Annotated in this window: 55 protein-coding genes and 1 riboswitch (2 of these 56 running past the window's edge); of the genes, 25 read left to right on the forward strand and 30 right to left on the reverse strand. The window is 73.6% G+C overall.

The genetic code is table 11. The annotated features are described in order from the left end of the window. Positions 1-1,414, forward strand: partial view of an MMPL family transporter gene (locus tag AB0K43_RS00985; RefSeq protein ID WP_363634431.1) — the 3' portion only. Its footprint begins 725 nt before the window's first position; 1,414 of the gene's 2,139 nt are visible here — the last part of the coding sequence; the start codon falls outside the window, past its left edge; it ends in the stop codon at positions 1,412-1,414. A gap of 96 nt (positions 1,415-1,510) precedes the next feature. Here AB0K43_RS00985 and AB0K43_RS00990 read toward each other — a convergent pair whose 3' ends face one another. Together AB0K43_RS00990 and AB0K43_RS00995 are read right to left on the reverse strand one after the other, a co-directional pair. Beyond that, entirely contained in the window at positions 1,511-2,080 is a 570-nt protein-coding gene (locus AB0K43_RS00990) for a Clp protease N-terminal domain-containing protein (RefSeq protein WP_363634432.1), read from the reverse strand. A 3-nt stretch (positions 2,081-2,083) separates the two neighbouring features. Next, the gene (locus tag AB0K43_RS00995; protein ID WP_363634433.1) at positions 2,084-2,320 is read right to left on the reverse strand and encodes an RNA polymerase subunit sigma-70; all 237 of its coding nucleotides are present in this window, start codon (positions 2,318-2,320) and stop codon (positions 2,084-2,086) included. A gap of 86 nt (positions 2,321-2,406) precedes the next feature. Between AB0K43_RS00995 and AB0K43_RS01000 the strand changes: the two genes are divergently transcribed. From AB0K43_RS01000 to AB0K43_RS01010, 3 genes are all read left to right on the forward strand, one after another. Next, on the forward strand, positions 2,407-2,964 hold the full coding sequence (locus tag AB0K43_RS01000) for a TetR/AcrR family transcriptional regulator (RefSeq protein ID WP_363634434.1): 558 nt from the start codon (positions 2,407-2,409) through the stop codon (positions 2,962-2,964). A gap of 22 nt (positions 2,965-2,986) precedes the next feature. Further along, positions 2,987-3,586, forward strand: a complete 600-nt coding sequence (locus tag AB0K43_RS01005; RefSeq protein ID WP_363634688.1) for a DUF4865 family protein — start codon at positions 2,987-2,989, stop codon at positions 3,584-3,586. Between the two features lie 121 nt (positions 3,587-3,707). Then, a complete protein-coding gene (locus AB0K43_RS01010; RefSeq protein WP_363634435.1) occupies positions 3,708-4,571 on the forward strand; it encodes a universal stress protein in 864 nt (287 codons plus the stop codon). Positions 4,572-4,634: 63 nt separating this feature from the next. Here the strand turns inward: AB0K43_RS01010 and AB0K43_RS01015 are convergent, their stop codons facing one another. Together AB0K43_RS01015 and AB0K43_RS01020 are read right to left on the reverse strand one after the other, a co-directional pair. Next, on the reverse strand, positions 4,635-5,390 hold the full coding sequence (locus AB0K43_RS01015) for a CbtA family protein (RefSeq protein ID WP_363634436.1): 756 nt from the start codon (positions 5,388-5,390) through the stop codon (positions 4,635-4,637). 21 nt (positions 5,391-5,411) lie between these two features. Further along, the gene (locus tag AB0K43_RS01020) at positions 5,412-5,621 is read right to left on the reverse strand and encodes a CbtB-domain containing protein (RefSeq protein WP_363634437.1); all 210 of its coding nucleotides are present in this window, start codon (positions 5,619-5,621) and stop codon (positions 5,412-5,414) included. 299 nt (positions 5,622-5,920) lie between these two features. Between AB0K43_RS01020 and AB0K43_RS01025 the strand changes: the two genes are divergently transcribed. After that, entirely contained in the window at positions 5,921-6,496 is a 576-nt protein-coding gene (locus tag AB0K43_RS01025) for a histidine phosphatase family protein (protein ID WP_363634438.1), read from the forward strand. A gap of 273 nt (positions 6,497-6,769) precedes the next feature. On the opposite strand, the gene AB0K43_RS01030 is transcribed toward AB0K43_RS01025, so the two are convergent. Next, complete coding sequence (locus AB0K43_RS01030) at positions 6,770-7,423, reverse strand: TetR family transcriptional regulator (protein ID WP_363634439.1); 654 nt, start codon at positions 7,421-7,423, stop codon at positions 6,770-6,772. Between the two features lie 157 nt (positions 7,424-7,580). Here AB0K43_RS01030 and AB0K43_RS01035 point away from each other — a divergent pair, with 157 nt between their 5' ends. The 3 genes from AB0K43_RS01035 (at position 7,581) to AB0K43_RS01045 (ending at position 10,385) form a co-directional block, all read left to right on the forward strand. Further along, positions 7,581-8,345 (forward strand): SDR family NAD(P)-dependent oxidoreductase, encoded by a 765-nt coding sequence (locus tag AB0K43_RS01035; protein ID WP_363634440.1) that lies wholly within the window; start codon positions 7,581-7,583, stop codon positions 8,343-8,345. A 139-nt stretch (positions 8,346-8,484) separates the two neighbouring features. Then, positions 8,485-9,147 (forward strand): Pr6Pr family membrane protein, encoded by a 663-nt coding sequence (locus AB0K43_RS01040; protein WP_363634441.1) that lies wholly within the window; start codon positions 8,485-8,487, stop codon positions 9,145-9,147. 116 nt (positions 9,148-9,263) lie between these two features. Then, on the forward strand, positions 9,264-10,385 hold the full coding sequence (locus tag AB0K43_RS01045; protein WP_363634442.1) for an alpha/beta hydrolase-fold protein: 1,122 nt from the start codon (positions 9,264-9,266) through the stop codon (positions 10,383-10,385). Here AB0K43_RS01045 and AB0K43_RS01050 read toward each other — a convergent pair. Further along, entirely contained in the window at positions 10,378-10,707 is a 330-nt protein-coding gene (locus AB0K43_RS01050) for a MoaF N-terminal domain-containing protein (RefSeq protein ID WP_363634443.1), read from the reverse strand. The two genes, AB0K43_RS01045 and AB0K43_RS01050, sit on opposite strands and share 8 nt — an antisense overlap. A gap of 140 nt (positions 10,708-10,847) precedes the next feature. Between AB0K43_RS01050 and AB0K43_RS01055 the strand changes: the two genes are divergently transcribed. From AB0K43_RS01055 to AB0K43_RS01065, 3 genes are all read left to right on the forward strand, one after another. Next, positions 10,848-11,690, forward strand: coding sequence for a helix-turn-helix domain-containing protein (locus AB0K43_RS01055; RefSeq protein WP_363634444.1), 843 nt, complete (start codon positions 10,848-10,850; stop codon positions 11,688-11,690). A gap of 141 nt (positions 11,691-11,831) precedes the next feature. Continuing rightward, positions 11,832-11,999: riboswitch (cyclic di-AMP (ydaO/yuaA leader) on the forward strand. A 2-nt stretch (positions 12,000-12,001) separates the two neighbouring features. Continuing rightward, positions 12,002-13,186, forward strand: a complete 1,185-nt coding sequence (locus AB0K43_RS01060; protein WP_363634445.1) for a glycoside hydrolase family 16 protein — start codon at positions 12,002-12,004, stop codon at positions 13,184-13,186. A gap of 225 nt (positions 13,187-13,411) precedes the next feature. Continuing rightward, positions 13,412-13,714, forward strand: a complete 303-nt coding sequence (locus tag AB0K43_RS01065) for a hypothetical protein (protein WP_363634446.1) — start codon at positions 13,412-13,414, stop codon at positions 13,712-13,714. A 3-nt stretch (positions 13,715-13,717) separates the two neighbouring features. On the opposite strand, the gene AB0K43_RS01070 is transcribed toward AB0K43_RS01065, so the two are convergent. Further along, positions 13,718-14,512: an IclR family transcriptional regulator gene (locus AB0K43_RS01070; protein ID WP_363634447.1), complete on the reverse strand. Its 795-nt coding sequence runs from the start codon at positions 14,510-14,512 to the stop codon at positions 13,718-13,720. A 190-nt stretch (positions 14,513-14,702) separates the two neighbouring features. Here AB0K43_RS01070 and aceB point away from each other — a divergent pair, with 190 nt between their 5' ends. Next, on the forward strand, positions 14,703-16,355 hold the full coding sequence (gene aceB, locus AB0K43_RS01075) for a malate synthase A (protein ID WP_363634448.1): 1,653 nt from the start codon (positions 14,703-14,705) through the stop codon (positions 16,353-16,355). Positions 16,356-16,571: 216 nt separating this feature from the next. After that, on the forward strand, positions 16,572-16,958 hold the full coding sequence (locus AB0K43_RS01080) for a gamma-glutamylcyclotransferase (protein WP_363634449.1): 387 nt from the start codon (positions 16,572-16,574) through the stop codon (positions 16,956-16,958). A 10-nt stretch (positions 16,959-16,968) separates the two neighbouring features. Here the strand turns inward: AB0K43_RS01080 and AB0K43_RS01085 are convergent, their stop codons facing one another. From AB0K43_RS01085 to AB0K43_RS01135, 11 genes are all read right to left on the reverse strand, one after another. Continuing rightward, on the reverse strand, positions 16,969-17,688 hold the full coding sequence (locus AB0K43_RS01085) for an NADAR family protein (protein WP_363634450.1): 720 nt from the start codon (positions 17,686-17,688) through the stop codon (positions 16,969-16,971). Between the two features lie 41 nt (positions 17,689-17,729). Then, positions 17,730-18,116, reverse strand: coding sequence for a hypothetical protein (locus AB0K43_RS01090; RefSeq protein WP_363634451.1), 387 nt, complete (start codon positions 18,114-18,116; stop codon positions 17,730-17,732). 1 nt (position 18,117) lies between these two features. Then, the gene (locus tag AB0K43_RS01095) at positions 18,118-19,374 is read right to left on the reverse strand and encodes an amidase domain-containing protein (RefSeq protein ID WP_363634452.1); all 1,257 of its coding nucleotides are present in this window, start codon (positions 19,372-19,374) and stop codon (positions 18,118-18,120) included. Between the two features lie 2 nt (positions 19,375-19,376). Continuing rightward, complete coding sequence (locus AB0K43_RS01100) at positions 19,377-19,697, reverse strand: type VII secretion target (protein ID WP_363634453.1); 321 nt, start codon at positions 19,695-19,697, stop codon at positions 19,377-19,379. 206 nt (positions 19,698-19,903) lie between these two features. Continuing rightward, entirely contained in the window at positions 19,904-21,289 is a 1,386-nt protein-coding gene (locus AB0K43_RS01105; RefSeq protein ID WP_363634454.1) for an 8-oxoguanine deaminase, read from the reverse strand. A 64-nt stretch (positions 21,290-21,353) separates the two neighbouring features. Next, complete coding sequence (locus AB0K43_RS01110; RefSeq protein WP_363634455.1) at positions 21,354-22,832, reverse strand: nucleobase:cation symporter-2 family protein; 1,479 nt, start codon at positions 22,830-22,832, stop codon at positions 21,354-21,356. Between the two features lie 279 nt (positions 22,833-23,111). Further along, a complete protein-coding gene (pucL, locus tag AB0K43_RS01115; protein WP_363634456.1) occupies positions 23,112-24,026 on the reverse strand; it encodes a factor-independent urate hydroxylase in 915 nt (304 codons plus the stop codon). Positions 24,027-24,052: 26 nt separating this feature from the next. Continuing rightward, on the reverse strand, positions 24,053-24,388 hold the full coding sequence (gene uraH / locus AB0K43_RS01120; protein ID WP_363634457.1) for a hydroxyisourate hydrolase: 336 nt from the start codon (positions 24,386-24,388) through the stop codon (positions 24,053-24,055). A gap of 38 nt (positions 24,389-24,426) precedes the next feature. Continuing rightward, a complete protein-coding gene (gene uraD / locus AB0K43_RS01125) occupies positions 24,427-24,948 on the reverse strand; it encodes a 2-oxo-4-hydroxy-4-carboxy-5-ureidoimidazoline decarboxylase (protein WP_363634458.1) in 522 nt (173 codons plus the stop codon). A 197-nt stretch (positions 24,949-25,145) separates the two neighbouring features. Beyond that, a complete protein-coding gene (locus AB0K43_RS01130) occupies positions 25,146-25,517 on the reverse strand; it encodes a helix-turn-helix domain-containing protein (RefSeq protein WP_363634459.1) in 372 nt (123 codons plus the stop codon). After that, on the reverse strand, positions 25,514-25,786 hold the full coding sequence (locus tag AB0K43_RS01135; RefSeq protein WP_363634460.1) for a thiamine-binding protein: 273 nt from the start codon (positions 25,784-25,786) through the stop codon (positions 25,514-25,516). The genes AB0K43_RS01130 and AB0K43_RS01135 overlap by 4 nt, the downstream gene beginning before the upstream one ends. A 203-nt stretch (positions 25,787-25,989) precedes the next feature. Here AB0K43_RS01135 and AB0K43_RS01140 point away from each other — a divergent pair, with 203 nt between their 5' ends. From AB0K43_RS01140 to AB0K43_RS01170, 7 genes are all read left to right on the forward strand, one after another. Then, positions 25,990-26,835: a TIM barrel protein gene (locus AB0K43_RS01140; protein WP_363634461.1), complete on the forward strand. Its 846-nt coding sequence runs from the start codon at positions 25,990-25,992 to the stop codon at positions 26,833-26,835. 57 nt (positions 26,836-26,892) lie between these two features. Further along, on the forward strand, positions 26,893-27,786 hold the full coding sequence (locus tag AB0K43_RS01145; protein ID WP_363634462.1) for a 2-hydroxy-3-oxopropionate reductase: 894 nt from the start codon (positions 26,893-26,895) through the stop codon (positions 27,784-27,786). 341 nt (positions 27,787-28,127) lie between these two features. Then, a complete protein-coding gene (locus AB0K43_RS01150) occupies positions 28,128-29,270 on the forward strand; it encodes a glycerate kinase (protein WP_363634463.1) in 1,143 nt (380 codons plus the stop codon). A gap of 182 nt (positions 29,271-29,452) precedes the next feature. Continuing rightward, entirely contained in the window at positions 29,453-30,814 is a 1,362-nt protein-coding gene (gene allB / locus AB0K43_RS01155; RefSeq protein ID WP_363634464.1) for an allantoinase AllB, read from the forward strand. A 12-nt stretch (positions 30,815-30,826) separates the two neighbouring features. After that, on the forward strand, positions 30,827-32,092 hold the full coding sequence (alc, locus tag AB0K43_RS01160; protein WP_363634465.1) for an allantoicase: 1,266 nt from the start codon (positions 30,827-30,829) through the stop codon (positions 32,090-32,092). A 44-nt stretch (positions 32,093-32,136) separates the two neighbouring features. Continuing rightward, positions 32,137-33,597 (forward strand): catalase, encoded by a 1,461-nt coding sequence (locus AB0K43_RS01165; RefSeq protein WP_363634466.1) that lies wholly within the window; start codon positions 32,137-32,139, stop codon positions 33,595-33,597. 252 nt (positions 33,598-33,849) lie between these two features. Next, a complete protein-coding gene (locus AB0K43_RS01170) occupies positions 33,850-34,629 on the forward strand; it encodes an IclR family transcriptional regulator C-terminal domain-containing protein (protein ID WP_363634467.1) in 780 nt (259 codons plus the stop codon). A gap of 37 nt (positions 34,630-34,666) precedes the next feature. On the opposite strand, the gene AB0K43_RS01175 is transcribed toward AB0K43_RS01170, so the two are convergent. Then, positions 34,667-35,359: a pyridoxal 5'-phosphate synthase gene (locus AB0K43_RS01175; protein WP_363634468.1), complete on the reverse strand. Its 693-nt coding sequence runs from the start codon at positions 35,357-35,359 to the stop codon at positions 34,667-34,669. A gap of 184 nt (positions 35,360-35,543) precedes the next feature. Here AB0K43_RS01175 and AB0K43_RS01180 point away from each other — a divergent pair, with 184 nt between their 5' ends. The 4 genes from AB0K43_RS01180 (at position 35,544) to AB0K43_RS01195 (ending at position 40,315) form a co-directional block, all read left to right on the forward strand. Then, a complete protein-coding gene (locus tag AB0K43_RS01180) occupies positions 35,544-36,428 on the forward strand; it encodes a metal-dependent hydrolase (protein WP_363634469.1) in 885 nt (294 codons plus the stop codon). Positions 36,429-36,609: 181 nt separating this feature from the next. Next, positions 36,610-37,698, forward strand: a complete 1,089-nt coding sequence (locus AB0K43_RS01185; protein WP_363634470.1) for a PDR/VanB family oxidoreductase — start codon at positions 36,610-36,612, stop codon at positions 37,696-37,698. A gap of 59 nt (positions 37,699-37,757) precedes the next feature. Next, entirely contained in the window at positions 37,758-38,597 is an 840-nt protein-coding gene (locus AB0K43_RS01190; protein ID WP_363634471.1) for a M24 family metallopeptidase, read from the forward strand. Then, positions 38,594-40,315 (forward strand): SDR family oxidoreductase, encoded by a 1,722-nt coding sequence (locus tag AB0K43_RS01195; RefSeq protein ID WP_363634472.1) that lies wholly within the window; start codon positions 38,594-38,596, stop codon positions 40,313-40,315. Before AB0K43_RS01190 ends, AB0K43_RS01195 begins: the two co-directional genes overlap by 4 nt. 37 nt (positions 40,316-40,352) lie before the next feature. Here AB0K43_RS01195 and AB0K43_RS01200 read toward each other — a convergent pair whose 3' ends face one another. The 11 genes from AB0K43_RS01200 to AB0K43_RS01250 form a co-directional block, all read right to left on the reverse strand. Beyond that, positions 40,353-40,655, reverse strand: coding sequence for a hypothetical protein (locus AB0K43_RS01200; RefSeq protein ID WP_363634473.1), 303 nt, complete (start codon positions 40,653-40,655; stop codon positions 40,353-40,355). A gap of 78 nt (positions 40,656-40,733) precedes the next feature. After that, a complete protein-coding gene (locus tag AB0K43_RS01205) occupies positions 40,734-41,945 on the reverse strand; it encodes an MAB_1171c family putative transporter (protein WP_363634474.1) in 1,212 nt (403 codons plus the stop codon). Beyond that, the gene (locus AB0K43_RS01210; RefSeq protein WP_363634475.1) at positions 41,942-42,505 is read right to left on the reverse strand and encodes a ParH-like protein; all 564 of its coding nucleotides are present in this window, start codon (positions 42,503-42,505) and stop codon (positions 41,942-41,944) included. Before AB0K43_RS01210 ends, AB0K43_RS01205 begins: the two co-directional genes overlap by 4 nt. 68 nt (positions 42,506-42,573) lie before the next feature. Continuing rightward, positions 42,574-43,002: a helix-turn-helix domain-containing protein gene (locus AB0K43_RS01215; protein ID WP_363634476.1), complete on the reverse strand. Its 429-nt coding sequence runs from the start codon at positions 43,000-43,002 to the stop codon at positions 42,574-42,576. A gap of 224 nt (positions 43,003-43,226) precedes the next feature. After that, complete coding sequence (locus AB0K43_RS01220) at positions 43,227-45,308, reverse strand: tetratricopeptide repeat protein (protein WP_363634477.1); 2,082 nt, start codon at positions 45,306-45,308, stop codon at positions 43,227-43,229. A 42-nt stretch (positions 45,309-45,350) separates the two neighbouring features. Beyond that, a complete protein-coding gene (locus AB0K43_RS01225) occupies positions 45,351-46,589 on the reverse strand; it encodes a hypothetical protein (RefSeq protein ID WP_363634478.1) in 1,239 nt (412 codons plus the stop codon). Positions 46,590-47,298: 709 nt separating this feature from the next. Further along, positions 47,299-48,528, reverse strand: coding sequence for an XdhC/CoxI family protein (locus tag AB0K43_RS01230; RefSeq protein ID WP_363634479.1), 1,230 nt, complete (start codon positions 48,526-48,528; stop codon positions 47,299-47,301). 145 nt (positions 48,529-48,673) lie between these two features. Further along, a complete protein-coding gene (locus tag AB0K43_RS01235) occupies positions 48,674-50,158 on the reverse strand; it encodes an NCS2 family permease (protein ID WP_363634480.1) in 1,485 nt (494 codons plus the stop codon). 322 nt (positions 50,159-50,480) lie between these two features. Further along, positions 50,481-52,841, reverse strand: coding sequence for a xanthine dehydrogenase subunit D (gene pucD / locus AB0K43_RS01240; RefSeq protein ID WP_363634481.1), 2,361 nt, complete (start codon positions 52,839-52,841; stop codon positions 50,481-50,483). Then, positions 52,838-53,323: a (2Fe-2S)-binding protein gene (locus tag AB0K43_RS01245; protein ID WP_363634482.1), complete on the reverse strand. Its 486-nt coding sequence runs from the start codon at positions 53,321-53,323 to the stop codon at positions 52,838-52,840. The genes pucD and AB0K43_RS01245 overlap by 4 nt, the downstream gene beginning before the upstream one ends. Next, positions 53,320-54,207 (reverse strand): FAD binding domain-containing protein, encoded by an 888-nt coding sequence (locus AB0K43_RS01250; RefSeq protein WP_363634483.1) that lies wholly within the window; start codon positions 54,205-54,207, stop codon positions 53,320-53,322. Before AB0K43_RS01250 ends, AB0K43_RS01245 begins: the two co-directional genes overlap by 4 nt. A gap of 459 nt (positions 54,208-54,666) precedes the next feature. On the opposite strand from AB0K43_RS01250, the gene AB0K43_RS01255 reads away from it, so the two are divergent. Next, positions 54,667-55,512 carry the 5' portion of a PucR family transcriptional regulator gene (locus AB0K43_RS01255; RefSeq protein ID WP_363634484.1) on the forward strand. 747 nt of this gene lie beyond the right edge of the window, so only the first 846 of its 1,593 coding nucleotides appear in the window; it begins with the start codon at positions 54,667-54,669; its stop codon lies beyond the right edge, outside the window.

Below are 55,512 nucleotides of genomic sequence, written 5' to 3' on the forward strand. Positions count from 1 at the left end.
GAGCCGGCACGTCGAGGGCCTGCGCAAGGGGCTGACCCGGCAGCAGGCCGCGGCCGAGGCCACCGCCACGGCGGGCTCCTCGGTGGTGGTGGCCGGCTCCACCGTGCTGGTCTCGCTCTTCGGCCTCAAGCTGGCGGGCCTGCCCACCTACTCCTCCTTCGGCTACGCGACCTTCCTGGTGGTCGGGGCGGTGATGCTGGCCTCGCTGACCCTGGTGCCCGCACTGTGCTCGCTCGCCGGTCCGCGGCTGCTGCGCCGCGCCGAGCGCCGCGGGCCCGGCCCGTCGGCCCGGCCCGCCGGCCCGACCAGGACCGAGCGCTGGGCGCAGCTGATCGGCCGCCGCCCGGCCGCCGCCGCGCTCGTCTCGCTGGTGGTGCTGCTGGCCCTGGCCGCCCCGATGCTCGGGATGCGCACCTGGCCGCAGGACGCCGGCAGCCAGGCCACCGGGAACACCACCCGCAAGGCGTACGACCTGGTCGCCGAGGCCTACGGGCCGGGCGCCAACGGTCCGTTGCTGGTCGCGGTCGACCTGCGGAAGCTGCCGGCGACCGAACTGCCGGGCATCGTGGACCGGTTGGGCGCCGACCCGGGTGTCGCCGCGGTCGCCCCTCCGCTGCTGAACCAGGCGGCCGACGCCGCCGTGGTCTCGGTGCAGCCGAGGACCGGGCCGCAGGACGAGCGCACCGCGCAGTTGCTGGACCGGATGCGCGAGCGGCTGCTGCCCGCGGGCGCCGAGGTGACGGGCGTGGTCGCGTCCTTCGCCGACATCTCGAAGCGTCTCTCCGACCGGCTCTGGGTGGTCGTCCCGTTCGTGGTCGCGCTCTCGCTGATCCTGCTCACGGTGCTCTTCCGGGCCCCGGTGATCGCGGTGAAGGCCGCGGCGATGAACCTGCTCTCGGTGGCCGCCGCGTACGGCGTGATGACGGCGGTCTTCCAGTCCGACACCGGTGCCGGGCTGCTCGGCCTGCCGCACTCGGTGCCGGTCTCCAGCTGGGTCCCGATCCTGATGTTCACCGTGCTCTTCGGCCTCTCGATGGACTACGAGGTCTTCCTGCTGGCCCGGGTCCGCGAGGAGTGGCTGGCCACCGGCGACGCCAGGGGCAGCGTGCTGCGCGGCCTGTCGGCGACCGGGCGGGTGATCAGCAGTGCGGCCGCGATCATGGTGGCGGTGTTCACCGGGTTCGCGATCGACCCCGACATCACGGTCAAGATGATGGGCGTGGGGATGGCGGTGGCCGTGCTGATCGACGCCACCGTGGTCCGCCTGGTGCTGGTGCCCGCCACCATGACGCTGCTCGGCCGCCTCAACTGGTGGCTGCCGGCCTGGCTGGACCGCCTGCTGCCGGAGCTGCGGATCGAGCACGGGGGCGACCCGGTCGCCCTGGTCGTCGAACCGGAGCGCGTGCCGGCCTGACCGGGCCGGATCCCTGCTCGGGCCGGATCCCGGCCCGCTCCCGCTCAGCTCCCGCTCAGGTCCCGCCCCGTAGCCGCGGGGCGGGACCCGGCGGTTTCAGCGCAGGGTCGCCTCGACGGCCCCGCGCACCGCCGTGAAGTCCAGCCCGTGGTCCGCGATCACCTTGGCGCCCAGCCCCTCGCCCTCCCGCAGCAGCCCCAGCAGCAGGTGCCCGGTGGCGATCCGGCCGGACTCCAGGCGCACCGCCTCGCGCAGCGCCAGCTCCAGGGTCTTCCTCGCCCCGGCGGTGAACGGGCTGCGCCCGCCCCTGGCCTCTCCGGAGCGGAACCAGCCGCGCCGGCGGGCCGCCGGCTCCTCCGGCTGCGCGTCCAGCGCCCCCTCCCCGAAAACCGCCTCGACGGCCTCGCGGACGGCGTCCAGATCGACCCCGATGGTGGCCAGCGCCGGGCCGTCCATCCCGCCGCCGACCAGCCGCAGCACGGCCGCGCGGGCGGTTTCGTGGTCGAGTCCGGCCTCGACCAGCACCGCGGCGGCCGGGTCGGCCGGGTCCGCGAGGACGGCGAGCAGCAGGTGCTCGCCGCCGATGTGACCGTGCCCCAGCTCGGCGGCCTCCGCCCTGGCCCGGACCACCACCTGGCGCGCCGATGCGGTGAATCGCTCCAACATCCCTCAGTCTCCATCCTGTTGCGTGCCGAAGCCACGCCGGGCGTACTTCTTGTGGACGGCCTGCCGGCTGATGCCCAGGCACACCGCGATGTCCTGCCAGGACCAGCCCTGGCCGCGGGCGTTGGCGACCTGAAGGTCCTCCAACCGGTCCGCCAGTTCACGCAGCGCGCGGACGGCGCGCAGTCCGACGGCCGGATCACGGCTGCTCGCGGCGGCCGCGAGCTCCTTGGTCTCGCTCATGTTGTCAACCTAGGTTGACGGCTCCGCAGCTGTCAACCTTGGTTGACAGTCTTGGGCCTGTACCTACTGGTATGTACAGTGTCCCCATGGACACCCAGGACCGCCTGATCGAGAGCGCCCAGGAGCTGCTCTGGGAGCGCGGGTACGTCGGCACCAGCCCCAAGGCCATCCAGCAGCGGTCCGGCGTGGGCCAGGGCAGCATGTACCACCACTTCGACGGCAAGCCCGATCTCGCCGCCGCCGCCCTGCGCCGCAGCGGCGAGCAGCTGCGCGCGCTCGCCGAGCAGCAGCTCGGCGGGCCCGGGACGTCGTACGAGCGGATCGCCGGCTACCTCGGGCGCGAGCGCGAGGTGCTCCGCGGCTGCCGGATCGGCCGGATGGCCCAGGACCCGGAGGTGGTCGCCGACCCGCGGCTGCGCGAGCCGGTCGAGCAGACCCTGGCCTGGCTGCGCGGCCGGCTCGCCGAGGTGGTCGCCGAGGGCCGGGCGGCCGGCGAGCTGGCCGCCGGCCCCGACCCCGCCGACACCGCGGCCGCGATCGTCGCGGTGCTCCAGGGCGGCTACGTGCTGGCCCGCGCGGCCGGCTCGCCCGAGCCCTTCCAGCAGGCCGTCCGCGGCGCGCTCGCGCTGCTCCGCACCCCCTGAGACGAGGCCCGCCGTGCAGGCGATGCAGTACGAGATCACCCTCCCCGCCGACTACGACATGCGGATCATCCACCGCCGGGTGGCCGACAGGGGGCGGCTGACCGACCAGCTGCCCGGCCTGGCGCTCAAGGCCTACCTGGTCCGCGAGCGCGGGGACGGGGCCGGCTCCCCGGTCAACCAGTACGCGCCGCTCTACCTCTGGCACACCGCCGAGGCGATGGCGGGCTTCCTGCGGGGGCCGGGCTTTCGCACCCTGAGCGCGGACTTCGGCCGCCCGCCGGTCCGCCACTGGCTCGGCACCGGCCTGCGGCCCGGCCCGGCCGCCGGGTCGGCGCCCCGGACGGCGACCCGGACGCTCACCGCGATCCCCGAGCACACCGACCCGGCCGAGGCGCTGGCCGAGGCGCTCGCCGAGCCCGTGGACCGCCCCGGTCTGCACTCGGCCGCCGTCGCGCTCGACCCGTACCGCTGGGAGCTGCTGCGGTTCGCCCTCTGGCACCGGCCGCCGCCCGCGGACCCCGAGGACCCCGCGGTCGCCCGCTACCGGGTGTTCCACCTGTCCGACCCCGAACTGCCCGGCGACTTCCCGGCCGGCGGGCAGGCCCGGGCCGTCGCCCGGTAGCCGCGGGCGTCCGGAGGTCACCGGCGGGCCGGCGCCGGGAGGCGCATCCTGGTACCAGGGCCCTGCGCGGCGGCCCGGAGCGGGCCGGGCGGAGGGCGTGGAGCGTCACCGGGAGACCATCATGAACAGCAGAGCCCCCGCAGGCGTGGTGGCCGGGGTGGACGGATCGGCGCCCGCCGAGGCGGCCGCCGAATGGGCCGCCCAGGAGGCCGAGCGCCGGGGGTGTGCACTGCACCTGGTGCACGCGGTCAACACCGGCACCGTGACCCTGTCGCCGCGTACCGGGGCCGCGGTGACCGACCTCATCCTCCGGGACGCGCAGGACCTGCTCGCCGACTGCCTCGGCAAGCTCTCGGCCGCCCATCCGGAACTCCGCCTCACCGGGGACGTGGTGCCCAGGGACGCGGCCGAGGCGCTGCTCACGGCCGCCGAGCACGCGGAGCTCGCGGTGGTCGGCACCCGCGGCCACGGCGGCTTCGCCTCGCTGCTGCTCGGCTCGGTCAGCCTGCGGGTGACCGCGCACTCCCGCTGCCCGGTCGTGGTGGCGCGCGGGGTGCCGGAGACGGGCAGCCGCATCCTGGTCGCCGTCCGTGACGAGCGGGACGCCGCCACCCTGCGGTTCGCCCTGCGGGCGGCCGCCGACCGGCAGCTGCCGGTCGAGGCCCTGCACACCTGGTCCCCGCTGGTCGCCGAGGCCGGGCAGGCGGCTCCGATGCCGGACGAGGCCACCGAGGAGGCCAGGCTGCACGAGCAGCTGCTGCGCCACACCGTGGACCCGGTGGCGGAGGACTACCCCGAGGTCCACCTGGACGCCCGCCAGCTCACCGGGGCGAGTGCCGCCACCCTGGTCGAGGCCTCCCGGCAGGCCGCGCTGCTGGTGGTCTCCCGCCGGGAGCCGGCCCCGCGCTTCGGCCTGCGGCTCGGCACCGAGGTGCACGCCGTGCTGCACCACGCGCACTGCCCGGTCGCCGTGGTGCCGGTCTGAGCACGCCGAAGGCCCGGTACGGAGCGGGTGCTCGGTACCGGGCCCTCGGGGTGTGCGGGTCGGTCAGACCGCGGCGGGCGCGGCGCCCGGCGCGGCGGCCGGCGCCGGGCTGAGCAGCCGCTCGGCCAGGTGCCCGAAGAGCAGGCCGAAGCCGCTCCACAGGGTCACCTGGATCGCCAGCGCGGCCAGCCGGAACTGCCACAGCAGTGAGGCCGGGAAGTCCTCCGGCACCTCGTCCACCGTGGGCAGCACCGCGTAGGCGATGCCGACGGCCGCCACGAAGGCGACCACCGCCACCACCGTGGCGTTCCAGTTGCCGAGGGTCGGCGCCAGCCGCCGGCCCAGGATGGTCGCACCCACCGCGAGCAGCACGCTGAGCGCGATCATCAGGAAGTACAGCGTGGTGCGCTTGCCGATGGTCTCCGGGTCGCCCACCGACGGCGGGTTGGCCGGGTACTTCAGGAACGGCACCAGGTAGACCACCACCAGGCCGGCGGCGGCGAGCAGGGCCGCCGTGGCGCGCGGACCGAAGCGACCGATCCGGCCGAGCGCGAAGCAGAACGCGAGCCCGGCGATGCCGCCGAAGGCGAGCCCGTACAGCAGGATGCCGGTGGCCAGGCCGAGCGTGGACTGCATGCTGCGGCTGACGAGTTCGACCTCACCGGCGTCGTGCGAGTGGGCGTGCGCCTCCTCGAAGCCGATCGCGGCGTCCACGTGCGGCTCGCCGAGCAGGTAGGCCACGACCAGGGCCAGCACGCCGGCCGCGAGGCCGGCGAGCATGCCGCGGACGAGCAGGGATCTGACGGAGATGGAGTTCATGAGCGTCGGTTTCCCTCGGGATCAGTGGCAGGGGAAGCCGAGCAGGTGGCGGCCGTCGTGCACCCACTCGTGCACGTTCTCACCGGAGATGAGGGCGGTGGCGCCCTGCTCGGCGCCGACGAAGTAGATGACGATCAGCATCAGGATGCCGAAGAAGGCGGCCCACGGGGCGATCGCCTTCAGGGAGATGGGGGCAATCGCCGGAGCGGCGGGGGCGATGGGGTGAGCCATGACCGGACCTCCTGGGGGAACTCGCGTCCCGTTCGATGGAGCAGTGGACGACGGAGTCGGGTCTGACTTTCCGGATCCCGACGGGGAGTCGGGTGCCGGGTACACAGTGGCGCGACCGTGCCGGGTTCGCACCGGCTTCCGTCACACCGTCGTCAATTGTCGCAGTGACGGTACCGTGGTGCGGCTGCCGGGCCAAGGGCAGTCGCAGGGGCACAAGGTGCACGCCACGGCGCGCGGACCGCCCGGCAGGGCGGTGCGTACACGTGCCGAGCTTGCGGCCGGGTGAGGAGGAGTCACGGATGACGGTACGGGTGATGCTGATCTCACCGGCCATCGCGACCGACCTGCGGGCGGCCCGCTTCGGCTCGCAGGCCCCGCTCTCGCCGGCCGGCCTGGGTGCGGCCGTCGCCGCGGCGCCCGGCTGCCCGGGGGCGGACCGGGTGCGGGCGGCCCCCTCCCGCCGGTGCGCCGAGACCGCCGCGGCCCTCGGCCTGGACGCGCCGGCCGACCCCGCCCTCGCCGACCTGGACACCGGCGGCTGGCGCGGCCGCACCCTCGACGAGGTCGCCGCCGAGGATCCGGCCGCCCTCGGGCGCTGGCTGGCCGACCCCGCGGCGGCCCCGCACGGCGGCGAGTCGGTGCTCGACCTGGTCGACCGGATCGGTACCTGGCTCGCGGCGCAGCAGGGCCGCGTCCTGGCGGTGGTCGAGCCCGCCGTGATCCGCGCCGCCGTGGTGCACGCCCTCGCCCTCCCGCCGCACACCTTCTGGCGCCTGGACGTCGAACCGCTCACCCTCACCCGCCTCACCGGCGGCGCCGGCCGCTGGAACCTCGCCTGCGGCGGCCGCCTGACCCCGGGTCACCCCACCCCCTGAACACGGGGCCCCGACCCCGAGCCGGGCCCGCAGGCCGGAAGGCGCCCCGGCCTCCGGCGGGGAGTGCGCCCGGTTCGGCTTCCGAGGGGGAGGTGTTCCGTGCCTCGGTCTGCGGCGGGGATGTGCGCCCATCTCGGCCTCCGGCGGGGAGGTGTTCCGTGCCTCAGCCTGCGGCGGGAGGTGTCTCGTGCCCCGGCCTCCACGCCTCGCCCTCCGGCCGGAGGGCTCCCGGCGCCCCCTGGTGGTGCAGCCCTCGGGGTCCGGAGGTGCGGCCTACGACGGGCCGTGCGGATCGGACGGGTGCCGGCCCCACAGCCGCAGACCCCGGGTCAACTCCCCGACGCAGCGCGCCGCCAGGTCGGGGACCTGGTCCGTCGGGTCGTCGGTGGCGGCCCAGGTCTCGACGGCGATCCGCATGCCGGTGCTGGCCGCCGCCGCGGCGAGCCGGATCTCCAGCGGGTCGGCGGCCGGTCCGGCGAGTTCGGCCAGGACGGGGGTGAGGGCCAGCTCGGACTCGTGGTGCACCCGGTGCCAGACCGCCTGCAGCCCCGGGTCGCCGGCCATCACCCGCAGCAGCCCGCGGGTCCATTCCAGCGCCTCCGCGGGCCGGTGCGCCGTGGGCCCGAAGGCGGCGCGGGCCGAACGCTCCAGCGCCTCGGGCGAGGTGAGCCCCGCCGGTTCGGCGGACAGCAGCCCGATCCACTGCCGGACGCCGTCCGCGAGCAGCGGCGCCACGGCGTCCTCCTTGGCGCGGAAGTACCGGTAGAAGGTCCGCAGCGAGACCCCGGCCTCCCGGGCGATGTCCTCGGCGGTGGTGGCCTCCGCCCCGCGCCGGGCGAACAGCCGGGCGGCGGCGAGCGCGATCTCCTGCTGGGTGGCCGCCTTGCGGCGCTCGGTGAGCGACGGGCGCGGATCGATGCCGGACACGGGAAGGCCCCCTGGTCACCTGCGACGCGGACGTTCGGACGCGAGTCAGCCTACGGCAGCGGGGGCCGGGTCGGCCGGTCGTGCAGAGGTGGCACGACGTGCCATTCAGGCGTACCGTGCAGCGAAACGCACTCGCACCACCCGCAGGGAGAGCACCATGAACCGCTTCGAAGGCCGCCGAGTCCTGATCACCGGCGCCGGTTCCGGCATCGGCCGGGCGACCGCCCGCCGGATCCTGGCCGAGGGCGGCGCCGTCGTCGCCGCCGACGTGGTCGAGGAGGGCCTGGCGGCCACCCGTGCGCTGGCCGAGGCCGACGGCACCGCCGGGCGGCTGGTCACGACGGTGCTCGACGTCTCCGAGGAGGACTCGGTGCGCGTCGGGGTGGCCGGGGCGGTCACCGCGCTGGGCGGTCTGGACGCGCTGGTCAACGCGGCCGGCATCCTGCGCTCCTCGCACACCGCCCGGACCACCCTGGAGTTCTGGAACCGCCTCCTGGCCGTGAACCTCACCGGCACCTTCCTGGTCACCCGGGAGGCGCTGCCCGCCCTGCTGGCCACCGGCCGGGGCGTGGTGGTCAACTTCAGCTCCACCTCCGCGACCTTCGCGCACCCGTACATGGCGGCGTACGCGGCCACCAAGGGCGGCATCCAGTCCTTCACCCACGCGATCGCGATCGAGTACGCCAAGCAGGGGCTGCGCGCGGTCTGCGTCGCTCCGGGGTCGATCGCCAGCGGGATGACCAGCAACCCCGGCCTGCCGGCCGACGCCGACCTGTCGCTGCTCGGCAAGCTGGCCCCCGCGCTCGGCCAGGGCTTCGCCGGGCCGGAGACGGTGGCCGGGGTGATCGCCATGCTGGCCTCGGACGACGGCGCCTTCGTCACCGGCACCGAGATCCGGATCGACGGCGGCACGCACGCCTGACGCCGCCCGGGCCCGCCGCCCCGCGGCCCCCGAACGGGTGACGGCGCCCGCGCCGCCGCTCGGCCTCCGGGCCACCGCGGCGGCCCGAGCCGATGATGGGCCCGACTGATGATCGTTCAGCGGTAGGGAGGTCGGGCCCGTGCGGGAACGCGCAGTCCAGCTGGGGCGGATCGCCTTCGGCCTGCTGGCGGCGGTGGCCCTGTCCATCCAGGGCTACCACTCCGTCGGCGCAGGGGCGCCGCTCACCAACTTCTTCAGCTACTTCACCAACCTCAGCAACATCGGCGGCCTGCTGGTGCTGCTGACCGGCGGCGTGCTCGGGCTGCGCGGCCGACCGGGCGTGCCGGACGAGATCCGCGGCGCGATCGTGCTCTACATGACGATCACCGGACTGGTCTACGGCCTGCTGCTGTCCGGCTACAGCCTCGGCCTGCTGCTGCCGTGGGTGAACGACATCGTCCACCGGGTGATGCCGGTGGTCTACCTCGCCGACTGGCTGCTGATGCCGCCGGCCGCCCGGCTCGGCCGGACCACGGTGCTGAAGTGGCTGGTCTTCCCGCTGGTGTACCTGGCCTACACCCTGCTCCGGGGGCCGCTGGTGGACTGGTACCCGTACCCCTTCGTGGATCCGCGGCTGCCGGGCGGCTACGGCCGGGTGGCCGGGGCCTGCACCCTGCTGCTGGCGCTGTTCGTGGCGGTGGCCGCCGCCCTGGTGTGGCTCGGCAACCGGTTCGGCACCCCCCGGGCGCCCCGGGCCAGACACGCCAGGACCGCCTCGGGGGCGACCACCGACCCCACCTGACCGGCGCCACCGACCCCACCCGACCGGCGCCACCGACCGGCCGAACCTCACCGACCCGGCCGACCTCGTCGACCTCGTCGACCCGCGCCGGCGCGAACCGAGGGAGCACCACCGAGATGGGGCTGACCAGCCACAAGGTGCTGGCGATCGCCGCGGCGGCCGCCGTACTGGCGGCGACCGCGACGGTGCGCGGCTGGCCGCGGCTGGCCGGGCCGGGCCGGCGCGCGGTGGCCGGCCGGATCGGCGCGCTGCTGGCCACCCAGCTGGCGATGCTGCTGGCGCTGGCGCTGGCCGCCAACAGCTACTTCTCCTTCTACGGCAGCTGGGACGACCTGCTCGGCACCCCGGCGGGCGGCCCGGTCACCGTGACCACCGGTACCCCGGGAGGGGAGCTGCGGGTGCTGGGACGGGAGCCGGTCCGGGGCGGCGGCGCGGTCGGCCGGGAGCCGGGTGCCTCCGGCGAGATCCAGGCGGTCAAGATCGCCGGCCCGCGCTCCGGGCTGAGCACCGACGGGTACGTCTACCTGCCGCCGCAGTACTTCCGGCCCGAGTACGCCGGCCGCCGCTTCCCCGCGGTGGTGGTGATGACGGGCTTCCCGGGCGACGCCCGGAACCTGATCACCCGGCTGAACTACCCCGGCGCGGCGCTGCGGCTCAACCTGGCCGGCCGGATGCCGCCGACCGTGCTGGTGCTGCTGCGGCCGTCACCGGCGATGCCCGCCGACACCGAGTGCGAGGACGCCCCGGGCGGCGCGCGCGCCGAGACCTATCTGACCCGCGACGTGCCGGCGGCGGTCGCGGCGGGTTACCGGGTCTCGCCGGATCCGCGGTCCTGGGCGGTGATGGGCAACTCCACCGGCGGCTACTGCGCGCTGAAACTCGCCATGCGGCACCCCGAGGTGTTCCCCAGCGCCGTCGCGCTCTCCGGCTACTACCGGGCCGCCGAGGACGCCTCCACCGGAGACCTGTTCGGCGGCAGCCCGCGCCGGCGCGAGGAGGCCGACCTGCTCTGGCGGCTGCGCCACCTGCCGCCGCCCGGCATCGCGGTGCTGCTGGCGGGCGCCGAGCGCGGCGACGGCGACTACCTCGCGGACACCCGGGCCTTCGCTGCCGCGGTGCGCGCCCCGATGTCGCTGGCCACCGCCACGGTGCCGGAGGGCGGCCACAACTTCGGGACCTGGGGGCGGCTGCTGCCGGCCGCGCTGGAGTGGCTCGCCGGCCGGCTGCGGGTCAGCTGACCGGCTGGAGCTTGCCGGTGTGCAGCTCGCCGACCCGGCCGCCCTCGCCCTCGTACGTCCAGAAGACCCGGACGGTCAGCGCGTTCAGGTCCATCACATGGCTCACGGTGATGCCGCTCGCCTCCGTCCAGCTGACGAAGTAGAGCTGCGGGCCCACCTCGGCGACGTGCAGCCGCACGTCCTCCCACTGTCCGGCCGACTCGCCGAGGCCCTCCCAGCGCAGCCGCGTCCCGTCGGCGGAGTAGGAGTTGCGGAAGGCGGCGCCGTTGTCGACATCGAACAGGTACGTACGTCCGGCGAAGCCAGGCAGGGGCGCGGTCATCTCGGGAGTGGTCCTCTGAACGCTCGGCGGTGGCCGCGGCCGGGGCTCCGGCCGCACCACCAACCTAGCGGACGCGCGGGCGCCGCAGGCCGATCAGGCCGGCTTGAGCCTGCCCCGGGGCAAGGTCCTAGATTCCAGGTGTGACGGACGGAGCGGAGCGGTTGCTCACCATCGGGGCCATGGCCCGCCGCAGCGGGCTGACCGCCAAGGCACTGCGCCACTACGACCGGGTCGGACTGCTCCGGCCGGCCGAGGTGGACCAGGAGACCGGCTACCGGTACTACCGGGTGGAGCAGGTGGCGGCGGCCCGGCTGGTGCGGGAGCTGCGCGCGGTGGACCTGCCGCTGGAGCAGGTGCGGGAGTGCCTGGCCGCGGGCGGTGGCGAGCCGGTGCGGCGGCTGCTGGCCGAGCACCGGCGGCGCCTGCAGGCCCGGCTGGACCGGCTCCGCGGCGCCGTCCACCGGACGGATCATCTGATCGAGGAAGGGATCGACGCGGTCATGGGCGACGAGCAGCGGGAGGCGGCGGCCCCCGCCGACGAGCGGCAGCTGGCGGTGGACCTGTTCAACGGGGTCTGGCGGCTGCTGGAGCGGGAGGACCGCTCGGTCGAGGAGGACGACCGGATGGTGCACATGGCGCACGCCTCGCGCCACCACTGGGGCCAGGTCGGCACGGCGGTGAACCTCGGCCGGGGCGAGTGGCAGTGCTCACGGGTGTACGCGGCGCTGGGCCGGGCCGAGCCCGCGCTGCACCACGCCCGGCGCGGGCTGGAGATCTGCCGGGCGAACGGGATCGGCGACTGGGACCTGGCCTTCGCGTACGAGGCGCTGGCCCGGGCGGCGGCCGTCGCGGGGGAGAAGGAGCAGGCCAGGGCCTGGACCGAGCAGGCGCTGGCCGCCGCCGAGGAGATCGCCGCCCCGGAGGACCGCGAGCTGGTGCTGGCCGATCTGGAGACCGTCCCGGGGCAGCCCCGGTTCTGGTGAGCCGGCCCCGGGCCGGGGCCTCGGGGCGGGTGTGTGAGGGACGTCTCGTTGTCCGTGTGCGATCCGTCTGCCTAGCCTGCACGGGATGCCCGGCTGGGCAGACCCGCCGTCGGGACGCCTAGTCCTGTCCACCCGGAGGCGGTCACTCGAGCACCGTCATGGACAGGAGCGGGGGAACCAGGTACGTGCCGCGCTCCACCCTGCCCCGGGGCAGGACGCGCGGCTTGGGGTGAAGCCGCACCACAGGCGGCCGGGCAGCCTCGTGCCCGAACCCGACAGCTCACCTCGCAGGCGTCGCAGAGGAATCCTCCATGCGACTTTCCCCCACCCCCGCCCGCCTCGGCCTGCTCGCGGGCGCCACCGTGCTGGCCGGCGTCCCGCTGGTCGGCCAGGCCCAGGCCGCCAGCCCCACGGTGACCCAGGACCGCCTCGGCCCCACCGCGATGGCCGCCGGCACCGCCGCCACGGCCAGCCTCACGGTGCACTCCTCCGGCTGCTTCACGGCCAAGACCCTCGGCGTCGGCGTCCGCGACGCGGCCGGCCACAACCTGGACTTCCCCGGCAATGCCTCCAACGTGCAGATCTGCCCGAGCGGCACCACCTTCACCAGCGCCGCCCGGACCCTGCCGGCCGGTACCTACACCCAGTTCGGCTTCTGGCAGGACACCGCGAACGCCTGGCACAACCTGCCCTCGCAGACCCTGACGGTCTCGGCGGCCGGCACCACCACGCCGACCCCCGCCCCCGCCCCGACGCCGGCTCCGACGCCCACCCCGGCCCCGACGCCGAGCCCCGCCCCGTCCACCGGTGCGCCGGTCGCGGGCAAGTCGCTGACCTGGTCGGACGAGTTCGACAGCCTGTCCAAGACCCGCTGGACCACCGACAGGAGCAGCTCCTACCGGTACGGCAACCACAACCCCGACGACAACAAGCTGGACTGGCTGAGCCCGAGCGGCGTCAGCGTGTCGGGCGGCGTGGCCACCTTCACCGCCAAGCCGAGCGCCAACAAGCTGGAGAACGGCAAGCAGGCCTGGGACACCGGCCTGCTCACCACCGAGTACTCCGGCGAGGGCTTCCAGGTGAAGACCGGCGACTACGCCGAGACCCGGGTCAAGCTGCCCTCCGGCTCCGGCGCCTGGCCGGCGCTGTGGACCTGGAAGAACGGCAACGGGGAGATCGACTCCTTCGAGTACCACCCGGACAACCCGAACCTGCTGGAGCTGACCAACCACGTCAAGTCCGGCTCCAAGTACTTCACCGACGCCAACGCGGTGGCCAAGGACAAGTGGGTCACCATCGGCACCTACTACGGCGCCAACTCGGTCGACTGGTACGTCAACGGCACCAAGGTCTTCTCCGACAACACCGGGGTCGGCGCCAACTGGTCCGCGTACCTGATCCTCAACCTGTCGCTGAGCGCCGGCCAGTACCACCCGGCGCCCACCGGCACCGCGCCGATCACCTTCGCCGCGGACTACGTGCGGGTCTACCGCTGACCGTCACGGTGACACGCTCAGCGTGAACGGGGTGCCGTTGTCCGCAGCGTCGCGGTCGTCGGCACCGACCACCTGGAGGTGCCCCTCGGCCCGTGTGCCGGGGGGCACCTCGCGTGCCGGCCCGGTGGCGCCGTCACCCGCCTGGACACCTCGGACCTCCCACCGCTCGCACTCTGGCCGATACTCACAGTAGCGAGCCGAGTGGGACGAGCTGAGGAGGCACGGGTGTCCGAGCGGGTGCTGAGCGAGGTGAGCGGACGGATCGCCGCGGACCGGGAGGACGGGTTCGTGGCGTCGTACCGCGCCCTGATCACGGCCGAGCTGCCGGCGGGGCTGCTGCGCACCGAACTGCTGCGCGGGCCGGACCGGCACTGGCGGGTGCAGAGCCTGTGGCGGGACATCGGCGCGCTGGAGGCCGTCCGGGCGGACCCGAAGATGGCCGCCGCCCCCCGGCTGTTCCGTGAGGCCGGGACCGAACCCGACCTGGCCGTCTTCCTGCTGACGGCACAGGCGGGCGGCGCCGGCTGACCGTCAGGGCGCGAGCACCTGGCCCAGCCGGGAGGCGATCTGACGCATCACCGGCACCAGCGCGGCGCTGCCGGCCGCTGCCTCCAGGGCGCGGATCCGGGCCTCCGGGCCGGATACCGAGAGCGCGGTGGGGGTCGGCGCGCCGGGCACCGCCACCGCGATGCAGCGGACGCCGATCTCCTGCTCCTGGTCGTCCACCACGTAGCCGACCTCGCGGGCGTGCGCCAGCTGGGCGAGCAGCTCCTGAGGGTCCGTCACGGTGTACGGCGTGTGCGCCTGGAGCGGCTGCGGACCGAGCAGCGCGCGGGTCTCCTCCTCGGGCAGCTGGGCCAGCAGGGCCTTGCCGACCCCGGTGCAGTGCGGCTGCACCCGGCGGCCGACCTCGGTGAACATCCGCATCGAGCGGCGGGACTGCACCTGGCCGACGTAGACCACCTCGCCGCCCTCCAGCACCGCCAGGTTGGCCGTCTCGCCGGTGGCCTCCATCAGCTCGGCCAGGTAGGGGCGGGCCCAGCTGCCGAGCAGCCGGCCGGAGGTCTCGCCGAGCCGGATCAGCCGCGGGCCCAGGGTGTAGCGGCGGGCGGTGTCCTGGCGGACATATCCCTGCTGGACGAGGGTACGGATCAGCCGGTGGATGGTGGGCATCGGAAGGCCGGAGGTGGTCGAGAGCTCGCTCAGGGTCGCGATGCCGCCCGAGTCGGCGAGCGCTTCCAGCAGCTGGAAGGCGCGCTCGACGGACTGCACGCCACCGGAGGCGCGCTCGGTGCCTGTCGGTGTTGCGGCGGGGGTGCTGGCCACCGGCGTTCCCTTCACTGTGCGAGGAGGAGTAGAGTCCCAGCGATCTAGCTCAACAAACCGTTGAAATTCTGTATCGCGGAAACTACTCTCCACCCTACAGAACGAAACCCGCCGGTAGGTGGGTTCGGATCTGGGAAGTTCCCACCGGAGCTCCCCAAGCTTTCACAACCGTCCAAGGAGTGTCCTGCCCATGGGTGCAGATCAGGGACCTGACGGCGTTTCCCCCGCCGCCCCGGTCGTCACTGTCGCCGGTCCGCGCGTGTCCCGCGCAGAGGAGGTGCTCACCCCGGAGGCGGTCGCCTTCGTGGTCGGCCTCCACCGTGCCTTCGAAGGTCGCCGGCAGGAGCTCCTGACCCGACGAAAGGCCCGCCGGGCCGAGATCGCCGAGGCCGGGACGCTGGATTTCCTGCCCGGGACCGCCGAGGTCCGGGCCGGGGACTGGCAGGTGGCTCCCGCCCCCCGCGCGCTCCAGGACCGCCGGGTGGAGATCACCGGGCCGACCGACCGCAAGATGGTCATCAACGCGCTCAACTCCGGCGCCCGGGTCTGGCTCGCCGACTTCGAGGACGCCACCGCCCCCACCTGGGAGAACGTGGTCTCCGGGCAGATCAACCTGATCGACGCCTTCGAGGGCCGGATCGACTTCACCTCCGAGGCGGGCAAGGCCTACACCCTCAAGCCCGCCGCCGAGCTCGCCACCGTGGTGGTCCGCCCCCGCGGCTGGCACCTCGACGAGAACCACCTGCTGGTCGACGGCGCCCCGGTGGCCGGTGCCTTCCTCGACTTCGGCCTGTACTTCTTCCACAACGCGGCCAGGCTCCTCGCCAAGGGCGAGCAGGACCCGAACTCCGGCCCGTACTTCTACCTGCCGAAGACCGAGAGCCACCTCGAGGCCCGGCTCTGGAACGACGTCTTCACCCACGCGCAGGCCGCCCTCGGGATCCCGCACGGCACCGTCCGCGCCACCGTGCTGATCGAGACCATCACCGCCGCGTTCGAGATGGAGGAGATCCTCTACGAGCTGCGCGAGCACGCGGCCGGGCTGAACGCGGGCCGCTGGGACTACCTGTTCTCGATCGTCAAGAACTTCCGCGACGCCGGCGAGCACTACATCCTGCCGGACCGCAACAGCGTCACCATGGCCTCGCCGTTCATGGCCGCCTACACCCGCCTGCTGGTGCAGACCTGCCACCGGCGCGGCGCGCACGCCATCGGCGGGATGGCCGCCTTCATCCCCTCCCGCAAGGACCCCGAGGTCAACGCCGCCGCCCTGGAGAAGGTCAAGGCCGACAAGGACCGGGAGGCCGGCAACGGCTTCGACGGCTCCTGGGTCGCCCACCCGGACCTGGTCAAGGTCGCCCGGGCCTCGTTCGACGCCGTGCTGGGCGAGCGGCCGAACCAGAAGGACAATCCGGGCCCGGCCGAGCCGGTCACCGCGGCCCAACTGCTCGACATCGCCGGGGCCGGCGGGAAGTGCACCCGGGCCGGCCTGCACAACGCCGTCCAGGTCGGGATCCGCTACATCGAGGCCTGGCTGCGGGGCCTGGGGGCGGTCGGCATCTTCAACATGATGGAGGACGCCGCCACCGCCGAGATCTCCCGCTCGCAGATCTGGCAGTGGATCAACAACGGTGTGGTGCTGGCCGACACCGGCGAGAAGGCCACCGCCGAGCTGGTCCGCCGGCTCGTGGCCGAGGACCTCGCCGCCCTGCGCGCCGAGCTCGGCGACCAGGCCTACGCCGGTGGGCGCTGGCCCGAGGCCGCCAGGCTCTTCGAACAGGTCGCGCTGGCCGAGGAGTTCGTCGACTTCCTCACCCTGCCCGCGCTGCGCCTGCTCGGCTGAGCTGCGCCCAATCTATCCAGCCGCGCACCGGCTGCGGCCTGCCGGGCTGGAGCGCTGCCGGAGCTGACTGCACCGTTCCGTACAGCACCGTTCCGTACAGCACCGTTCCGGTACAGGGCCGTTCCCGTACAGCGCCGTTCCGGCCCGGCCGAGGGCAACCAGGGGAGATCCCGCCCTCGGCCGGGCCGCGCCGTTCCCACCCGGAGGTACCACCCGATGGCACGCATCTTCTTCAACGGCCAGGCCATGGTCGGCGGTCCGTTCCACCACTCGGTCGCCGACATGCTGCTCGGCCCGGTCCGCACCGCGCCCGGCCACCGCTTCTTCTCGATCGGCGACGTCTGCCCCGGCCTGCTCGCCGACCCGGGCGTCGACTCCGCGATCGAGGGCGAGCTCTACGACGTCCCGCTGGAGCACCTGCGCGACGTGATCCTCCCCGGCGAGCCGCGTGCGCTGGAGCTCGGCGTGATCGAGCTCGCCGACGGCTCCGCCTGCCTGTCCATGGTGCTGGCCCGCGGCGAGCTCGAACGCGGGGTTCACCGGGAGATCACCGAGTACGGCGGCTGGCGCGCCTACCTGGCCACCCTGGGCCGCACCGCCTGACCGCCGGCGGTCACCGCTCGCCGGGCCCGTCGGCCTCCTCGGCCAGCTCGGCCCGGATCAGCTCCAGCAGCCGGCCCGTCCAGTTCCGGGCCGTGGCGCCCTCCCCGCCCCAGGAGCGGGAGTCCTCATCCAGGTAGCGGATCACGGCGTCCCCGGTCGCCAGCAGCACCGCGGCCGCCTGCGGCTGCTGGGCGAACTTCGCGCGCAGCACCCGGGCCATCACCGCGGGGCGGGAGCGCTGCGCGCCCGGCCCCGGCGCCAGCGCCCGGAAGGCCTCGGCCGCCGACGGGTAGCCGACCCCGTCGACGGTGACCGGCCGCGGGTGCTCGTTGTGCAGCTCCGGCAGCGAGAACTCGTCCACCAGCACGGCGCGGTCGAACGGCCCGGCGGCCGGTGCCACCGGTGCGTTCAGCCGTTCGTACTCCGCCCGCACCTCGGCGAGCACCCGCTCCGGGGTCAGGAAGGTGTGCGCCGGGCCGAACCGCCAGGCGGCCACCCCGGCCGCGGCACCCCGGGCACCCTCGGAGATCCGGGCGCCCACCCAGCCGTACGACACCCGCTCGGCGAACTCCTCCAGCGTGCACAGGCCCCAGCAGTCCACCAGGCCGTCGGCGTAGACCGTCAGCTCGGTGAGGTGGTGGACCCCCGCGTGGTGGACGAAGACCGGGCGCCAGGTGCCCGGGATCCGCTCGCCGTCCGCGTACCTGAAGGTGCTTCGCTCGCCGGGCATGGCGGCCAGCATAGGGCGCCGCCCCGGTCGGCCGCCGCCGGTCAGCCGCTGCAGGTCCGGCGGGGGTGGTCCAGGCCCTGGAGCAGATCGGCCAGGCCCCACAGGTCGGCCAGCAGGACCAGGGCGCCCAGCGCCACCAGCACGCCGGCCGCCGCCGCCCAGCCGCCGCCGGAGCGTAGCTGCCGGGCCGCCACCACCACGCCCGCCAGCCCGAGCAGCGGCCCGGCGGCCGCCGCGATCCCGGCGACGGCCGGCACCGGCTCGGCGGGCAGGCAGTGGTTCAGCCGCCGGGGGATCGCGTCCAGGTAGGCGGTGTGGCCGTAGCGGGCGCACAGCCAGCCGAGGAGCACCAGCGCCGTGGCGACGAGGAGCCAGGGCAGCGGGGCGGGGCGGGGGGCCGCGGCGGGGAGCGTCGTCGGATCGGTCATCTCAGTACCAGTTCGGTTCGACACGGACATACTTGATCTTCTGCCGGCCCTCGGAGTCCGCCTCGTGGTCGGAACGCCCGTCCATGCTCACGTTCTTGCGCGAGTCGTTGTGCTGGCTGTAGCGGATGTCGCCGTCCGGGGTGACGGCGGTGACGATCGCGGTGTGGTGGATGTTGCCCGGCTTGAGGTCGGGGTTGAGGTCGTTGTCGTCCTCCAGGAACACCAGGTCACCCGGCTTCACCTCGGACGGCGGCACCTCGCGCCCGCCGTTGGAGACCATGAAGTCGTGCAGGTTCTGCGCGCCGCCCCAGGCGTGGCTGTGCTGCTGGCCGACGATGCCGAGCCCGAGCCAGCCCGGGTCGCGGCCCCGGTTCCAGGCGTCGCCCTCGACCGTCCAGTCGCCCTTCATCCGCACCCCGGACTGGAGCAGCGCCTCGGAGGCGAAGTTGGTGCAGTTGTTCTCGTCGTCGAAGTCGCCCGAGTCGTCGTTCCAGTGCGCCAGCACCCACTCGACCATCTTGACCCGGTCCCACTTGCGGTCCGCCCCGCCCCGCAGTTCCTCCGCGACGCCGGGCGGCAGGCCCTCCAGGTGGGCCAGCTTCACCGGGTCGGAGAGCTCCAGCTGCTGCTGCTCCTGCGGGGTCAGCGACTCCCACCAACGGGCGACCAGCTTCGGGTCCTTGCCGTCCGGGATGTCGCCGGAGAGCATGCTCAGCTGGGTGTCGGAAGCCTCGCCCTGGAGTTGGTCGAGCGCCTTCTCGGGGTCGGTCTCGCAGGTGGCCGCGCCCAGTTTGCGCAGCTCCGTCGAGGCCAGCGCGTCGGCCTGGGTGGCCTCCCGGAGCGCCTCGGTGATCAGGTCGGCGACCTCGTTCATATGGGTCAGCTTCTCGGGGGTGACCTCGCCGGTGGTGGTGATCCCGCCGCCGGCGTCCACCTCCAGCTCGTACGCCCGGGCGAGCTCCAGCGCATGGCCGAGCGCCCGCTGCGCGTACTCGGTGGAGGAGGCCCAGCCGTCCACCACCATCGCGACGCCGCGCATGATGTCGGCGCCGGACTCCAGGATGCGGGCCTGCTCGTCCAGCTTCTTCCCGGCGGCCCGGCCGACCCGGTCCTGCCAGTCCTCCTTGACCGGGCCGATGCCGTTGGCATGGATGTCGTGGACGGCCTGCCAGGCCTCCTTGGACAGCTCGACCCAGCCGTCCGCGGCGGCGCGCAGCTGCGCGGGGTCGGCGCTCCTCAGCGCGGCGAACTCGACCATGCTCAGACCCCCGCGTTCAGGTCGCGGGAGGCCTGGTCGAGCCGGCGGGCGGCCTCCTGCTCGGCGGCGTCGTACGAGTGCGCGGAGTCGCGGAGCTGGTCGGCGTAGGTGTGCAACTGCTGGACGACCGAGGTCATATGGGTCTGCCAGGCGTCCGCGCACTCGCGCAGTGCCGGGCCGGACCACCACTCGCCGTGCGCCGCGGCGGCCGTCAGGCTGCCGTCCAGCCAATGGCCGGTGCGCCCGCCGAGCTGGGTCGAACTGGTTCTGACGGCCTCGGACGCGGAGTGCAGTCCTGCGGTCCGGACGTGGATGTCGTGCATCGGTTGTTCTGATCCCCCGTGCTGCGGTCTCTCTGACCCAGGGAGGACGGTGGACCGGGCCGAACGGTTCCCGCCACGTGCGAGGACGCATCACCGCCCCGGACCCTCGCCGTGGGTCCGGGGCGGTGCCCCCCGGTGCGGCCGTGGGGCCGTCGGAGGGTCCGGTGCCGCGCCGTCCCGGGCACGGCACCGGAGTCGGTGGCGGATCAGACCGCGCGGGAGGCGAGCTCCTTGGCGGCGCGGGCGCAGGCCAGCGCGATCTTGTCCTCGTCCACGGTGGTCAGGATGCCCTTCTCGACCACGGCGTTGCCGTTGACGAACAGGACGGACAGCGGCGGCAGCGCGCCCAGGGTGAGCGCGGCGACCGGGTCGGCGATCGAGGAGTGCATGATGCCGTCGACCTTCCACAGCGCCAGGTCGGCGAGCTTGCCCACCTCGATGGAGCCGATCTCGGACTGCCGGCCGAGCACCCGGGCGCCGCCCATGGTGCCCAGCCGCAGGGCGCTGCGCGCGGTGAGCGCGTCGGGGCGGCCGTGCAGGCGGTTGATCAGCAGCGCGTTGCGCAGCTCGGTGCCGAGCTCACCGGATTCGTTGGAGGCGGTGCCGTCGACCCCGAGGCCGACCGGGACGCCGGCCTTCAGCATGTCCGGGACCCGGGCGATGCCGGCCGCCAGCCGGGCGTTGGAGGACGGGCAGTGCGCGACACCGGTGCCGGTCTCGGCGAACTTGGCGATGTCGGAGTCGTTCATGTGGACGCAGTGCGCCATCCAGACGTCCTCGCCCAGCCAGCCGGTCGACTCGAAGTAGTCGGTCGGGCCCATGCCGAAGAGCTGCTTGCAGAACTCCTCCTCCTCGGCCGTCTCGGAGCCGTGGGTGTGCAGCCGCACACCCTTGCGGCGGGCCAGCTCGGCGGACTGCTTGAGCAGTTCGGTGGAGACCGAGAAGGGGGAGCAGGGCGCGATGGCCACGTGCAGCATGGAACCGAACGAGGAGTCGTGCCAGGTGTCCACGGCCGCCTCGGAGGCGATCAGGATGTCCTCGGTCCGCTCCACCGCGTGGTCCGGCGGCAGGCCGCCGTCCTTCTGGCTGCGATCCATCGAGCCGCGCAGCGCGGTGAACCGCAGGCCCAGCTCCTGGACCCCCTCGATCGAGGCGCCGAGGATGTCGCCGCCGCCCTGCGGGAAGACGTAGTGGTGGTCGGAGGCGGTGGTGCAGCCGGACTTGAGCAGGGCGGCGGCCGAGCCCTGGGTGGCGGCGTGCACCAGCTTGTCGTCGATCCGGGCCCAGGTCGGGTAGAGCGCGACCAGCCAGTCGAAGAGGATGTTGTCCTGGGCCAGGCCGCGGGTGATCCACTGGTAGAAGTGGTGGTGGGTGTTGACCAGGCCCGGGGTGATCAGGTGGCCCTCGCCGTTGATCCGGCGCACCACGTTGTCCAGCCACTGCGGGGCGGGGCCGTCGCCGACCGACTCGATCGTGTTGCCGAGGATGACGACGTGACCGCGGGCGTACTCGGTGTCGTTGGCGTCGACCGTGGCGATGGCGACGTTCTCGATCACGATCCGCTGATCGGCGGGCGGGGGCTGGACTGCCATGGTGTGACTCCTATGGGGGCGAGGGAAGGGGGCGCGCAGCGAGCGGTGCACGCCCCCCCACCGGTCAGGACGGTGTGGCCGTCGACACCGCCGCGCCGGGCGGCTCGGCGGTCGGGGACCTACGGGCGGTACCGACGTGGTGGAACAGCAGGTTGAGCAGGACGGCCAGCACGCAGCCGGCCGAGATGCCGGAGTGCATCAGGGTGCGGACGGCCTCCGGGAAGGCGTCGTAGAAGGTGGGGACGGCGATCGGGACGATGCCGACCCCGAGCGAGACCGACACCAGGACGGTGTTGGCGCCGGACTCCATCCCGGCCTCGGCCAGGGTGCGGATCCCGCTCGCCGCGACGGTGCCGAAGAGCACGATCCCGGCGCCGCCGAGGACCGGCTGCGGCACCAGCGAGACCAGCGACCCGAGCACCGGGAACAGGCCCAGCAGGATCAGGATCCCGCCGCCGGCCGCGACCACGAACCGGCTGCGGATGTTGGTCAGCGCCACCAGCCCGATGTTCTGGGCGAAGGCGCTGGCCGCGAAGCCGTTGAAGACCGGACTGACGGCGGTGGCCAGCCCGTCGGCCCGCAGGCCCGCCGCCAGGGTCCGCTCGTCGGCCTCGCGGTCGACGATCCGGCCGAGCGCCAGCATGTCGGCGGTGGACTCGGTCATCGAGACCACCATGACGATGCAGAGCGAGGCGATCGCCGCGGCGTCGAACACCGGCGCCCCGAAGTGGAACGGTGAGGGCAGGGCGAAGATCCTGGCCTGACCGACCGGGCCGAAGTCGGCCAGGCCGAGCGGGAAGGCCAGCGCGGTGCCCAGGGCCAGCCCGACCAGCAGCGCGAGCTGCTGCCAGAAGCCGCGGAGCAGCTTGTTGCACAGCACCACCGCGGCGAGGGTGAACGCGGCGAGGCCGATGGCCCGCATCGATCCGTAACCGGGTGCGCCGGGTGCGCCGCCGCGGGCCCAGTTGACGGCCACCGGAAGCAGCGAGACCCCGATGAGGGTGATCACGGTGCCCTGGACGACCGGTGGGAAGAACCTGATCAGCTTGCAGAAGTACGGCGCCGCGAGGAAGCACAGGAGCCCCGCGACGATCACTGCCCCGAAGATCACCGGGAGGGCGTCCTCGGCGCTCCCGTTCTTGTCGATCGAGCTCTTGGCGATGGCGAGCATCGGGGCGACGCCGGCGAACGAGACGCCGTTCACGAACGGCAGCCGGGCGCCGATCCGCCAGATGCCCAGGGTCTGGAGCAGGGTGGCCAGGCCCGCCGTGAACAGGCTGGCCGAGATGAGCAGGGCGAGCTCGGCGGGGGATAGGCCCACGCCGGCGCCGACGATGAGCGGGGGCGCGACGACGCCCGCGTACATCGCGGCGACGTGCTGCAGACCGGTGCTGAGGAGCTTCACCGGGGGGAGCAGCTCGTCCACGGGGTGGACGGCCTTCGGGGTTGGCGGGGTGTCGGGGAGGCCGGACGCCCCGTCCGGTCCCGAAGGTCTGTCGGAGGTGGAACCGCCGTCTGCGGTTGGGTTGTTGCGCAGTGCCATGTCGAGCCCCTCTTGTGCCCGTGGCTCCTGGCGCGCCCGCGGCGCTGGAGAAGGTCGGCCGAATTCGCCTTGGCCGGGGGCGGGACGGCGGTGCAAGGGTCCCCCGGCCGGCTCCTCCAACTCCCCGGGGCGGCCGCCGTGAGGCGGGCACGGTCTCCGGATGGTGGGGGTGGAGAAAGCGGATCTGCGGATGGTGCGGGTGGTGCGGGCCGTCCGCGACCGTCCGGCCCGCGAGGGTCGGAGGGTGCGGCGACGGACGGCGGTCATGGGGTCGCGGCCTCAGGCGACCGGGATCACGGGCACGACGCCCTCGCGGTGCACGGTGCCCTCGATCAGGCCGTACATCCGGTCGGCGGCGTAGTACACCTCGTTCTCGTTCTTGAGACCGAAGGGCGCCAGGTCGACCAGGAAGTGGTGCTTGTTGGGCAGCTCCAGGCGGACCTCGTCCACCTCGGCGCGGTTGTTGAGGACCCGGGTGCCCATCGCGTGCAGGGTCTGCTGCAGCGAGTAGGAGTAGGTCTCGGCGAAGGCCTCCAGCATGTGCCGCCGCACATGGGTGTACGAGCGGTTCCAGTTCGGCTGGGCCTCGCCCTCGCGGCCGCTGTAGGAGTACTTCCAGCGGGCGGTGACCTGGGTGGCCAGGATGCGGTCGTACGCCTCCTGCAGGGTGGTGTACTTGTCCTTGATGTAGCCCCAGAACTCCGAGTTGGTGGAGTTCATGACGGTCAGTTCCTTGAGCCCGGAGATCACCTGGACGCTCTCGCCGTCGTAGCTGATCTCGCAGGTGCGGACCTCACCGCCGTTGCGCACGAAGGAGTGGCCGACCTCCTCGGAGCCGATGAAGCGGGCCGAGCTGTCCGGGGTCCTGATCCGGTCCCAGGTGTACTCCTCGATCCGGATCCGGGCCCGGTGCACCGGCGGGGTGTTGTCGACGAAGTGCCGGGCCAGCGTGATGCCGAAGGCCTCCGCCGACTCGATCCCGTACTCCTTGGCGAAGGCGTAGACGGTGTTCTTGGTGGTGTCGGTGGGCAGGCAGTTGGCGTTGGAGCCGGTGAGGTGGACGTCGTCGAACTCGCCGGAGAGGGCGACCGAGACGTTCAGGTCCTTGATCTCGTGACGGGTGGAGTCACGGTAGACCCGGACGATGCGGTTCTCCGCCTTGCCGTACTGGTTCTGTCCGAGTACGTGGGCCATGGCTGGCTCCTAAGCTCTGAAGCGGTCTAGCTTCCGCGGTAGACCGAGTATCCGAACGGGTTGAGCAGCAGCGGCACGTGGTAGTGGTGCTGCGCGGGCGCGACCGTGAAGACGATCGAGACCTCGGGGAAGAACGGCGCCTGGTCCGAGTGGGCGGCGGAGTACGCGGCGGTGTCGAACAGGAGCCGGACGACCGAGCCCGCCTCCACGGCCGGCAGGTCCTTGGCCCGGCCGTCGGAGTCCGTGGCGGAGGTGCCGAGCACCTTCCAGCCACCCTCGGTGTGCAGTGCGAGCTCGACCGGCACACCTTCGGCCGGCCGGCCGAGACTGGTGTCGAGCACATGCGTGGAGATGCCAGTCATGGTGAAGTGACCTTACTGATGGCAGGGTTGACGCCCCGTCAGACGGCGGTGCCGTCCAGCAGGCGGTTGATCCGAATGTCGTTGATCTTGCGCAGCTCGCCGCGGACGATCTCCGCCTCGGTGGCGGCGTCGTTCGGGAACCGCTCGCGGAGGGCGGCGAGCATGGTGGCCGCGGTCCGGCCGGTCGCGCAGATCAGGAACACGTGGCCGAACTTCGCCTCGTAGGCGGCGTTGGCCTCGTGCAGTTCGTCGAGGAGAGCGGGATCCACGCCCTGGATGCCGGCCTGCTCGCGCTCGGAGGTGGCGTCGCCCGCCGTGGGCTTGCCGATCCGGGCGTGGCCGGCCATGGCGTCGGCCAGGTCCTCGACCGTGAGCGCCGCCATGGCCGCGGTGTTGGCGGCCAGCAGCGCGCCCCGGTCGGACCACGGCCGGGAGGCCGCCACCGAGGCGGCCCAGCCGGGGCTGGAGCAGATCTCCAGCAGGGTCTCCCGCAGTTCGGCGGCCGGGGCCGCCGAGAGCTCGTCGAGCGCCGCGGGGGACGGATGAGGGTGGTTGGTCAAGGGTGGACCTCCTGAAGAGTGGTGCCACCCGCAAAAGCTAGATCCACCACCCCTGCCCGTCAACACTTTGTTGAACGGTTGGTGGTTACGTTTCGAGTCGGGGCCCGTTACCGCCGCATGTCGTGTGCGATTCGCCAAGTGTGCCCGGCGGGACGGCCGGGACAGACTGGGCCAAACCGGGCCGCGATGGCGGCCTGCTACTTGCCGTCCTGCCGGTTCAGGTAGTTGTACACCGTGAACCGGCTGACGCCCAGTGCCGAGGCGACCGTCTCCACGCCGTGTCGCACGGTGAAGGCGCCGCGCTCCTCCAGCAGGGCGACCGCGCGCTGCTTCTCGGCGCGGTCCAGCTCGGCGAGCGGGCGCCCGTCGAACTGCCGGGCGATCTCCGCCAGCAGGCGGTCCAGGGCGCTGCTGAGGTGCGGCAGCCGTACGGCCAGCGCCGGCGCGCCGTCCCACTCCAGCAGGACGTCCTCGGGTCGGGCCTCGCGGACCTCGACCGCGGTCGCGCCGACCGCGTCGAGCAGCGGCTTTATCGCCGCGGTGAGCGGGTGGTCCAGGGAGTCGCTCACTGCGTACCCACTCCTTCCGGGGTCTGGTTGTCGTCGTCGAGCACGCTGACCTGGACCGAGATCCGGGTCGCCCCGGCGTCCAGGGTCTCGCGCAGCAGCTTGGTGACGGCCGCCAGGGCGGACTCGGCGTCGCCCTCGGCGCTGGTGCCGAAGGGGCCCACCGAGACGGCCAGGCCGGCCTCGTCCACGACTCGGCGAGCAGCCTTGGCGTGGTCCGGGAAGCTGTCCAGCTCGAACGGTTCTGTCGTGAACTCCACCATCAATCGCACCCGCTCACTGTAGCGATCGGGTGTGCGGATGGGAGGGGCTGGTCGATCGGACAGTGCCACACCCGTGTGGCCGAGACGTTTCGACCACTTCAACAAATTGTTGTGACGGCCTTGACACTCCCCGAGTGGCGGGACAAGCTTCCACCAGACAGAATCGCTCTTCCGGATCGTGGAAGTTGCGGAGACGGAAGAGAGAGTGAGAGGTGAACGACGTGACTGCCGCTGCGAAGCACAGCTACACGGTCAACCTGTCCATCCTGTTCGGTGAGCTCCCCCTGCTGGAGCGCCCGGCCGCCGCGGCCGCCGCCGGCTTCACCGCCGCCGAGCTGTGGTGGCCCTTCGGGGCGGAGCACAGCCCGGCGCAGGCCGAGCTGGACGGGCTCCGCAAGGCCTTCACCGATGCGGGCGTACAGCTCACCGGCCTCAACTTCCTCGACGACCTCACCAAGGGCGCCCGCGGTACCGTCTCGGTCCCCGCCGAGCAGGAGCGCTTCCGGGCGAACGTCCCGGTCACCGTCGCGCTCGCCGAGTCGCTCGGCACCAAGGCGCTGAACGCGCTGTACGGCAACCGGGTCGAGGGCGCCACCGCCGCCGAGCAGGACGAGCTGGCACTGGAGCACCTCGTGCTCGCCGCCCGGGCCGCCCACTCGATCGGCGCGATCCTGCTGGTCGAGGCCCTCAACCGGCCCGAGTCCCCGGACTACCCGCTGGTCTCGGCCGCCGCCGCGGTCGAGGTCGTGGACAAGGTGAACGCGGCCACCGGCCTCGGCAACGCCAAGTTCCTCTGCGACCTCTACCACCTGGCGCGCAACGGCGAGGACCTGGCCGCGGTGATCGACCGCTACGCCGACCGCATCGGCCACGTGCAGATCGCCGACACCCCGGCCCGCAACGAGCCCGGCACCGGCGAGCTCGACTTCGAGGACCTCTTCGCCCGGCTCACCGCCGCCGGCTACACCGGCCGGATCGGTCTGGAGTACCGCCCGGCGAACGGCGTCAGTGCCGACAGCTTCGAGTGGCTCCCGCGCGAGCTGCGCGCCGCCAACTGAGTCCACACCCCCAGCCGGGACCACCCCGGCCCACCACGTACGAAGGAACGCGACGCGATGAGCGCCTCCCGCAAGATCGCCTTTATCGGCCTCGGCATCATGGGCAGCCCGATGGCCGCCAACCTGGTCAAGGCCGGCCACACCGTCACCGGCTTCAACCTGACCCAGCCCCCGATCGACGCCCTGGTGGCGGCCGGCGGCAGGGGCGCCGGCAGCATCGCCCAGGCCGTGGCCGACGCCGAGGTCGTCATCACCATGGTGCCCGCCGATCCGCAGGTCGAGCAGGTCATCCTGGGCGAGGGCGGTGTGCTGGAGAACGTCGCGGCCGGCACGCTGGTGATCGACATGTCCTCGATCACCCCGCAGACCTCGATCAAGGTCGAGGCCGCCGCCAAGGACAAGGGCATCCGCACCCTGGACGCCCCGGTCTCCGGTGGTGAGGCCGGGGCGATCGAGGCGGTGCTGTCGATCATGGTCGGCGGCGACCCGGCCGACTTCGCCGAGGCGAAGCCGCTGTTCGACGCGCTGGGCACCACGGTCGTCCACGTCGGCCCGGCCGGTGCCGGCCAGACCGTGAAGGCCGCCAACCAGCTGATCGTGGCCGTCAACATCCAGGTGCTGGCGGAGGCCGTGGTCTTCCTGGAGAACGCGGGCGTCGACCTGCCGGCCGCGCTCGACGTGCTCGGCGGCGGCCTGGCCGGCTCCACGGTGCTGAACCGCAAGAAGGCCAACATGATCGACCGCCGGTTCGCCCCGGGCTTCCGGATCGACCTGCACCACAAGGACATGGGCATCGTCACCGACGCCGCCCGCGCCGTGGGTGCCGCGCTGCCGGTCGGCGCCGTGGTGGCCCAGCTGGTCGCCTCGGCCCGCGCCAACGGCGACGGCTCGCTGGACCACTCGGCCCTGCTGCGCGGCGTCGAGCGACTGTCCGGCCGCGCGGTCGAGTAAGCCCCTCGCCGGGGGACGTGCCCTGAACCGTTCCCCGGCGAGACCCCAAGAGCTCCTCCTGGTGGCGTGTACCTGTCCGGTCGTGCCCGCGCCACCAGGAGGCCAAGCCGGCGGGGGCGCGCATCCCTCCCGGGGGCACTTCGGTCGTGCCTGCGCGCCCCCGCCCGGCCCCCTCCTTCGCCGAGGGGAGCCACCCGTACGTCGGAAGCGGGACGGGTGGAGCGGCGGGGAGGGGGTCGCACCCCCACCGAAAAACGGGTAACCAGACAACCAGGCTGGTCGTTTCCGGCCGAATCGTCTCCCCACGCTCATCAGCCCGACCCGGAAGTGAGGCCCACGCCATGCCCGCCACCCCCACCCAGGGCCATGTCGTCGTCGCCCCCGACAAGTTCAAGGGCACGCTGGAGGGCGCCGAGGTCGCGGCCCGGATCGCCGCCGGCATCCGCCGCGCCGCGCCCGGCGTCGAGGTCCGCGAGCTCCCGGTCGCCGACGGCGGCGAGGGCACCCTGGCCGCCGCGCTGGCGGCCGGCTTCTCCCGCGTCCCGGTGAAGGTGGCCGGCCCGACCGGCCTGCCGGTGGACGCCGCGATCGCCGTCCGGGGCGACACCGCCGTGGTCGAGCTGGCGCAGTCCTCGGGGCTCGCCAGGCTCCCCGGCGGGCGCACCGCGCCGTTGGCGGCCGGCTCCTTCGGGGTCGGCCAGCTGATCGGCCGGGCGGTCGGCCTCGGGGCCAAGCGGGTGGTGCTCGGGCTCGGCGGCAGCGCCTGCACCGACGGCGGCGCCGGCATGGTCCAGGCGCTGGGCGTCGGGCTGCTGGACGCCGACGGCACCGAGCTCGCCCCCGGCGGCGCCGCCCTGCGCAGGCTCGACCGGATCGACCTCGGTTCGCTGGCCGACGGCCTGACCGGGGTGGAGGTCGTGGTCGCCTGCGACGTCGACAACCCGCTGCTCGGGGCCCGCGGTGCGACCGCCGTGTACGGCCCGCAGAAGGGTGCGGACGGGGACGACCTGATCGTCCTGGAAGAGGGCCTGACCCGCTGGGCGGACGTGGTCCGCGCGGCGACCGGCCGGGACTTCCGGGACGCTCCCGGCGCCGGGGCCGCGGGCGGGGTCGGCTTCGCCGCCCTGGCCCTGCTCGGCGCCACCATGCGACCCGGCATCGAGCTCCTGCTCGAACTGCTGGGTTTCGACGAGGCTGTGCGTGGGGCGCGTCTCGTCGTGACCGGTGAGGGCTGCCTGGATGCGCAGACGCTCCACGGCAAGGCTCCCGCCGGCGTTGCCGCGGCGGCCACTCGGGCGGGGGTTCGGGTGGCCGCCGTGGCAGGGCGGCTCGAACTGTCGGAGGACCAGTGGCGGGCGGCGGGCTTCGCCGCCGCGGTGGCCCTGACCGACCTGGCCGAGCGGCCCGGCGACAGCATGACCCGGGCGGCCGAGCTCGCGGAGGTCGCCGGAGGGCGGCTGGCCGCCGAGCTGCTGACCGCCTGAACGGCGGCCGCCGAAGGCCGTTCGGCCACTCGTAGCTTCCTACATTGACGATTTGTTGAAGGCGGGCCTAGGCTCCGAGCACGCGGGGTCGAAGGTCTGATTGTCAGACCTCAACTGCCCCTTGTGGCAAGGCCTGCCCGCCATCAGCGGCCCCACCAGACACACCCGGCCCGGAGGTCCAGATGCCCCTCAGCGAGACGCCCAGCACGGCGGTGATCCGCTCCCGCCGCGTGGTCCTGCCGGAGGGCGAGCGTCCCGCCGACGTGCTGATCCGGGACGGCCGGATCGAGCAGATCGCCGCGCACGGCTCGCTGCTCGCGGGCGACCGGCGGCTGACCGACCTCGGCGACACCGTGCTGCTGCCGGGCCTGGTCGACACCCATGTGCACGTGAACGAGCCCGGCCGCACCGAGTGGGAGGGCTTCGCCACGGCGACCAGGGCGGCCGCGGCCGGCGGGGTCACCACGATCATCGACATGCCGCTCAACTCCGTCCCGCCCACCACCACGGTGGCCGGCCTGGCGGCCAAGCGGAAGACCGCCGAGGGCCAGGCCTGGGTCGACCTGGGCTTCTGGGGCGGGGCGATCCCCGGCAACGCGGCCGATCTGGCGCCGCTGCACGAGGCCGGGGTCTTCGGCTTCAAGAGCTTCCTGGCCCCCTCCGGGGTGGAGGAGTTCCCGCACGTCGAGCAGGCCGACCTGGAGACCGCGCTGGCCGAGCAGGCCCGGCTCGGCGCCCTGGCCATCATCCACGCCGAGGACCCGGCCGTCCTGGCGGCCGCCCCCCAGCAACCCGGCGTGCACTACCGCGACTTCCTCGCCTCCCGGCCCGACGACGCCGAGGCCGCCGCCGTCGCCCGGCTGCTGGACACCGCCCGCCGGACCGGCGCCCGGGTGCACATCCTGCACGTCTCCTCCGCCGCCGTGCTGCCGCTGCTGCGGCAGGCCCGGGCGGACGGCGTGCGGGTGACCGCCGAGACCTGCCCGCACTACCTCACCCTGTCGGCCGAGGAGGTGCCGGACGGCGACACCGCCTTCAAGTGCTGCCCGCCGATCCGGGACGAGTCCAACCGGGACCTGCTCTGGGCGGCCCTGGCGGCCGGTGAGTTCATCGCCGTGGTCTCCGACCACTCGCCCTCCACCCCGGACCTCAAACTGCTCCGGCGCGACGGCGGCAGCGGCGACTTCGCCGCCGCCTGGGGCGGCATCGCCTCGCTCCAGCTCGGCCTGCCGGCGATCTGGACCGAGGCCCGGCGCCGCGGGCACACCCTGGCCGACGTGGTCCGCTGGATGGCGAGCGGGCCGGCCTCGCTGGTCGGACTGACCGGCACCAAGGGCGCCGTCGCCGTCGGCAACGACGCCGACCTGGTCGCCTTCGACCCGGACGCGGAGTTCGCCGTGCACGCCGAGGAGCTGCACCACCGCAACCCGGTCACCCCGTACGCCGGCCGGACCCTGACCGGGGTCGTGCGCACCACCTGGCTGCGTGGCCGGGTCGTGGACACCGCCGCCGAGCCGTTCGGCCGCCAGATCACCCGTCGATAGAAGGAGACCCAGTTGAGTACCAGTCGGACCCCGAGCGCTCCGTTCACCGAGCTGGTCGACCTGGCCTCCCGGTTGCTCGGCGCGGGCGTCGTGGCCACCAACGAGGACACCTTCGCGGACGCGGAGAACCTGCTGGTCGCCAAGCCGGCCGAGTTCCGGCCGCACACCTTCGGCCACAAGGGCCAGATCATGGACGGCTGGGAGAGCAAGCGCCGCCGCGGCGTGTCCGCCGAGCAGCCGCACCCCACCGACGAGGACCACGACTGGGCGATCGTCCGGCTCGGCGCCGCCGGGGTGATCCGCGGCGTGATCGTGGACACCGCCCACTTCACCGGCAACTACCCGGAGACCGGCTCGGTGCAGGGCGCCTCGGTGCCCGGGCAGCCCTCGCCCGAGGAGGTCCGGGCAGCCGAGTGGGTCGACCTGGTGCCGCGCACCGCGCTCAGCGGCAACACCGCCCACGCGTTCGAGGTGCGGGACGAGACCCGGTACACCCACGTCCGGCTGAACATCTGGCCGGACGGCGGCGTGGCCCGGCTGCGGGTGCACGGCGAGGTGCTGCCCGACCCGCGCGAGCTGGACGGCCTCACCTTCGACCTGGCCGCCCAGGAGTACGGCGGGGTGGCCGAGGCCGCCTCGGACCGCTACTTCTCCTCCCCGCACAACCTGAACGCTCCCGGCCGCGCCTCCGTCATGGGCGAGGGCTGGGAGACCCGGCGTCGGCGCGACAAGGCCAACGACTGGGTGCAGATCGCCCTGGCCGGGGGCGGCGAGGTCCTGGCCGCCGAGGTGGACACCACCCACTTCGTCGCCAACGCCCCCGGCTGGGCCGACCTGGTGGGTTACGACGCCTCCCGGGGCGGCGACCCGTCCAGCGACCCGGACGGCTGGTTCGAGATCCTGCCCCGCACCCGCCTGCAGCCCGACACCCGGCACCGCTTCCGGCTCTCCGTGGGCCGGCCCGTCACCCACGTACGGATCAACGTGTACCCCGACGGCGGCCTGGCCCGCCTGCGCCTGACCGGCCGGCTCACCGAGGACGGCCGGGCCGCGCTGGCGCTGCGCTGGTTCGACGCGCTGCCGGCCGGCGAGGCCGAGGCCGCCCTCACCGAGGCCGGACTGCGAGCGGACGAGGCCGCCGCGCTCACCGCCTCCCGCCCGCTCGCGGACGCCGCCGCGACCACCGCCGCGGTGGCTGCCCTGCAGCCGGCCGACGGCCCCGACGGCGAGCAGTCCTCCCGCCGCCGCTCGGCCCTCTGGCGCCTGCTCGGCGTCTGACGCCGCTCCATCTCACCCCGCACCGCTGTCACTGAAGGACCCTCATGTCGAAGATCTTGACCACCGAGTCCGGCGCCCCGATCGCCGACAACCAGAACTCCGCCTCGGCCGGCGAGTACGGCCCGCTGCTGATCCAGGACCAGCAGCTGCTGGAGAAGCTGGCCCGCTTCAACCGCGAGCGCATCCCGGAGCGCGTGGTGCACGCCCGCGGCTCCGGCGCCTACGGCTACTTCGAGGTCACCGACGAGGTCTCGCGGTACACCCGGGCCGACTTCCTCGCCGCGGTCGGGCAGCGCACCGAGGTCTTCCTGCGGTTCTCGACCGTGGCCGGCAACCTCGGCTCCAGCGACGCGGTGCGCGACCCGCGCGGCTTCGCGCTGAAGTTCTACACCGCCGAGGGCAACTACGACCTGGTCGGCAACAACACCCCGGTGTTCTTCATCAAGGACCCGATCAAGTTCCCCGACTTCATCCACTCCCAGAAGCGCGACCCGTTCACCGGCGTGCAGGAGGCCGACAACGTCTGGGACTTCTGGGCGCACTCGCCCGCCTCCACCCACCAGATCACCTGGCTGTTCGGCGACCGCGGCATCCCGGCCTCGTACCGCCACATGAACGGCTACGGCTCGCACACCTACCAGTGGGTCAACGCCCAGGGCGAGGCGTTCTGGGTGAAGTACCACTTCAAGACCAACCAGGGCATCCGCTCGCTGGACGGCGACCAGTCGGCCGAGGTGCTCGGTGCCGACGCCGACAGCCACCAGCGTGACCTGCACCAGGCCATCGAGCGGGGCGTGTTCCCGTCCTGGACCCTCTACGTGCAGCTGATGCCGGTCGCCGAGGCGGCGGACTACCGCTTCAACCCGTTCGACCTGACCAAGGTGTGGCCGCACGCCGACTACCCGCTGGTCAAGGTCGGCCGCCTGGTGCTGAACCGCAACCCCGACAACGTCTTCGCCGAGGTCGAGCAGTCCGCGTTCTCGCCGAACAACTTCGTGCCCGGCATCGGCCCGTCCCCGGACAAGATGCTCCAGGGCCGGCTGTTCGCCTACGCGGACGCCCAGCGCTACCGCCTGGGGGTCAACCACACCCTGCTGCCGGTCAACGCGCCCAAGGCGACCGAGGCGAACAACTACGGCCGGGACGGCCACTCGGCGCTCAACACGGCCGGCCGCGCCAAGAACTACGAGCCGAACTCCTTCGACGGCCCGGCCCAGACCGACAGCGCGCTGGCCGCGCCGGTCCGGCTGGACGGCCACACCGGCACCTACACCACGCCGGCCCACACCAAGGACGACGACTTCTACCAGGCCGGCGAGCTCTACCGGCTGATGTCGGCCGGTGAGAAGACCCGCCTGATCGACAACATCGCGGGCTTCCTGGCCCAGGTCGGCCGGGACGACATCGTGGAGAGGAACCTGGCCCACTTCCACGCGGCGGACGAGGAGTACGGCGCCCGCCTGGAGGCTGCCGTGGCCAAGCTCCGGGCCGGCGAGGAGGCCTGATTCGGCATCACCTGAACAACCCTCACCGGTCGCAGGCCGGCGGTGGACCCCTCCCCGGGGCAGTGGGGAGGGGTCCGCCGTGCGTCCGGCGGCGGGTCCTGACGGTCGGTCGCTGCTGGCATATGCCAATCGAACATGCCGTCACCACCTGCGCAGATATCCCGCGGACCAGGCCCTGGCCGGCCCCCCGGGTGGTTAGTCTGGGAAGGGCTGCGGCCGGTCCGCGCGCCGCTGCGACGGAGAGGGGACACCATGTCCGCACCGACCCGGGGTCACCAGGCCACGCTAGGCCAGGGCGGGCCCGGTCCGTACGGGGTGCTGCGCCGGGCCCTGCGCCTGCTCGAGGCCGTCGACCGCCACCCGCACGGGGCCACCGCCGCCGGGCTCGCCCGGGACCTCGCCCTGCCGACCGCCGTCGTGGAGGCGCTGGCCGAGGAGCTGGAGACCGAGGGCTACCTGTGCCACCTGGACGGCCGCTGGACGCTCGGCGGCACCCTGGCGCTGCTCGGCCGGCAGAACCGGGAGGAGCTGATCCGGGTCCGGCTGCACCACAAACTCGCCGAGCTGCGGGACCAGTTGGGCGCGGCCGTCTACTTCGGCCGCTACCAGGACGGCGAGCTGTGCGTCGAGGCGGTCTCGGCCTCCGACCACGCCCCGGCGGTCGAGGAGTGGGTGGACTTCCGGGCCACCGCGCACGCCAGCGCGATCGGCAAGTGTCTGCTCGGCCAGCTCGACCACGACGGCCGCCGCGACCACCTGGCCCGGCACCCGATCGCCCGGCTGACCGCCCGCACCATCACCGACCAGGAGCAGCTGATGCACCGGCTGGAGCGCCAGCCGGCCACCGTTCCGGTGCTCGACATCCAGGAGTACTCGCTGGGCACGGTCTGTGCGGCCGTCCCGGTGACGGCCGGCGCCACCGTCGGCTGCCTGGCCACCTCGATGCCGGTGGAGCGGGTCCACCACCTCAAGTACGCCGCGGAGCTGCTGGCCGCGCAGGCGGCGCCGCTGATGCTGGCGATGGCGGTCTGACGGGGCCGGGGCGTCCGGGTGGCGGGACGGGCGAGGCTCAGGGGCGCAGCAGGGTGCTGCCCCATCCGGCGTCCGGGGCCGGGCGGTCGTAGCGCAGGCGGACGTGCCGCCGGGCCCGGTCGCCCTGCCAGAACTCCACGGCGGTGGCCCGCAGGGTGTAGACGGTGTGGCCGGGCGCGATCAGCGACGGGTCATCGGCGAGCCGGGCCAGCGCGGTGGTGAGCTCGGTGTCGTACGCGGCCAGGGAGCCGATCGGCGCGCTCTGCGGGCCGCCGAGGGCGGCCGCCCGGGCGGCGGGGGAGCGGGTCAGGAACTCGGCGGCGGAGAGTTCGGGGGCGGCGGCCTCGACGGTGCCCCGGATCCGGACCTGGCGGCCGAGCTGCGGCCAGTAGAACGTCCAGGCCGCGGCCGGGGTGGCGGCCAGCTGGCGGCCCTTGGGGCTGTCGGCGTCCGCGGCGAAGAGCCAGCCGGCGCCGTCGGCGTCGACGTCCCGCAGGACCAGCATCCGGGCGTCCGGCAGCCCGTCCTCGTCCACCGTGGAGAGTGCGCCGACCTGGGCGTCGGGCACCTCGGCGGTGAGGGCGCCGAGCAGCCAGCGGACGAACAGCGGGCCGGGGGCGGCCGGGGCGCCGGCCGGGTCGAAGCCGGGCAGCTCGCGGTCCATCGGCGGGTGCTCTCTCAGCAGTCCGGCGACCGTCCCGACGCCGAGCCCGTCCGGTTGCTCCACCATGCGCCGATCCTCCTGCCGCGTGATCCGGTGCCCAAGCGTACTGGTCCGCGGCGGTGCTCTTCCCGGCGCCCCGCGAGCTTATTAGACTTGGTGTCGATAAGACTGGCAGAAACCCTTGTCGACCGCCCTACCCGCGAGTAGGTTGCTGCTGGTCGCCGCTCCCCAGCAGGTCAGGAGGCACTCCATGCCCCGCCCCACCGCCGTGCACGACAGCCTGGTCCTGGAGCCCCGGGACGTCCGCTTCGACTGGTCGAGGCTCCCGCTGCACTGGATCCCGGACGAGCCGATGGCCACCCACACCATCAACGTGCTGCACCTGCTGCTGCCCGAGGGCGAGCGCTGGTTCGTCGACGTCTTCAAGGACGCCCTGCCGTACATCACCGACGAGCAGCTGCGCGAGGAGGTGCTCGGCTTCATCGGCCAGGAGGCCATCCACGCCGAGGCTCACCAGGAGGTGCTCGACCACCTGCTCGGCCAGGGCCTGGACCCCCGGCCCTACGTGCGGCAGGTCGGCTGGCTGTTCCACCGGGTCCTCGGCGAGCGGCCGAACCTGACCGCCGAGCGGCGCCGCGAGAGCATCACCGAGCGGGTCGCCTACGTCGCCGCGATCGAGCACTTCACCGCCTTCCTCGGCGACTGGGCGCTCAACTCCCCGGGCCTGGACCGGGCCAAGGCCGACCCCACGATGCTGGACCTGCTGCGCTGGCACGGCGCCGAGGAGGTCGAACACCGCAGCGTCGCCTACGACCTGATGGTCCACCTCGACCCGGGCTACTGGCGGCGGATCCGCGGCATGGCGCTCTCCGGCCCGCTGCTGACCCACCTGTGGGTACGGGGCGTGCGCTTCCTGCTCGCCGCCGACCCCACCCTGGACGGCAGCCTGCGGCCCACCTGGCGGCAGGCCCAGCAGATCGCCCGCCGCGGCATGCTCCCCGAACCGGCCCGGATGGTCCGCTCCGCCCTGCGCTACCTGCGGCCCGGCTACCACCCCACCCAGGAGGGCTCCTCCAGCCAGGCCCTCGGCTACCTCGCCACCTCCCCGGCCGCCCGCGCGGCGGCGTTGCACTAGGCCGTGTCTCACCATTCCCGCCGGGCGCCCAAGGCCGCGCACTGATCCGACGCGAATGGTGAGACACGGCCCTAGGCCTTGCCAGGGGCACCCGCGCAACGGGGTGGCACCCCTCAAAGCCTTGGCGCGCACCCCGCAGCCCTGTCCCAGACCGACCGAACTCCCGCCCGGAGCCGCCCCGATGGACCTCGCCACCCCGCCGCCCGACCTCTACGGTCGTCCAGGGCCGGACCGGTTCCTGCGCCGGCTGACCGCCTTCAGCGACTGGTACACCCCCATCCTCGGCGCGCCCGGCCTGCGCCGCAGCCCCCGCCGCCGGGCCCCCCGCCCCGCCGCCCCGCTGACGCTCGCCGTCACCTCCCGCACCATGGTCAGCGCCGACGTGGTCGAGCTGGGCCTCGCCGACCCGGCCGCTGGCCCGCTGCCGCCCTGGCAGCCCGGCGCCCGGCTGCTGCTCACCCTCCCCTCCGGCCGCGAGCGGCACTACTCGCTCTGCGGCGACCCGGCCGACCGGTACGGCTACCGGATCGCGGTCCGCCGGATCGCCGACGGCGCGGGCGGTTCGGTGGAGATCCACGACCAGCTGCACCCCGGCGCCCGGCTGACGGTCCGCCGCCCCCGCAACGGCTTCGCCTTCTGCGCCGAGCCCGCGGTGCTGTTCCTGGCCGGCGGCATCGGTGTGACCCCGCTGCTCCCGATGGCCCGGGAGGCCGAACGCCTCGGCCTGGACTGGCGGTTGGTGCACGCCGGCCGCACCGCCGAGGCGCTCCCGTACACCGCGCAGCTGCGCGCCCTCGGCCCCGACCGGGTGGAGCTGTGGGCCGACGACCGGCGCGGCGGCCCGCCGGACGGCGCCGAGCTGCTCTCCCGGGCCCCCGAGGGCGCCGCCGTCTACTGCTGCGGCCCCGCCCCGATGCTCGCCGCCGTCCAGCGCGCGCTGGACGCCTCGCCCGCCCGCGCGCTGCACTTCGAGCGCTTCGGCGCCGCGCCGATCGTGGACGGCCGCCCGTTCACCCTCCGGCTCGGGGCCGAGGGCCCCGAACTGGCCGTCCCCGCCGACCGCTCCGCCCTGGACGTCGCCCGCGAGCTGCGGCCCGACCTGCCGTACTCCTGCCACCAGGGCTTCTGCGGCACCTGCAAGGTCAACCTGCTGTCCGGTACCCCCGAGCACCGCGACCGCCGGCTCACCCCCGAGGAGCGGGCCGGCGGCGCCCTGCTGCCGTGCGTCTCCCGGGCCGCCGAGGGCGAGACCCTCGTCCTCGACGTGTAGCGGCCCGAGCCGCAGCGCCCCGACCCGTAGCGCCCCGACGTGTAGAGAGGAGAAACCGGATGCCCATGCCCGCCTTCCCGTACAGCGAGCGCGACCTCGCCCGCTTCCGGGAGACCCAGCAGCTCGCCTACCACTGCGCCGAACAGGTCGCCGCCTGGATCGAACCCGGCGTCACCGAGCGCCAGGCCACCGGCAAGCTGCGCCGCTGCCTGGTGGCGGCCGGGGTGGAGGACTTCTTCCACGTCCCGTTCGCCTGGTTCGGCGACCGCACCGCCTTCCGGCACTTCCGCACCCCGCTGCAGTTCTTCGCCGGCGGCCGCCGGCTGGAGGAGGGCATGCCGTACGTGCTCGACTGCGCCCCGGTGGTGGACGGCTACACCGCCGACATCGGCTACGGCGGCAAGGTCGGCGACAACCCGGTCTGGGACCAGCTGGCCCGCGACCTGCAGATCTACCGCGAGCTGATCCTGCGCGAGGTCCGGGCCCGCAAGCCGCTCGACGAGGTGTACGCCGCGGTCGACGCGCAGATCGCCGCCCACGGCTACGACAACCGGCACCGGGTCTACCCGGGCCGGGTGATCGGCCACCAGGTCACCCGGACCACCTCGCGCGGCCCGGCCGGGGTCAACCTGTTCGGCTTCGGCGTGCGTACACTCCAGACCCTCGGCCGGGAGCTGATCAGCGAACGGCTGCACGGCCGCTCCCCGCTCTGGGCGGACGGGCGGGCCTCCCGGCACGCGCCGACCCCCGGGCTCTGGGCGGTCGAGCCGCACATCGGCTTCCGCGACGTCGGCATCAAGTTCGAGGAACTGCTGGTGGTCACCGAGGACGATGCCTACTGGCTGGACGACGACCTGCCGCACGTGCGGCGCTGGACCACCCTGGAGGACGCAGCATGACGACCATCCGCCGCCGCATCGTGCACTCCGCCGGCCTGCCGCTGGCCGTCTTCGAGCAGGGCGACCCGGCCCACCCCACCGTCCTCCTGGTGCACGGCTACCCCGACACCCACGTGGTCTGGGACGACGTCGCCGCCGACCTCGCGGCCGACCACCACGTGGTCCGCTACGACGTCCGCGGGGCCGGCGAGTCCGGGGTCCCGGCCGGCCGCGGCGGGTACCGGCTGGAACTGCTCGGCGCCGACCTGTTCGCCGTCGCCGAGGCCGTCAGCCCCGGCGAGCCGGTGCACGTGGTCGCCCACGACTGGGGCTCGGTGCAGTCCTGGGAGGCCGTCACCGAGCCCGGCGCCGAGCACCGGATCGCCTCCTACACCACCATGTCCGGCCCCTCGCTGGACCACACCGGCCACTGGATCCGGCACCGGCTGCGCCGCCCCACCCCGCGCCACCTGCGCCAGCTCCTGGTGCAGGGCGCGCACTCCTGGTACATCACCGCCTTCCACCTGCCGGTGCTCGCCCCCGCCGCCTGGCGGCTCTGGCTGGCCCGCGCCTGGCCCCGGGTGCTGCGCGACCTGGAGGCCGTCACCCCGCGGGCCGGCCACCCGCAGCCGACCCTGCGGCAGGACGCGGTGCGCGGCATCGAGCTGTACCGGGCCAACATGCGCCCCGCCATCCGGCGCCCGCGCGAGCGGTCGACCGAGGTGCCCGTCCAGCTGGTCACCCTGAAGCGGGACCACTACGTCTGCGACTTCCTCTCCGAGGGCCTGGAGCGCTGGGCCCCGAAGCTGACCCGGCGGACCCTGGACGCCACCCACTGGTCGGCGCTGCTGGAGAAGGGGCCGGCGCTGGCGGGCCTGGTCCGCTCGTTCGTCGCCCGGGTGGCGGCGGGGCAGACCCAGGGGCCGCCGGACACCGGCCGGCTGGCCGTGGTCACCGGCGGCGGCAGCGGCATCGGCCGGGCCACCGCGCTCGCCTTCGCGGAGCAGGGCACCCGGGTGGTGGTGGCCGACCTCGACCTGGACTCCGCCCGCCGCACCGCCGACCTCTGCACCCTGCTGGGCACCCCCGGGTACGCCTACCCGCTGGACGTCAGCGACGGCGCGGCCGTGGACGCCTTCGCCCTGCAGGTGGCCGCCGAGCACGGCGTGCCCGACGTGGTGGTCAACAACGCCGGCATCGGGCACTCCGGCACCTTCCTGCAGACCACCGAGAAGGAGTGGCAGCGGGTCCTGGACGTCAACCTCTGGGGCGTCATCCACGGCTGCCGGGCCTTCGGCGCGCTGATGGTCGAGCGCGGCGAGGGCGGACACATCGTCAACCTCGCGTCGGCCGCCGCCTACCTGCCCTCCAAGCTGCTGGCGGCGTACGCCACCAGCAAGGCCGGGGTGCTGATGCTCTCCGACTGCCTGCGGGCCGAACTCGCGCCGCACCGGATCGGCGTCTCGGCGATCTGCCCCGGGATCGTCAACACCAACATCACCCGCACCTCCACCTTCTCCGGCGTCGGCGCGGTGGAGCAGTCCGCCAAGCAGGAGCGGGCCGCCCGGCTCTACGCCCGCCGCGGCTTCCCGCCCGAGAAGGTGGCCGCCGAGATCCTCCGCGCGGTGCGCACCGGCAAGCCGGTCGTCCCGGTCACCGTCGAGGCCAAGGCGGCCCGCCTGCTCGGCCGGATCTCCCCGGGCCTGCTGCGCCTCGCCGCCCGCCTCGACGTGGGGTGACCGGCCGTCCGGGCCCGGCCCGGCGGGGTGCCGGCCGTCAGTCCCGTACCGCGAACAGGAAGGCGTCCATCCCCAGCATCACGACGCCGCCGGCGAGCAGCAGCGCGCCGTACAGCCGGGGATGGCAGAACAGCTGGGACAGCAGCGTCGGCTCCTGCCCGTACAGCCGCCGGTGCTCGGCCTGCTGACGGTGGGTGGCGGCGATCCGGCTGCCGACACCGCGCAGGTCGAACCGCACCGCCACGCCGAAGCCGAGGGTGGCCAGGCCCATCAGCAGGACGGCCAGGTACCCCTCGATCGGGGTGCCGGGGGTCGTCGTGGAGGCTGCGCCGAGGATCATGGGCGGGACGATAGCCGGGCCGGTGCCCGCCCGTCCACCCCGGCGACTGCGCCGACCTGCGGGAATGCCGGGCCGGAGTCAGTCCGTCAGCTCCGTACGGGCTCGGGTGCGCAGGCGGCGGACGGTGCCGGAGCAGGTGAAGGCGGCGGCGACCCGGCAGAGCCAGGCGGCCTCGACGTCCGGGTCGGCGGGCATCTGGGGCGGGACGTAGCCGCCGACCGCGGCCGACCGCGGCCGGCCGGCCGCCGCGGCCTCGATCGCGATGGCCAGCACGGTCGCCTCCACCGTCGCCGCCAACCGCTGCGGGTCGGCGCGCTCCCGGCGGGCGGCCTCGGCGGTGGCCCACCCGGCGGCCTCGGGATGCAGGTAGGGCCGTAACGCGAGCTGTCCGTCGCGGATCTCGATCACCCGCCGGTAGAGCGCGAACTCCGCGTCCCGGGGCAGCCGCCGGCCACCCGCCGGGCCGGCCGCGTCGAAGGCGATCCCCGGCACCGCCGAGCGCAGCTCCGACCAGAGCGGGGTCAGCTTGCGGTACCGGTACCAGGCCCGCAGCCAGCGGAACGGCCGCGCCGACAGGCCCGCCCAGGCGGTCAGGGTGGCGCCGCCGAGGCCGAAGGTGAGGGCCAGCACGCCGGCGGTGGCCGAGACCCGGTCCTCACGGGTGAGCTGGTGGCCGGTGGTCAGGGCGTCCAGCAGCGGACCGACGCTGAGCACCGACCAGACCAGGCCGACCACCGCGCCGGCCAGCACCAGCCGCAGCCCGGCCAGCAGCAGCCGGTCCTCCACCTGGCGCGAGGCCCGGCCGACCAGCAGCAGGAAGACCGCCAGGCACCAGATCGAGTGAGCGGTGAAGAGCAGGTTGTAGCCGGTGATCGGCGCGCGTCCGGACTCGTTCACGTACAGCCCGCCGGCCACCGGGTCGGCGTCGGCGGCGAGGAAGAAGCCGCTGCTCACCGCGGCCACGGCCAGGGTGCCCGCGCTCTGCCGGGCGATCAGCCGGCGGCTGCGTTCGGGCGGCTCGACGGAGAGGGCGAGCAGCGCCAGGAACCCCGCCCCGGCGACCTTGAGTTCGCCGCCCGCGAGGGCGATCGCCAGGGCCCACGGCGGGTGGCCGCGGGCCGCGCCGGCCACGGCGGGGGCGAGCAGCGCGGTCGCCAGCGCCATGCACAGCGCGAAGGCCAGCAGGTACCAGGTCCCCGAGTGCAGCCGACTGCCGCGGACCTGGTGGAGCCGGAAGCCGATGCCGCACAGGGCGACCAGGCAGGCCGTCACCGCGGCGAGGTCGATCACGGGCAGGGTCCCCAGCGGGCCGGCCGGTCGAAGATCGACCCGAGCCGGCCGGCCGGGCCCTGCTCGCCGGCCGGCGCCGTCGGCGTGGTCGGCCGGGCCCTGCTGGTGCGGTGCAGGGCGAGCGAGGCGAACAGCTCGGCCTCCTGCTCCTGCAGGTCGGTGTAGACCGTCCGGCCGAGCACCCGGCGGATCAACTCGCCGGACAGGTGCGGGAACAGCGGGCCGGCCGTGCCGCTGTCCGCCGCGCCGAGGCCGCCGCCGAGACCGCCCCGGTGGCCGCAGAGCAGGTGGCCGACCTCGTGCAGCACGATGTGCTGCTGGTGCAGCGGCGTGGTGTCGGTGGGGAACCCGATGTAGTCGGCCCGGTCGGTGCTGATCAGCAGCCCGCACGGCGCCCGGACCCCGGTCGGCAGCGGGATCAGCTCGATCGGCCGGTCCAGCTGGACCGAGAGCGCGCCGAGGAAGCCGGCGATCTCGAACGGCACGGGCAGCGGCGTGTCGGCGACCAGTTGCTGACACCGCCGCCAGAGGCGTCTGCCGTCGCGTTCCGCCGCTGCCATCGCCACTCCCACCCCTGCCGTCCGGTCGACCGGCCACGATCCTAGGCGCGGGCGCCGGACGGGAGACATCACTCGGACCGCTGTGATCTGGCCTCTCTGCGCGCGATCGCCTCGATCATGTCGCTGATGGTGCCGAGCCCTTCGGGTGAAAGGGTGACGGCCCGCAGGGCGACCTCCCGGACGCCGGCGTTGCGCATCGCACCGAGCAGCGCGAGCTCCTCGGTGATCCGGTCGCTCTGCTCGTCGTCGAAGAAGTACGAGGGCGGGACCTGGAAGAACTGTGCCAGCGCCTCCAGGTGACGCTTGGTCGGATTGTCCCGCCGGCCGGTGCGCAGCTGCCAGAGGTAGGTGGCCGAAAATGTCTCCCCACTGGCCTCCCGACAGGCGCGGGCGACCTCTTCGTGGCTGTACGGCTCGCCACTCGGCCTGCGGACGACCTGGAACAGCCGGTCGATCCGGCCACTGAGTGTGGGCGGGTCAAGCTCCGGACCAGTCAAAGCGCCTCCCTCACGGGTCCCACGCCGGCCGGGTGAGCACAGCTGGAGTCGGGATTGTTCCCGGGACATCGTAGTTGGCGCCGACCGGGCGCGGATACCGCGGGGTGGTGCGGGCTCGGTGCGGAGTTGGTGGCGATCGCCCGGCCCGGCCCGGTGCCCGGCGGGCGGGGCCCCGCCGGGCCGTTCCACCGTCAGCGGGCGGTCGGGCAACGGTCGGCAGGTGTTCAGCCGCCGCTCGCGCAGCGCTCCCGCTCGGCCCGCACGTCCGGGTCCTCCGTCTCGGCGAGCAGGGCGTCCAGCAGGACCAGGGCGTCCGCGGTGCGGCCGGACTCGCGGAGCACCACCGCCAGGTTGAACCGGATCTCCGGGTCGGGGGAGAGCGCGGCGGCCCGCTCCAGATCGGTCAGCGCGGCCGGCAGCTCGCCCCGCTCGTACGCCAGGGTGCCGCGCAGTGCCAAGCCGGGGGCGTACTCGGGCGCGGTCTCCAGGGCCCGGTCGAGGGCCCGCAGGGCCTCCGCGGTGTTCTCCGCCTCGATGTGCAACTGGGCCTTGAGGCACCACAGTTCGGCGCTCTCGGGGCTGAGGGCCAGGCCCGCGTCGACATCCTGCCAGGCGGCCGCGAGGTCGCCGAGCGCCAGCAGCAGGCCGGCCCGGTTGAGGTGGGCGTCGGGGAACGCCGGGTCGAGCTCCAGTACGTACCCGAAGTCGGCCACCGCCCCTTCCAGGTCGCCGAGTTCGGCCCGGACGTCGGCCCGGTTGTAGTAGGCCTCCGGGAACGGCGGCGAGAGCCGCACGGCCTGCTCGAAGTCGGCCAGTGCCTCGGCCGGGTGGCCGAGGCCGCGGTGGGCCAGCCCGCGGTCGAAGTGGTACTCGGCGTAGTTCGGGTCCAGGGCGATCACCTGGTCGAAGTCGGCGATGGACTCGGTGTGCATCCCCAACTGTGCGGTGACCTGGGCCCGGTTGTGCCGCAGCACCGAGCGGTGCAGCGCGTGCTCGTCCGGGGTGAGGGTCTGCTCCAGCGTGGCCAGGCACTCGTCCAGCAGGGTGAGGGCGGCGGGCAGGTTGCCCTGGTGCATCTCGATCAGGGCCAGGCCGTTGCGGTTGAAGACGGCGCGGGCGGCCCCCTCCTTGCGGTCGGGCAACTGCTCGGCGAGGGCGATCGCCTGGTTGATCCAGCCCCGGGCGAGCAGGTGGTCGCGCTGCCCGGCGTCGAAGTGGCGCGTGTAGAGCATCGAGGTCGCGTACGCGGCCTGCATGTGGACCACCGGGTGGGTGGAGAGCGCGCGGGCCTCGGTGTAGAAGGGGAGCGAGCGCTCGGGCAGGCCGAGTGCGGCCAGCGAGGTGGTCATCTTGGTGGTGAAGGCCCACCAGGCGTCGAGGTCCTGCGCGGGCCCGACCAGGGTGCGGCCGCGCTCCCCGAGCTCCACGGTGGCGTGGTAGAAGCCGAGATCGATGCAGGTGTCCAGGGCGCGGCGCAGGGTGGGGACCCCGGTGCCGAGGGGGTCGCTGCCGTGCTCCGCGTGCCAGGTGAGGGCGCCGAGCGCGAGCGACTCCTCGCCGAGCGCGAGGAGTTGGCGGTGGCGCTCGTCGTGCAGGGCGGCGCGCCGCTCGGCCGGGAGCGCGAGGTAGGCCTCCTGCAGCCGTGGGTCGTCCGCGCTGCCGTCGCCGTCCACCCAGGCCCGGGCCGGATCGGCGGGCAGCGGTTGCGGCGCGGCGTCCGCGTCCAGCGCGGTGCAGTACGCGGCGAGCGCGGCCGGCAGCGGTGCCTCGACCGGGCCGTCCGGCGGGAGCGGGGCGGTGGGCCCCGTGCCCAGGACGACGGTGATCAGCGCCGGGTCGGCCCGGCGCAGCAGGACGGCGAGGAACTCCTGGTCGGTCGGGTCGGCGTGCTGGACGTCCGTCACCACCAGGGTGCGCGGGCCGTCGCCGAGCGAGCGCACGTACGCGGTGAGGAACTCGACCAGGCCGTGGGTGATCCGCAGGGTGCGCAGCCGGGAGTAGAAGCGGGTGCGCTCCTTGGGGATGGCCAGCGAGGTCAGCGTCTCCCGGGTGGCCCGGACGGCGTGGCGCAGTTCGGGCGCGACGGAGAGGATCTCGACGTCGTGCCGGGCCGCCGCCTCGGGACAGCGGACCAGCGCGTCCGGCAGCACCGCCCGCAGCACCGAGCCGGTGGCGGTGTACGGCCCGCGCAGCCGCCGGTGCGCGCTCACGGCGGCCAGCACCGGGGGCAGCTCCAGAGCGCCGCGGGCCTCGGTGGCCGCGTCGCGGTGGGTTGCCCGGATCCAGTGGTGCCGGTGCTCGGCCATGACGGTGCCGCCTTTCGGAACGGGGACGGGGAGGGGTGGCGGTCAGCCGGCCTGGGCGGCCTGGGCGGCCTGGGAGGCCCGGGAGGCCCGGGCGGCCCGGCGGTCGCGCAGGGCGATCGCGCCCGCGACGGCCAGCTGGGCGGCGCTCAGGGTGAGGACGGTGGCCGAGTCGATCAGCTCGACGGCCGGGGTGTCGCCGGTGAAGCGGCCGAGCACCCCGACGATGACCTGGTAGGCCATCGGCACGGCCGCGGTCACGCCGAGCAGCAGGGTGAAGGAGTAGCCGAGCACCATCAGCCAGCTGTACCAGCGGGCGACCCGCAGGTCGGTGGGGTGCAGGTGCGAGTCGTCCTCGGCGGGCCGGCCGAGCAGCCGGCGGATCCGCGCGCGCAGCACGTGCTTGGCGGCGGCGTGCAGGTCGACGCAGCCCAGCAGGGTGGTCATCAGCAGGTAGAGGTCGGTGCGCAGGTAGAACAGCAGCTGCCAGGCGAGCCGCAGCACGGTCGCGTACGCGAGGGCGAGGCAGAGGCCGGCCGCCAGGGGGAAGCTGCCGTCCGGCCGGCGGAGCAGGTCGGCGACCAGGGTCAGCGCGGCCACCGCCAGGACGTCCAGCAGGATCCCGGCCAGGATCGGCAGGTAGCGCTGCCGGCGGGGGACGGCGACCAGCCCGTCCATCGAGGTCTCGGCGACCACGTAGTACAGCCGGCGCCCCAGGCTGAACCGCGAGTGCAGGCCGATCCGGCGGCCGGCCAGCGCGTGGAAGATCTCGTGCAGCGCGATCAGCGGGGTCTGCCCGACCAGCAGGAACAGTGCGATCAGGCTGTAGTAGCGGGTGAAGAAGACCTGGTGGTAGTCCGGCAGCAGCTCCGGGGTGCGCACGCTCTCCACCAGCCAGAGGCCGATCAGAGCGGCGTAGCAGATCCAGGCCACCGGGCCGAACAGCGCGCGGCCCAACCGCTGGTGGCGGACGGGGCGGGCTTCGGCGACGGTCTCGCCCTCGGCCAGCAGGAAGCCGAGCTCATCCAGGGACTCGAGCAGATCCTGGATGTCGACGTCCTCGCCCCAGCGCTCGCGGTACTCGGCGGCGGCCCGGTCGGGCGGGGTGCCGTCGGCCAGCAGGTGGACCAGGTAGGCGCCGTCCACCGGGAGCACCACGTAGGTGTCGGTGTCGGCGCGGCCCACCACCACGTCGTCCCCGTCGGGGTGGAACACCAGCGGGTGCATCGGCTGCGGCCGGTCCAGTGGGCTCCGGGCGGTGTCGCTGTCCGGACGGGGTGGCAAGGGAACCTCCTGCGCGCGGGACGTGCCACGCCGGGCCGCCCGCGGTACCTGCGAACGGCCCGGTGCGGTACCGGGTCAGACCTGGGGGACGATGATGCAGGACCACGGCGCGTAGAGCGCCTTGGCGGCGCTGGTCATGCGGACCGGGCCGGACTTGCGGACGGCGATCTTCTTCATGCGAGAGCACCCCTTTCTCGGGTACGGGTGACGGGAGCGGCCGATCAGACGTCGAGCATGCAGGACCACGGCGCGTACAGCGCCTTGGCGGCGCTGGTCATGCGGACCGGGCCGGACTTGCGGATGGCGATCTTCTTCATCTGGTTCACCCCCCTCCGGACCTGCGAACGCGGCAGCACTGCGGATCAGGCCGTGACGACGATGCAGTCCCACGGCGCGTACAGCGCCTTGGCGGCGCTGGTCATGCGGACCGGGCCGGACTTGCGGATGGCGATCTTCTTCATGCGGTTCACCCCCTTGAGCGGAGACGAGGGACGAAGGACCGCTGAAATGAACGTCCGTTTGACGGACAGTCATTTCGGCTGGCTCAGCATGGCGGTGGCCGCTCAAGCATGTCAACGGATGTGAATGGAGATGTCTCCAGGTTTCATCTCCGATCATGAGGGGAGATGGTCGGAGGGTGCCGGGAGCGCATGGGAAAGCCCGACGCGCTTGGCGCGTCGGGCTGGTGACTATCCGTCAGCCGGGCGGGTCAGGCCGCGTGCGGCTGCGGTACGGGCTGCTCGGCCCCGGCCCCGGCCAGGTCGTGGTGGATCGGTCCGTGGCCCGCCGAGAGCGGCAGGCAGCTGCCGCCGCGGCGGTGGGCGACGATCTCGGCGGCGACCGAGACGGCCGTCTCCTCCGGGGTGCGGGCGCCGAGGTCCAGGCCGATCGGCGAGCGCAGCCGGCCGATCTCGGCCTCGGTCAGGCCGACCTCGCGCAGCCGGGCGTTGCGCTCGCGGTGGGTCCGGCGCGAGCCCATCGCGCCGACGTAGCCCACCGGCAGCCGCAGCGCGCGCTCCAGCAGCGGGATGTCGAACTTGGCGTCATGGGTGAGCACGCACAGCACGGTGCGGCCGTCGATCCGCTCGAGCTGGGAGTCCAGGTAGCGGTGCGGCCAGTCGACCACCACCTCGTCGGCCTCGGGGAAGCGGCGCTCGGTGGCGAAGACCGGACGGGCGTCGCAGACCGTCACCCGGTAGCCGAGGAACTTGCCGATCCGCACCACGGCGGCGGCGAAGTCGATCGCGCCGAACACCAGCATCCGCGGAGCGGGGACGTAGGACTCGACGAACAGCGTGACGGTGCCCTGCCCCTCGTCGCACGGGCGGCCGTCCAGGCCGAGTTCGAGTCGGCCGGTGCGGCCGGCGTCCAGCATCGCCCGGGCCTCGGCGACCGCGGCGCGCTCCAGAAGGTGGCGGGGCGGCGCGGGGCGCACCGGGCGCAGGGCGGTGGGTGCCGCCGGGGCGGTGGTGGAGGGGTCGGGGGAGAGCGAGCCGTGGTGGGAGTCGGCGGTGACCGCCACGGTGGCGCCGAGCAGCCCGGGCGGCCCGGCGATCACCCGGGCGAGGGCGACCGGGGTGCCGGAGGCGATGAAGGCGATGCCGGCGTCCAGCGCCGGGTCGGCGCCGGGGACCACCGGCTGCACGAAGACGTCCAGGATCCCGCCGCAGGTCAGGCCGACCGCGAAGGCGTCCTCGTCGCTGTAGCCGAACCGCTCCAGCACCGGCTCGCCGCTGGCCAGGGCCTCCCGGCACAGCTCGTACACCGCCCCCTCGACGCAGCCGCCGGAGACCGAGCCGATCGCCTCGCCGGCCGCGTCCACGGCCAGCGCGGCGCCCGGGTCACGCGGCGCGCTGCCCGAGACGCCGACCACGGTGGCCACGGCGAAGGACCGCCCGGCGGCGTGCCAGGCGTGCAGTTGCTCGGCGATGTCCTGCATGTCCGGTGCTCCTTACCAGTCCAGTGTGCGCGGTGTACGGAAGCGGCCGACGGGAAGCGGCCTACCTGAAGCGGTGTACGGCAGGTGCCGCGGTACGGGGATCCGATGGCCCCCGTACCGCGGCGGGGCGGGCGGGCGCCCGGGTCTAGTGCACGCCCAGCCAGTCCTTGATCGGGACGAGCGCGAAGTAGATCACGAACACCCCGGTCAGGATCCACATCAGCGGGCCGGGCTCGCGCCACTTGCCGGTGCCGGCCTTGATCACCGTGTAGGAGATGACACCCGCGGCGACACCGGCGGTGATGCTGTAGGTGAACGGCATCAGCACGCTGGTGAGGAAGGCCGGGATGGCGACCTCGCGGTCGGACCAGTCGATGTGCCGGGCCTGGCTCATCATCATCGAGCCGATCACCACCAGGGCGGCGGAGGCGACCTCGACCGGGACGATCGCGGCGAGCGGCGAGAAGAACAGCATCAGGGCGAACATCGCGCCGGTGACGGTGGAGGCGAGGCCGGTACGGGCGCCGTCGCCGACGCCGGTGGCCGACTCCACGAACACGGTCTGGCCGGAGGCCCCGGCGACCCCGCCGATGGCGCCGCCGGCGCCGTCGATGAACAGCGCCTTGGACAGGCCCGGCATCCGGCCCTGCTTGTCGGCCAGGCCGGCCTCGGTGCCGACCCCGATGATGGTCGCCATCGCGTCGAAGAAGCCGGCCAGCACCAGGGTGAAGACCGCGACCGTGGCGCTGATCGCACCGAGGCCCTGGCCGCCGAAGGCGCCGAACAGGTCGACGTGGCCGAACAGGCCGAAGTCGGGGGCGGAGACCGGGCTGCCCGGCCACACCGGGGCGGAGCTGCTCCAGGTCTTGGCGGGCAGGTCGGCGACCGCGTTGACCACGAACGCCACCACGGTGCCGCCGGCGATGCCGATCAGGATCGCGCCGCGGACGTTGCGGGCCAGCAGGACGAAGATCGTCAGCAGTGTGAGGCAGAAGACCAGGACGGGCCAGCCGGAGAGCTCGCCGAAGGCGCCGAGCGAGACCGGGGTCGGGCCGCCGGTGTGCACGAAGCCGGCCTTGACCAGGCCGATCAGCGCGACGAACAGGCCGATGCCGATGGTGATGGCGTGCTTGAGCGGCAGCGGGATGCCGTTCATGATCTTCTCGCGCAGGCCGGAGACGACCAGCAGGACGATCAGCAGGCCGTAGATCACGCACAGGCCCATCGCCTGCGGCCAGGTGGTGTGCGGTACCACCAGCGCGGATATCGCGCCGGAGACCGACAGCCCGGCGGCCACCGCCAGCGGGACGTTGCCCACCACGCCCATCAGGATCGTGGTCACGGCGGCGGCGAGCGCCGTCGCGGTGGTCAGCTGGGCGTGGTCCAGCTTCAGGCCGTTGACGTCGGCCCCGCTCAGGATGATCGGGTTGAGCAGGACGATGTAGGCCATCGCCATGAAGGTGGTCAGGCCGCCGCGGAGCTCGTTGCCGAGGCTGGAGCCCCGGGCGGAGATCTTGAAGTAGGCGTCCAGGAAGTGTCTCGGCGGGGCTGCTGCCGGCGACGAGGTGAGGGGCTCGTCGGTGGCGGGTGCTTCTTCAGTGGTGCCGGGCTCCGTCGGGATCCGGGTCATGTCCACTCCCAAGGTTCAAAGGGGGTTGGGGTGGGCGAGCCGACCTGTGTGCCAGGCATAGGAGCAGGCGCAGGGGGACTGTTCGACTCACGATGTGCACATTCGGGCTGCGCCGGGGGCGCCCCGGCCGCAGGCCGGGGGAGCGTGGTGCGCACCGCTGCAGAGCCCCGGCGTGGGAGAGGCAGCGGGATGGTGCACGTGTGGTGCGTGTGCGGTGCGGGCGAGCTCTTGTGGAGCTCTGGTGGTGCTGCCCCGGGGCGGCGGGGAAGACGGTCGCCGCCCCGGGGAGGTCGGGTGGGGGCCAGAGCTTGTCCGACAATCCCTAGAGCGTGCCGGTGAGGTGCTCCGGTCGGACCGGGATCCGGGTCAGGGCGATGCCGGTGGCCTGTCGGATCGCGGCGACGATCGACGGCGTGGCGGAGACGGTGGGGGCCTCGCCGACGCCGCGCAGGCCGTACGGCGCGTGCGGGTCCGGCAGTTCCAGCACCTCGACCGGGATCGGCGGGGTGTCCAGGATGGTCGGGATCAGGTAGTCGGTGAAGGAGGCGTTGCGCACCTTCCCGTCCCGGACGATGATCTCCTCCATCACGGCCAGGCCGAGCGCCTGGGTGCAGCCGCCCTGGATCTGGCCGACCACCGACAGCGGGTTGAGCGCCTTGCCGACGTCCTGGACGGCGGTCAGCTCGACCACCTTCACCAGGCCCAGCTCGACGTCCACGTCGACCACCGCGCGGTTGGCGCAGAAGGTGTACTGGACGTGGCCGAAGCCCTGCCCGGTCTCCTTGTCGAAGGGGACGGTCGGCCGGTGGTGGTGCTCGCGGGTCAGGTCGATCGCCTCGTCGCCCAGCAGGTCCACCATCGAGATCAGCGGGCCGGCCGTCTCCGAGACCACCTTGCCGCCGGCCAGCGTGATGTCGCGCTGGCTCCAGCCGTAGCGGCGCCGGCCCTTCTCGATCAGTGCCTGCTTGACCGCCTCGGCGGCCAGCTTCACCGCGCCACCGGTCATGTAGGTCTGCCGGGAGGCGGAGGTGGAGCCGGCCGAGCCGACCTCGGTGTTGGCCGGGTGGATGGTGACCTGCTCGACGCCGAGCTCGGTCCGGGCGATCTGGGCGTGCACGGTGACGCCGCCCTGGCCGACCTCGGCCATCGCGGTGTGCACCATGGCGACCGGCTCGCCGCCGATGACCTCCAGGCGGACCCGGGCGGTGGAGTAGTCGTCGAAGCCCTCGGAGAAGCCGACGTTCTTGATGCCGACCGAGTAGCCGACGCCGCGCACGATGCCCTCGCCGTGCGAGGTGTTGGACAGCGCGCCGGGCAGGGTGCGGACGTCGAGGTCGTCGAGGTCCAGCGGCGGCGGCAGCGGCATGTCCTTGACCCGCCGGAGCAGCTCGGCGACCGGGGCCGGCGAGTCGATCTGCTGGCCGGTGGGCATGAAGTCACCCTCCGACATCGCGTTCAACTGGCGCAGCTCGACCGGGTCGATGCCCAGCTCGGCGGCGAGCTTGTCCATCTGGCTCTCGTAGCCGAACGCCGCCTGCACCGCGCCGAAGCCGCGCATCGCGCCGCAGCTCGGGTTGTTGCTGTAGAGCGCGATGGCGTGCATCTTCACGTTCGGGATCACGTACGGGCCGTGGCCGAGCGAGGCGGCGTTGCCCACCACGGCGGGCGAGGCGGAGGCGTAGGCACCGCCGTCCAGCACGATCCGGCAGTCGGCGAAGACCAGCTTGCCGTCGCGGGTGGCGCCGTGCTCGTAGAACATCCTGGCCGGGTGGCGGTGCACATGGCCGAAGAAGGACTCGTCCCGGGCGTAGACGATCTTGACCGGCTTGCCGGTGTGCTGGGCCAGCAGCGAGGCGTGGATCTGCATCGACAGGTCCTCGCGGCCGCCGAACGCGCCGCCGACGCCCGCCAGGGTGAGGCGGACCTTCTCCTCCGGCAGGGCGAGCACCGGGGCCATCTGCTGGCGGTCCACGTGCAGCCACTGGGTGGCCACGTAGAGGTCGATGCCGCCGTCCTCGGCGGGCACCGCCAGGCCGGACTCCGGGCCGAGGAAGGCCTGGTCCTGCATGCCGACCTCGTAGGTACCGCTGACGATCACGTCGGCCAGCGCCCGGACCTCGTCGGTCACGCCGAGGCCGGAGACCAGCTTCTGCTCGTGGCAGATGTTGCCGTAGCCGTGCGACTTGAACTCGTGCGGCTCGTGCACGTAGCCGTGCACCTCGGGGGCGAGGCACTGCTCCTCGGTGACGATCGGGGTGAGCACCTCGTACTCGACCTTGATCTTCTTCACCGCGCGGCGGGCCGTCTCCGGGTGGTCGGCCGCGACCAGCGCGATCGCCTCGCCGTGGTAGCGCACCTTGTCGATGGCCAGCGCCGGCTGGTCCTGGATCTCCAGGCCGTAGAACTTGGTGCCGGGGATGTCCTCGTGGGTGAGCACCGCGTAGACGCCGGGCACCTTGAGCGCGTCGGAGATGTCGACGCTCAGGATGTTGGCACGGGGGTGCGGCGAGCGCAGCGCCATGCCCCAGAGCATGTCCTCGTGCCACATGTCGGAGGAGTACGCGAACTCGCCCTTGACCTTGAGGTTGCCGTCCGGACGCAGCGGCGAGCCGCCGATCCCGTCCTTGCTGGCCTGTCGGATCTCCTGGAGGTTCTTCTGACCCTGGATCGTGCGAGCACTCATTCCGAGACCGCCTTCGCGCACTTGCGGGCGGACGCCAGCCGCACCGCGTCCATGATCTTCTCGTAGCCGGTGCAGCGGCACAGGTTGCCCGACAGCGCCTCGCGGATGTCGTTGTCGCTGGGCTGCGCATCGTTGTCCAGCAGCGCGTCGGTCTGCACCAGCAGGCCGGGGGTGCAGAAGCCGCACTGGACCGCGCCGGCGTCGATGAACGCCTGCTGGACCAGGCCCAGCTCGCCGTTCTCGTCGGCCAGGCCCTCGACGGTGCGGACCTCGCGGTCCTGCACCTGCCCGGCCGCGACCAGACACGAACAGACCGGGGTGCCGTCCAGGTAGACCGTGCAGGAGCCGCACTCGCCCTGCTCGCAGGCGTTCTTGGAGCCCGGCAGGCCGACCCGCTCGCGCAGCACGTACAGCAGGCTCTCGCCCTCCCAGACGTCGTCGGCCTCGACCGGCTTGCCGTTGGCGGTGAACGTCACCCTCATGCCGCGCTCCTGATCTGCTTGCTGTAGTCGTTCCACGTCCAGGTGAGCGTGCGGCGGGCCATCACGGCCAGCGAGTGCCGGCGGTAGTCGGCGGTGCCGCGGACGTCGTCGATCGGGGAGGCGGCGGCCTTCACCAGCTCGCCGAACTGCTGGACGACCTCGGCGCCCAGCAGGTCGCCGGACTCCCACAGGCCCCGCTCGGCGAGCACGCCCTGGAGGTACTCCTCGGCGGCCACGGCGCGGCGCGGCGTCGGCGCGGCCGAGCCGATCCCGGTGCCGACGGTGCCGTTCTTGGGGTGCAGCGCGAAGCCGAACGCGCAGACCGCGATGACCATCGCGTTCCGGGTGCCGATCTTCGAGAACTGCTGCGGGCCGTCCGCCACCGGGATGTGGACGGCGCGGATCAGCTCGTCCTGCTCCAGCGAGTTGCGCTTCACGCCGACGTAGAACTCGTCGATCGGGATCAGGCGGGTGCCGCGGACCGAAGCGGCCTCGACGAACACGTCGCGGCCGGCCGCCAGCAGCGCGGGGTGCGCGTCGCCGGCCGGCGAGGCACCGCCGAGGTTGCCTCCCACCCCGCCGCGGTTGCGGATCTGCGGGGAGCCCACCGTGTGGGAGGCCAGGGCCAGACCCGGGAGCGGACCGGACAGCTCGTTGATGATCCGGGTGTACGGCACCGCGGCACCGAGTCTCACCACCTCACCGTCGTTCGACCATTCGGTGAGCTCGGTGATGCGGTTCAGGTCGAGAATCGCGGATGGCCGGTGCACGTCGAAATTCATCTCGACCATGACGTCCGTGCCACCCGAGATCGGCAGCGCGGTCGGGTACTCAGCCTTCGCCGCGAGTGCCTCGTCCCACGTAGCGGGCCGAAGGAACTCCATGCGGGTGTCTCCTCAAGTCGTCGCCTACCGGAACGGTCGGGCACAGTGCCCCGAACTCGGCGGCTCGCCCGTTCGGAGGCGGCCACCCCGAGTTCTTACCCTCGGATTTCGGACTCTGCTACCGCTCCGTTGCCGGAGCGTTGAGTCCTGGTCACCGGGGTGTGTCCGGCGGCGTGTGGCCAGTGAACCGCTGACGGCCCACCCGTAGGCAGTCACCGATGGCATGAAGCCCCGGCGGTGGTGCTGCCCGGCATCCTGTACGTTCCTCTAACGAGGGCAATCGCCCAGCCCAAGCGGTTACGGACCGCTCGGTACGACCGTAATCCGGCCGTGACGGCGACGCTACGACCCCGTGACCCGGGCACCCGTTGAGACGTAACGCCGAGGCCATTCGCTGGGGCACACTGTGAGCCCCCACATCCCACCCGACCCCCACCCTCCAGACGAAGGAGTCTGCGGATGCGTGTCCGTGACCTGCTCGCCCCCAGCACCTTGGGGCTGCGGCTGCTCGCCGCCGAGGACGAGCTCGACCGGCAGGTCAGCGGTGTCATGACCACGGACCTGCACGACCCGGGCCGCTACCTGCACGGCGGCGAGCTGGTGCTCACCGGCATGCTCTGGCGCACCGCGCCGGAGGACTCCGAGCGGTTCGTCCGCACCATCGTGGCCGGTGGGGCGGTCGCGCTGGCGGCGGGCGAGGCCGAGGTCGGCCCGGTGCCGGGCGACCTGATCGACGCCTGCAAGCGGCACCGGATGCCGCTGCTGGCGGTGCCCGACGACATCGCCTTCGGCGCCGTCACCGAGTTCGTCGGCCGCCAGGTCTCGGCCGACCGGGCCGCCGACCTGGCCGCCCTGGTGGACCGGCACCGGATGCTGGTCTCCGCCGCCGGCGGCGGTGGCCTGGACGCCGTCCTCGACCTGCTCGGCGGCGACCTCGACCTGGACTGCTGGGTGCTCACACCCACCGGCCGGGTGATCGCCGGCCCGGCCGACCGGCTCTCCGCCGAGGACCGCGACCAGCTGGCCCGCACCCATCTGGCCGCCCAGCGCCAGCGCCGCCGCCCCCCGCACCGGGCCCGGCTGATCTCCGGCTCGTACTCGCTGCTACCCGCCGCCGCCGACCCGGCCGCGGAGAGCCCGCTCGCCGACTGGGTGCTGGCGGTGGCCGGCGACGTCACCGAATGGACCGGCAAGCGCCAGCAGCTGGCCGAGAACCTGGCCCGGCTGGTGGCCGCCGAGCGGATCCGCCGGGACGAGGGCCGCCGGCTGCGCCGCCGGCTCGCCGACGAGGTGCTGACGCTGCTG

Source organism: Kitasatospora sp. NPDC049258 (genome assembly GCF_040678895.1).
Classification (GTDB): Bacteria; Actinomycetota; Actinomycetes; order Streptomycetales; family Streptomycetaceae; genus Kitasatospora.

Coding starts and splice junctions, on each gene's coding strand:
- AB0K43_RS01100 (WP_363634453.1), bottom strand. CDS start 19,697: ATGCACGACATCCACGTCCGGACCGCAGGACTGCACTCCGCGTCCGAG.
- AB0K43_RS01220 (WP_363634477.1), bottom strand. CDS start 45,308: ATGGCCGAGCACCGGCACCACTGGATCCGGGCAACCCACCGCGACGCG.
- AB0K43_RS01095 (WP_363634452.1), bottom strand. CDS start 19,374: ATGGTCGAGTTCGCCGCGCTGAGGAGCGCCGACCCCGCGCAGCTGCGC.
- AB0K43_RS01090 (WP_363634451.1), bottom strand. CDS start 18,116: ATGACCGATCCGACGACGCTCCCCGCCGCGGCCCCCCGCCCCGCCCCG.
- pucL (WP_363634456.1), bottom strand. CDS start 24,026: ATGGCCCACGTACTCGGACAGAACCAGTACGGCAAGGCGGAGAACCGC.
- AB0K43_RS01190 (WP_363634471.1), top strand. CDS start 37,758: ATGCCCATGCCCGCCTTCCCGTACAGCGAGCGCGACCTCGCCCGCTTC.
- allB (WP_363634464.1), top strand. CDS start 29,453: ATGCCCCTCAGCGAGACGCCCAGCACGGCGGTGATCCGCTCCCGCCGC.
- AB0K43_RS01195 (WP_363634472.1), top strand. CDS start 38,594: ATGACGACCATCCGCCGCCGCATCGTGCACTCCGCCGGCCTGCCGCTG.
- AB0K43_RS01035 (WP_363634440.1), top strand. CDS start 7,581: ATGAACCGCTTCGAAGGCCGCCGAGTCCTGATCACCGGCGCCGGTTCC.
- pucD (WP_363634481.1), bottom strand. CDS start 52,841: ATGAGTGCTCGCACGATCCAGGGTCAGAAGAACCTCCAGGAGATCCGA.
- AB0K43_RS01170 (WP_363634467.1), top strand. CDS start 33,850: ATGTCCGCACCGACCCGGGGTCACCAGGCCACGCTAGGCCAGGGCGGG.
- AB0K43_RS01020 (WP_363634437.1), bottom strand. CDS start 5,621: ATGGCTCACCCCATCGCCCCCGCCGCTCCGGCGATTGCCCCCATCTCC.
- AB0K43_RS01010 (WP_363634435.1), top strand. CDS start 3,708: ATGAACAGCAGAGCCCCCGCAGGCGTGGTGGCCGGGGTGGACGGATCG.
- AB0K43_RS01185 (WP_363634470.1), top strand. CDS start 36,610: ATGGACCTCGCCACCCCGCCGCCCGACCTCTACGGTCGTCCAGGGCCG.
- AB0K43_RS01145 (WP_363634462.1), top strand. CDS start 26,893: ATGAGCGCCTCCCGCAAGATCGCCTTTATCGGCCTCGGCATCATGGGC.
- AB0K43_RS01210 (WP_363634475.1), bottom strand. CDS start 42,505: ATGGCAGCGGCGGAACGCGACGGCAGACGCCTCTGGCGGCGGTGTCAG.
- AB0K43_RS01080 (WP_363634449.1), top strand. CDS start 16,572: ATGGCACGCATCTTCTTCAACGGCCAGGCCATGGTCGGCGGTCCGTTC.
- AB0K43_RS01060 (WP_363634445.1), top strand. CDS start 12,002: ATGCGACTTTCCCCCACCCCCGCCCGCCTCGGCCTGCTCGCGGGCGCC.
- AB0K43_RS01005 (WP_363634688.1), top strand. CDS start 2,987: ATGCAGTACGAGATCACCCTCCCCGCCGACTACGACATGCGGATCATC.
- AB0K43_RS01180 (WP_363634469.1), top strand. CDS start 35,544: ATGCCCCGCCCCACCGCCGTGCACGACAGCCTGGTCCTGGAGCCCCGG.
- AB0K43_RS01015 (WP_363634436.1), bottom strand. CDS start 5,390: ATGAACTCCATCTCCGTCAGATCCCTGCTCGTCCGCGGCATGCTCGCC.
- AB0K43_RS01235 (WP_363634480.1), bottom strand. CDS start 50,158: ATGACCCGGATCCCGACGGAGCCCGGCACCACTGAAGAAGCACCCGCC.
- AB0K43_RS01200 (WP_363634473.1), bottom strand. CDS start 40,655: ATGATCCTCGGCGCAGCCTCCACGACGACCCCCGGCACCCCGATCGAG.
- AB0K43_RS00995 (WP_363634433.1), bottom strand. CDS start 2,320: ATGAGCGAGACCAAGGAGCTCGCGGCCGCCGCGAGCAGCCGTGATCCG.
- AB0K43_RS01000 (WP_363634434.1), top strand. CDS start 2,407: ATGGACACCCAGGACCGCCTGATCGAGAGCGCCCAGGAGCTGCTCTGG.
- AB0K43_RS01045 (WP_363634442.1), top strand. CDS start 9,264: ATGGGGCTGACCAGCCACAAGGTGCTGGCGATCGCCGCGGCGGCCGCC.
- AB0K43_RS01025 (WP_363634438.1), top strand. CDS start 5,921: ATGACGGTACGGGTGATGCTGATCTCACCGGCCATCGCGACCGACCTG.
- AB0K43_RS01050 (WP_363634443.1), bottom strand. CDS start 10,707: ATGACCGCGCCCCTGCCTGGCTTCGCCGGACGTACGTACCTGTTCGAT.
- AB0K43_RS01230 (WP_363634479.1), bottom strand. CDS start 48,528: ATGCAGGACATCGCCGAGCAACTGCACGCCTGGCACGCCGCCGGGCGG.
- AB0K43_RS01150 (WP_363634463.1), top strand. CDS start 28,128: ATGCCCGCCACCCCCACCCAGGGCCATGTCGTCGTCGCCCCCGACAAG.
- AB0K43_RS01250 (WP_363634483.1), bottom strand. CDS start 54,207: ATGGAGTTCCTTCGGCCCGCTACGTGGGACGAGGCACTCGCGGCGAAG.
- AB0K43_RS00990 (WP_363634432.1), bottom strand. CDS start 2,080: ATGTTGGAGCGATTCACCGCATCGGCGCGCCAGGTGGTGGTCCGGGCC.
- AB0K43_RS01110 (WP_363634455.1), bottom strand. CDS start 22,832: ATGGCACTGCGCAACAACCCAACCGCAGACGGCGGTTCCACCTCCGAC.
- AB0K43_RS01245 (WP_363634482.1), bottom strand. CDS start 53,323: ATGAGGGTGACGTTCACCGCCAACGGCAAGCCGGTCGAGGCCGACGAC.
- aceB (WP_363634448.1), top strand. CDS start 14,703: ATGGGTGCAGATCAGGGACCTGACGGCGTTTCCCCCGCCGCCCCGGTC.
- AB0K43_RS01085 (WP_363634450.1), bottom strand. CDS start 17,688: ATGCCCGGCGAGCGAAGCACCTTCAGGTACGCGGACGGCGAGCGGATC.
- AB0K43_RS01175 (WP_363634468.1), bottom strand. CDS start 35,359: ATGGTGGAGCAACCGGACGGGCTCGGCGTCGGGACGGTCGCCGGACTG.
- AB0K43_RS01105 (WP_363634454.1), bottom strand. CDS start 21,289: ATGGCAGTCCAGCCCCCGCCCGCCGATCAGCGGATCGTGATCGAGAAC.
- uraH (WP_363634457.1), bottom strand. CDS start 24,388: ATGACTGGCATCTCCACGCATGTGCTCGACACCAGTCTCGGCCGGCCG.
- AB0K43_RS01165 (WP_363634466.1), top strand. CDS start 32,137: ATGTCGAAGATCTTGACCACCGAGTCCGGCGCCCCGATCGCCGACAAC.